This window comes from Ideonella flava, from assembly GCF_051857595.1.
Classification (GTDB): domain Bacteria; phylum Pseudomonadota; class Gammaproteobacteria; order Burkholderiales; family Burkholderiaceae_C; genus Ideonella.
On sequence record NZ_JBPZHD010000021.1, the window covers coordinates 1 to 44,694 of the forward strand.

At 69.4% G+C, this 44,694-nt stretch carries 43 protein-coding genes, 1 tRNA gene and 2 pseudogenes; 26 read left to right on the plus strand and 20 right to left on the minus strand.

Annotated elements, in window-relative coordinates:
• Positions 1–935: beta-galactosidase (locus ACS5PM_RS31525; protein ID WP_439392053.1), on the plus strand; the 935-nt coding region annotated here is incomplete at its 5' end.
• Between the two features lie 171 nt (positions 936–1,106).
• On the opposite strand, the gene ACS5PM_RS31530 is transcribed toward ACS5PM_RS31525, so the two are convergent.
• Positions 1,107–2,027 (minus strand): LysR family transcriptional regulator, encoded by a 921-nt coding sequence (locus ACS5PM_RS31530; protein WP_439392054.1) that lies wholly within the window; start codon positions 2,025–2,027, stop codon positions 1,107–1,109.
• A gap of 142 nt (positions 2,028–2,169) precedes the next feature.
• On the opposite strand from ACS5PM_RS31530, the gene ACS5PM_RS31535 reads away from it, so the two are divergent.
• The 4 genes and pseudogenes from ACS5PM_RS31535 to ACS5PM_RS31550 all read left to right on the plus strand — a co-directional run.
• Positions 2,170–3,099 carry a dihydrodipicolinate synthase family protein gene (locus tag ACS5PM_RS31535; RefSeq protein ID WP_439392056.1) on the plus strand — a complete coding sequence of 310 codons (930 nt, stop codon included), beginning with the start codon at positions 2,170–2,172 and terminating at the stop codon, positions 3,097–3,099.
• Positions 3,100–3,150: 51 nt separating this feature from the next.
• The gene (locus ACS5PM_RS31540; RefSeq protein WP_439392058.1) at positions 3,151–4,128 is read left to right on the plus strand and encodes a Bug family tripartite tricarboxylate transporter substrate binding protein; all 978 of its coding nucleotides are present in this window, start codon (positions 3,151–3,153) and stop codon (positions 4,126–4,128) included.
• A gap of 42 nt (positions 4,129–4,170) precedes the next feature.
• The gene (locus ACS5PM_RS31545; RefSeq protein WP_439392059.1) at positions 4,171–5,280 is read left to right on the plus strand and encodes a porin; all 1,110 of its coding nucleotides are present in this window, start codon (positions 4,171–4,173) and stop codon (positions 5,278–5,280) included.
• Between the two features lie 522 nt (positions 5,281–5,802).
• Positions 5,803–5,962: pseudogene (locus ACS5PM_RS31550) on the plus strand (LysR family transcriptional regulator); the annotation flags it as partial.
• 99 nt (positions 5,963–6,061) lie between these two features.
• Here the strand turns inward: ACS5PM_RS31550 and ACS5PM_RS31555 are convergent.
• Positions 6,062–6,135 (minus strand) — tRNA-Gly (locus tag ACS5PM_RS31555).
• A 13-nt stretch (positions 6,136–6,148) separates the two neighbouring features.
• On the minus strand, positions 6,149–8,311 hold the full coding sequence (locus ACS5PM_RS31560; protein ID WP_439392061.1) for a prolyl oligopeptidase family serine peptidase: 2,163 nt from the start codon (positions 8,309–8,311) through the stop codon (positions 6,149–6,151).
• Positions 8,312–8,411: 100 nt separating this feature from the next.
• Between ACS5PM_RS31560 and trmB the strand changes: the two genes are divergently transcribed.
• Entirely contained in the window at positions 8,412–9,122 is a 711-nt protein-coding gene (gene trmB, locus ACS5PM_RS31565; protein WP_439392063.1) for a tRNA (guanosine(46)-N7)-methyltransferase TrmB, read from the plus strand.
• A gap of 114 nt (positions 9,123–9,236) precedes the next feature.
• On the opposite strand, the gene ACS5PM_RS31570 is transcribed toward trmB, so the two are convergent.
• Together ACS5PM_RS31570 and ACS5PM_RS31575 are read right to left on the minus strand one after the other, a co-directional pair.
• Entirely contained in the window at positions 9,237–10,064 is an 828-nt protein-coding gene (locus tag ACS5PM_RS31570) for an undecaprenyl-diphosphate phosphatase (RefSeq protein WP_439392064.1), read from the minus strand.
• Between the two features lie 65 nt (positions 10,065–10,129).
• Positions 10,130–10,699, minus strand: coding sequence for a YceB family lipoprotein (locus ACS5PM_RS31575; protein WP_439392065.1), 570 nt, complete (start codon positions 10,697–10,699; stop codon positions 10,130–10,132).
• A gap of 74 nt (positions 10,700–10,773) precedes the next feature.
• Here ACS5PM_RS31575 and ACS5PM_RS31580 point away from each other — a divergent pair, with 74 nt between their 5' ends.
• The 5 genes from ACS5PM_RS31580 (at position 10,774) to ACS5PM_RS31600 (ending at position 16,503) form a co-directional block, all read left to right on the plus strand.
• On the plus strand, positions 10,774–11,439 hold the full coding sequence (locus tag ACS5PM_RS31580) for a TetR/AcrR family transcriptional regulator (protein ID WP_439392066.1): 666 nt from the start codon (positions 10,774–10,776) through the stop codon (positions 11,437–11,439).
• Positions 11,440–11,476: 37 nt separating this feature from the next.
• Positions 11,477–12,130 carry a protein-L-isoaspartate O-methyltransferase family protein gene (locus tag ACS5PM_RS31585; protein WP_439392067.1) on the plus strand — a complete coding sequence of 218 codons (654 nt, stop codon included), beginning with the start codon at positions 11,477–11,479 and terminating at the stop codon, positions 12,128–12,130.
• A gap of 168 nt (positions 12,131–12,298) precedes the next feature.
• Positions 12,299–13,732, plus strand: a complete 1,434-nt coding sequence (locus ACS5PM_RS31590; RefSeq protein ID WP_439392068.1) for a TolC family outer membrane protein — start codon at positions 12,299–12,301, stop codon at positions 13,730–13,732.
• A 120-nt stretch (positions 13,733–13,852) separates the two neighbouring features.
• Positions 13,853–15,262, plus strand: coding sequence for a DUF1800 domain-containing protein (locus ACS5PM_RS31595; RefSeq protein WP_439392070.1), 1,410 nt, complete (start codon positions 13,853–13,855; stop codon positions 15,260–15,262).
• A gap of 17 nt (positions 15,263–15,279) precedes the next feature.
• A complete protein-coding gene (locus ACS5PM_RS31600) occupies positions 15,280–16,503 on the plus strand; it encodes a DUF1501 domain-containing protein (protein WP_439392071.1) in 1,224 nt (407 codons plus the stop codon).
• Positions 16,504–16,518: 15 nt separating this feature from the next.
• On the opposite strand, the gene gntR is transcribed toward ACS5PM_RS31600, so the two are convergent.
• Entirely contained in the window at positions 16,519–17,547 is a 1,029-nt protein-coding gene (gntR, locus tag ACS5PM_RS31605; RefSeq protein WP_439392073.1) for an HTH-type transcriptional regulator GntR, read from the minus strand.
• A 166-nt stretch (positions 17,548–17,713) separates the two neighbouring features.
• Between gntR and ACS5PM_RS31610 the strand changes: the two genes are divergently transcribed.
• The 5 genes from ACS5PM_RS31610 to ACS5PM_RS31630 are packed head-to-tail and all read left to right on the plus strand — an operon-like array spanning position 17,714 to position 21,496.
• Entirely contained in the window at positions 17,714–18,220 is a 507-nt protein-coding gene (locus tag ACS5PM_RS31610) for a gluconokinase (protein ID WP_439392074.1), read from the plus strand.
• Positions 18,217–18,723, plus strand: a complete 507-nt coding sequence (locus tag ACS5PM_RS31615) for a TRAP transporter small permease subunit (protein ID WP_439392076.1) — start codon at positions 18,217–18,219, stop codon at positions 18,721–18,723. Before ACS5PM_RS31610 ends, ACS5PM_RS31615 begins: the two co-directional genes overlap by 4 nt.
• A gap of 7 nt (positions 18,724–18,730) precedes the next feature.
• Positions 18,731–20,023, plus strand: coding sequence for a TRAP transporter large permease (locus ACS5PM_RS31620; RefSeq protein WP_439392078.1), 1,293 nt, complete (start codon positions 18,731–18,733; stop codon positions 20,021–20,023).
• A 34-nt stretch (positions 20,024–20,057) separates the two neighbouring features.
• Complete coding sequence (locus ACS5PM_RS31625) at positions 20,058–21,080, plus strand: TRAP transporter substrate-binding protein (protein ID WP_439392080.1); 1,023 nt, start codon at positions 20,058–20,060, stop codon at positions 21,078–21,080.
• A gap of 23 nt (positions 21,081–21,103) precedes the next feature.
• Positions 21,104–21,496, plus strand: a complete 393-nt coding sequence (locus ACS5PM_RS31630) for a methylglyoxal synthase (RefSeq protein ID WP_439392082.1) — start codon at positions 21,104–21,106, stop codon at positions 21,494–21,496.
• Here ACS5PM_RS31630 and ACS5PM_RS31635 read toward each other — a convergent pair.
• Positions 21,493–22,767 (minus strand): 3-deoxy-D-manno-octulosonic acid transferase, encoded by a 1,275-nt coding sequence (locus ACS5PM_RS31635; RefSeq protein WP_439392084.1) that lies wholly within the window; start codon positions 22,765–22,767, stop codon positions 21,493–21,495. The two genes, ACS5PM_RS31630 and ACS5PM_RS31635, sit on opposite strands and share 4 nt — an antisense overlap.
• 43 nt (positions 22,768–22,810) lie before the next feature.
• A complete protein-coding gene (locus ACS5PM_RS31640) occupies positions 22,811–24,199 on the minus strand; it encodes a phosphomannomutase/phosphoglucomutase (protein ID WP_439392085.1) in 1,389 nt (462 codons plus the stop codon).
• A 174-nt stretch (positions 24,200–24,373) separates the two neighbouring features.
• Here ACS5PM_RS31640 and ACS5PM_RS31645 point away from each other — a divergent pair, with 174 nt between their 5' ends.
• Genes ACS5PM_RS31645 through ACS5PM_RS31660 form a run of 4 tightly spaced genes read left to right on the plus strand, consistent with a single transcriptional unit; the run spans position 24,374 to position 28,113 of the window.
• Positions 24,374–25,888 (plus strand): AlkA N-terminal domain-containing protein, encoded by a 1,515-nt coding sequence (locus ACS5PM_RS31645; RefSeq protein WP_439392086.1) that lies wholly within the window; start codon positions 24,374–24,376, stop codon positions 25,886–25,888.
• Positions 25,885–26,439 carry a methylated-DNA--[protein]-cysteine S-methyltransferase gene (locus ACS5PM_RS31650; protein ID WP_439392087.1) on the plus strand — a complete coding sequence of 185 codons (555 nt, stop codon included), beginning with the start codon at positions 25,885–25,887 and terminating at the stop codon, positions 26,437–26,439. The genes ACS5PM_RS31645 and ACS5PM_RS31650 overlap by 4 nt, the downstream gene beginning before the upstream one ends.
• Positions 26,436–27,356 (plus strand): DMT family transporter, encoded by a 921-nt coding sequence (locus ACS5PM_RS31655; RefSeq protein WP_439392088.1) that lies wholly within the window; start codon positions 26,436–26,438, stop codon positions 27,354–27,356. Before ACS5PM_RS31650 ends, ACS5PM_RS31655 begins: the two co-directional genes overlap by 4 nt.
• Before the next feature lie 10 nt (positions 27,357–27,366).
• Positions 27,367–28,113 carry an MgtC/SapB family protein gene (locus ACS5PM_RS31660; RefSeq protein WP_439392089.1) on the plus strand — a complete coding sequence of 249 codons (747 nt, stop codon included), beginning with the start codon at positions 27,367–27,369 and terminating at the stop codon, positions 28,111–28,113.
• 139 nt (positions 28,114–28,252) lie between these two features.
• On the opposite strand, the gene ACS5PM_RS31665 is transcribed toward ACS5PM_RS31660, so the two are convergent.
• Complete coding sequence (locus tag ACS5PM_RS31665; protein ID WP_439392090.1) at positions 28,253–28,912, minus strand: peroxiredoxin; 660 nt, start codon at positions 28,910–28,912, stop codon at positions 28,253–28,255.
• 194 nt (positions 28,913–29,106) lie between these two features.
• Here ACS5PM_RS31665 and ACS5PM_RS31670 point away from each other — a divergent pair, with 194 nt between their 5' ends.
• On the plus strand, positions 29,107–29,703 hold the full coding sequence (locus ACS5PM_RS31670) for a hemerythrin domain-containing protein (RefSeq protein WP_439392092.1): 597 nt from the start codon (positions 29,107–29,109) through the stop codon (positions 29,701–29,703).
• 12 nt (positions 29,704–29,715) lie between these two features.
• On the opposite strand, the gene ACS5PM_RS31675 is transcribed toward ACS5PM_RS31670, so the two are convergent.
• Positions 29,716–30,396, minus strand: coding sequence for a TetR/AcrR family transcriptional regulator (locus ACS5PM_RS31675; protein WP_439392093.1), 681 nt, complete (start codon positions 30,394–30,396; stop codon positions 29,716–29,718).
• 163 nt (positions 30,397–30,559) lie between these two features.
• On the opposite strand from ACS5PM_RS31675, the gene ACS5PM_RS31680 reads away from it, so the two are divergent.
• The 4 genes from ACS5PM_RS31680 to ACS5PM_RS31695 all read left to right on the plus strand — a co-directional run bounded on the left by ACS5PM_RS31680 (position 30,560) and on the right by ACS5PM_RS31695 (position 37,818).
• A complete protein-coding gene (locus tag ACS5PM_RS31680) occupies positions 30,560–31,810 on the plus strand; it encodes an efflux RND transporter periplasmic adaptor subunit (RefSeq protein WP_439392094.1) in 1,251 nt (416 codons plus the stop codon).
• A gap of 167 nt (positions 31,811–31,977) precedes the next feature.
• Positions 31,978–35,208, plus strand: a complete 3,231-nt coding sequence (locus ACS5PM_RS31685; RefSeq protein ID WP_439392095.1) for an efflux RND transporter permease subunit — start codon at positions 31,978–31,980, stop codon at positions 35,206–35,208.
• Positions 35,209–35,218: 10 nt separating this feature from the next.
• On the plus strand, positions 35,219–36,655 hold the full coding sequence (locus ACS5PM_RS31690; RefSeq protein ID WP_439392096.1) for an efflux transporter outer membrane subunit: 1,437 nt from the start codon (positions 35,219–35,221) through the stop codon (positions 36,653–36,655).
• Between the two features lie 374 nt (positions 36,656–37,029).
• Complete coding sequence (locus ACS5PM_RS31695; RefSeq protein WP_439392098.1) at positions 37,030–37,818, plus strand: hypothetical protein; 789 nt, start codon at positions 37,030–37,032, stop codon at positions 37,816–37,818.
• 340 nt (positions 37,819–38,158) lie between these two features.
• Here ACS5PM_RS31695 and ACS5PM_RS31700 read toward each other — a convergent pair whose 3' ends face one another.
• The 3 genes from ACS5PM_RS31700 to aqpZ all read right to left on the minus strand — a co-directional run bounded on the left by ACS5PM_RS31700 (position 38,159) and on the right by aqpZ (position 39,496).
• Positions 38,159–38,434: a hypothetical protein gene (locus ACS5PM_RS31700; RefSeq protein WP_439392113.1), complete on the minus strand. Its 276-nt coding sequence runs from the start codon at positions 38,432–38,434 to the stop codon at positions 38,159–38,161.
• Between the two features lie 99 nt (positions 38,435–38,533).
• Positions 38,534–38,755 carry a DUF1161 domain-containing protein gene (locus tag ACS5PM_RS31705; RefSeq protein WP_439392099.1) on the minus strand — a complete coding sequence of 74 codons (222 nt, stop codon included), beginning with the start codon at positions 38,753–38,755 and terminating at the stop codon, positions 38,534–38,536.
• 9 nt (positions 38,756–38,764) lie between these two features.
• Positions 38,765–39,496 carry an aquaporin Z gene (aqpZ, locus tag ACS5PM_RS31710; RefSeq protein WP_439392100.1) on the minus strand — a complete coding sequence of 244 codons (732 nt, stop codon included), beginning with the start codon at positions 39,494–39,496 and terminating at the stop codon, positions 38,765–38,767.
• 122 nt (positions 39,497–39,618) lie between these two features.
• Here aqpZ and ACS5PM_RS31715 point away from each other — a divergent pair, with 122 nt between their 5' ends.
• A complete protein-coding gene (locus ACS5PM_RS31715) occupies positions 39,619–39,918 on the plus strand; it encodes an antibiotic biosynthesis monooxygenase family protein (RefSeq protein WP_439392102.1) in 300 nt (99 codons plus the stop codon).
• Between the two features lie 134 nt (positions 39,919–40,052).
• Here ACS5PM_RS31715 and fghA read toward each other — a convergent pair whose 3' ends face one another.
• The 7 genes and pseudogenes from fghA to ACS5PM_RS31750 form a co-directional block, all read right to left on the minus strand.
• Complete coding sequence (gene fghA / locus ACS5PM_RS31720; RefSeq protein WP_439392104.1) at positions 40,053–40,892, minus strand: S-formylglutathione hydrolase; 840 nt, start codon at positions 40,890–40,892, stop codon at positions 40,053–40,055.
• A gap of 13 nt (positions 40,893–40,905) precedes the next feature.
• Positions 40,906–42,012 (minus strand): S-(hydroxymethyl)glutathione dehydrogenase/class III alcohol dehydrogenase, encoded by a 1,107-nt coding sequence (locus tag ACS5PM_RS31725; RefSeq protein WP_439392105.1) that lies wholly within the window; start codon positions 42,010–42,012, stop codon positions 40,906–40,908.
• A 61-nt stretch (positions 42,013–42,073) separates the two neighbouring features.
• On the minus strand, positions 42,074–42,469 hold the full coding sequence (locus tag ACS5PM_RS31730; RefSeq protein WP_439392106.1) for a VOC family protein: 396 nt from the start codon (positions 42,467–42,469) through the stop codon (positions 42,074–42,076).
• A pseudogene (locus ACS5PM_RS31735) lies at positions 42,466–42,636 on the minus strand (alpha/beta fold hydrolase); the annotation flags it as partial. The pseudogene ACS5PM_RS31735 and the gene ACS5PM_RS31730, both read right to left, overlap by 4 nt.
• A gap of 115 nt (positions 42,637–42,751) precedes the next feature.
• Positions 42,752–43,645, minus strand: coding sequence for an HpcH/HpaI aldolase/citrate lyase family protein (locus ACS5PM_RS31740; protein WP_439392108.1), 894 nt, complete (start codon positions 43,643–43,645; stop codon positions 42,752–42,754).
• A 5-nt stretch (positions 43,646–43,650) separates the two neighbouring features.
• Positions 43,651–44,301, minus strand: a complete 651-nt coding sequence (locus ACS5PM_RS31745; protein WP_439392109.1) for an alpha/beta hydrolase — start codon at positions 44,299–44,301, stop codon at positions 43,651–43,653.
• Between the two features lie 11 nt (positions 44,302–44,312).
• On the minus strand, positions 44,313–44,694 hold a 382-nt coding region (locus ACS5PM_RS31750), incomplete at its 5' end, for an electron transfer flavoprotein subunit alpha/FixB family protein (RefSeq protein WP_439392111.1).

Genomic DNA, 44,694 nt, shown 5'->3' on the forward strand with positions numbered 1-44,694 from the left:
AGGTGCTGATGGGCCTGCTCGACCACGACGACCGGCCCTCCTGGAAGCTGGGCGAATGGGCGCGCATCGCCAGCGACTACGCCAAGCTCGAGAAGCTCGGTTTCCCACGCAAGGTGGAGCCCAGGGTGGCCATCGCCTACTCGTTCGAGAACGTGCACGCCACCAGCCCGAACGGCCCGTCGAACACCGCTCGCCAGTACCTCAAGACGCCCTACCTGAAACAGGCGCAGGGGGCCTTCGAGCCGCTGCTGAAGGACAACATCGACGTGGCCATCATCAAGCTGTCGTACGAGGACCTGAGCCGCTACCGCCTCGTCATCCTGCCCGGCATGTACCTGCTGGACGAGGCGTCGACGCAGGCCGTGCGCAGGTTCGTCGCCGACGGCGGCACGGTCATCATGACGGCCCAGTCGGCCAAGGTGAACGACAACAACCAGTGGCACGCCACGCCGCTGCCGGGGGGCCTGACCGACGTCTTCGGCCTGCGCACCAACGAGTACTACGACTGGGCCGGCACGCTGAAGCTGGGCGACGAGGAGATCAAGAGCTCGATCGCGCATTTCGAGGTGCTGGAGCCGTCCACCGCCGAGGTGATGGCGCGCTTCACCAGCTTCGACGGCCAGCCGCCGGCGATCACGGTCAACCGCTTCGGCAAGGGCCGCGCGATCTACGTCGCCACCCCGGCGCAGCCGGAGATCATGCGGCCGCTGCTGCGCCAGCTCTACGCCGGCCTCGGCATCCAGCCCGGCCCCAAGACGCCGGACGGCGTGTTCGCGCGTGCCGTCGACGGCCGCGTGCTCTACGTCAACACCACCTGGGCACCCGTGGACGTGCCCATCGCCGGCGCGATGAAGGGCGTGCTCGGCGGCCAGCGCTGGGACGGCACGCTACGCCTGGAGCCGCTCGGCGCGGAACTGGTGGAACGCCAGAACTGAACGAGCGCAACGATGCGCCTCCGTCTGGAGACCGCGGCCGGCCGGGCCGTTCGCTGGCTGCCGCCGCCATTCATCTCCGCGACTTCTTCCTTGTGGTCATGGCACCTGATCGCATCCAGCGCGGACCGCAGCCCGGAATCAAGTGTCGCCAGCGGCGACTGACAGGCCTGTTCACGCCGCGGATTCGGTCAATTGCTGCCCCCACCCTTCCACCAACTCCTGCAAGGTCTGGGCCACCACCCGGCAGGCCGGTGAGAGCTTGCCCTGCTTCGGCAGGGCGAGTGTCACGTGGCGGCAGAGGTCGGGCTTGACGAGTTTGGTGGCTTGCAGTCGGCCGCTGCGCAGTTCGGCGGAGAAGGAATACGGGCCCAGGATGGAATAGAGCCTCGGCGTGTTCGCCACGAGCTCTTTCTGCACGGTGAGCGAGTCGGCCTCCACGATCGGCTCGAGCTTGAAGCCGAGGCTGCGCGCGGTTTCGTCCAGCGCGTTGCGCCAGTGGCTGGGGCGGCGCGGCAGCACGAGGCGCAGGCCGGCCAGGCGCGCGAAGTTCAGCGTCGGCTCCCGCGTCAGCTCGTCGTGAGGAGCCGAGACGAGGTACGTGTGCGCTTCGCAAAGCAGCCGCTCGTCGCGGCCGCTCGGCTTGTGGAAGCGAAAGAGGACCGCCAGGTCCACTGCGCCGCTGTCCAGCATCGTGTCCAGGTCGGCGCCTTGCGCTTCGGCGATGTCGAGCCGGATACCGGGATGCTCGGCTTGCAGGCGCTGGAACAGGCGCGTCATCAGCGGGTGCGCCGCCGAGGGGATGATGCCCAGCCGCACCTCGCCGAGCAACCGGCCCGCTTCGCTTTTCAGCTCCTGCGCGAGTTGCTCGGTCTCTTGCAGCCAGGGGCGCAGCCGCGCCACGGCACGCGCACCCAGCTCGGTGAGCGCCACGCCGCGGCCCGTGCGACGAAAGAGCGCGCCGCCGAAGCCGGCCTCGAACTCGGTGATCTGCCGGCTCACGTGCGATTGCACGGTCTGCCGCCGGGCCGCCACCTTGCTCAGGCTGCCGGCTTCTGCCACTTCGAGAAAGAGCCTGACGCTGGCGATGTTCATGCGGGCGCTCCCGGCTTGGGCTGATTTGCCTGAACAGGCAAGTCTGAATGCTCTGAAGTGTATCTATGCAGGGGGCTGAGCGGTTTCTACAGTCCACCTCACCGACACCCCTCCCGCCCCCCGCCCTGAAAGGACCCCCGCCATGCAAGCCCCCGACCTCCGCGGCCTCGTGCCCGCCCCCGTCACCCCCTTCACCCGCGAAGGCGCGGTGGACTACGACGCCATCATGCGCATCGGCAAGTGGCTCGGCAGCATCGCCGGCGTCAAGGGCCTGACCGTGCTCGGCCACGCCGGCGAAGGCACCTTCCTGACGCAAGACGAGCAGGCCAAGGTGATCGCCACCTTCCGCGAATCGGTGGGTGGCCGCCTGCCGATCATTGCCGGCATCACGCTCGAAGGCACGCAGGTGGCCGCCGAAGAGGCCAAGCGCGCCGTCCAGGCGGGCGCCTCGGCCGGCCTGGTCTATCCCTCGCACGGCTGGCTGCGTTTCGGCTACCAGGACGGTGCCCCGCAAGACCGCTACCGCGCCATCTTCGAAGAGAGCGGCCTGCCGCTGATCCTGTTCCAGTACCCGGACGCGACCAAGGCCACCTACAACCTCAAGACACAGCTCGAGATCGCCGCGCAGCCCGGTGTGTTCGCGATGAAGAACGGCGTGCGCAACATGAAGCGCTGGGACACCGAGATCCCCGTGATCCGCCGCGAGCGGCCGGACCTCCAGATCCTGACCTGTCACGACGAATACCTGCTGCACACCATGTTCGACGTGGACGGCGCGCTGGTCGGCTACGGCGGCATCGCTCCCGAGCCGCTGATCGAGATGATCGCCGCGGGCAAGGCCAAGGACTACGCCAAGGCCCGCGCGCTGCACGACCGCCTGCTGCCGGTGACGAAGAACGTCTACCACCGCGGCTCGCACATGGAAGGCACCGTGGCGCTCAAGTGGGCCCTGGTGGCGCGCGGGATCCTCGACCACGCCACGGTGCGCAGCCCGTTGCTGCCGCTGGCCGAAGGCGCCGACAAAGAGATCGCCGACGCGATGCGCGCCGCCGACCTGGGCCTGGCACGCTGAGCCTTTCATCGCCCAGCACGCCCCCGCACACCGAAAGACCCAGGAGACAAGATGAAACCGCTGAACCTGTTGCTGGCCGCCATGGTGGCCGCATTCGCGGTGGGCCCGTGCTGGGCTGATGCGGCGAAGTTCCCCGAGCGCGATCACCAGCTGCATCTGATCGTGCCGTTCGCTGCCGGTGGTGGAGTCGACAACGCGGCCCGCCTGCTGGGCGAGCAGTTGCGAAAGCAGCTGGGCGTCACGGTGATCGTCGAGAACAGGGCCGGCGCCAACGGCACACTGGGCGGCAAAGCCGTGCAGGGCTCGCCGGCCGATGGCTACACGCTGCTGTTCTCGGCCGCGACCCATGTGCTTGCCAAGCAGGTGATGGCCAACGCGCCATACGATCCGCAGACCGATTTCATGCCGGTGGCCCGGGTGGGCGAGGCACCGCTGATGCTGGTGATCTCGCCGCAAGCCAAGGCGCAGAAGCTGGGCGAGGTGCTGGCCGCTGCGAAGCAGAAGCCCGAAAGCTGGATGGCCGCCATTCCGGCCTCGGGCGCGCCCAGCCACCTGGCCACGCTGCTGCTCGCCAAGCAAGGCGGTGTGTCGTTCACCTATGTGCCCTACAAAGGCACGCAGCCGGCGCTCACCGACGTGGCCGGCGACCACGTCAACCTGCTGATGGATTCGATGATCTCGCTGATGCAGATGGCCAAGGCGGGCAAGGTGCGGCCGATCGCGATCACCTCGAAGAAGCGCAGCGCGCTTCTGCCCGATGTGCCCACCGTGCAGGAGAGCGGCCTCGCCGGCTTCTCGTACGTGAGCTGGTACGGCGTGTGGGCGCCCAAGGGCACGCCGCCCGATCGCGTAGCCGCGCTGAACACCGCCATCAATGCCGCGGTGGCCGAGCTGGCCAGGTCCGGCGCGTACACGAGCCTGGGCATCGAGCCGGTGAGCGAAAGCCCTGATCAATTCAAGCGCTACATCGCCGCCGATGTGGCGCAGGGCGCCGAGTTGCTGAAGAGCGCCGGCTTCCAGCCCGAGTAGCTCAAGAACGGCATCCCGAACATTCCTTCGAGGAGACAGATCATGTGGAAGCTCTTGTGGGCGACCGGCTTCAGTGCGGCCAGCCTCGGCGCCGCGGCGCAATCCAGCGTCACGATCGGCGGGACCCTCGATGCAGGCATGCGCCAGGTGCGCAATGGCAGCCTGGGCACCGACCGCTCGGTTGTCAGCGGCGCCAACTCGACCAGCAAGCTGATCGTGCGCGCCAACGAAGATCTGGGCGGCGGCTTGAGCGCCGGCATCTACCTCGATGCGACCATCCTGGCCGATACCGGCGGCGCCGGCGCGAATACACCCGCCGGCCAGTTCTGGGATCGCCGATCCACGGTGAACCTGGCCCACGGCAAGCTCGGCGAGCTGCGGCTGGGGCGCGATTGGGTGCCCACGCACCTGGTGTGGAGCGGCTTCGATCCCTTCACCACCTTGGGCATCGCGAGTGCCAACAGCTTCCGCTCCTTCGCCGGCTCGCGGGCGCTGGGCCAGGCCTTCGGCCCCTTGCCGGATGCGCAGCAAGCCAACCCCACGCTGCGAGTCAGCAACGCGGTCGAGTATTTCCTGCCGTCCGACTTGGGTGGTCTCTACGGCAGCGTGATCAAGACCGCCGGCGAGCGCGGCACCACGGCGGCTGGCTTCACGAGTGGCGATGGCCTGCGCCTCGGCTGGTCGGGCCGCGGCTTCAATGTGGCCGCCGCGCAGTTCACCACGCGCAACGCCGCCGGCGGCGAGTCGTTCAAGGACCTGGCGTACGGCCTCTCCTACGACTTCGGCGTGGCCAAGGTCAACATCGCGCAACGCCGCTGGACCTTCGGACCGGACAAGACAGTGAACACGCTGGTGGCCGCCACCTTCCCCGCCGGATCCGGCGTGGTCAAGCTCAGCTGGCTGCAGGCCGACCAAAGCGGCAGCGACGCTGTGCAGAACGCGAAGGACGCCAACCTGCTCGGCCTGGGCTACGTCTACAGCTTCTCCAAGCGCACCGCGGTGTATGGCCACGCCGCCCGTGTCGCCAACAAAGGTACCGCCGCCTTCGCCATCCCCGGCGGGCCACCGACCAGCGGCGTGCCGAACGCGCCGAACTACTTCGGCGGCCAGACCTCGACGGCTTTCGAGGCGGGCATCCGGCACGACTTCTGAGCTGCTGCCTCAGGCCGATCCAGCCACGCGTTCTTGCGCAGACTGCATCCGTCCAGTCAAACAACTTTGCGGTGCCGGCGCAGTCTGCGACTCGTTGTTCGGTGGTCGCCGACACGGACTTCGTGACCTCGTTGGTGAAGCCTTGCTGTGTCGACAGCGTGGTGACGGGCAGCTTGCGGGATCGATCGATCCCCTTGTCGCTGCCAAACCAGATGTAGCCCTCGTGATCCTCGAACAGGCTGCACGCGATGTTGCCGGACAAGCCCTGCACCGACTGAAGTCTCCTGCCTGCTCTATTCACTTGGCCGCCGGGTAGACGTTCAATCGGCATCGATGTTGTTGCCGGAACGCTCGATGGCCACCCTGCGTGAGGGCTCCAGGGCTGCTGCACCTGCAGGAGGGCGACCTGGAGGATGCGCGGTAGTGGTACGACCGTGCCGGCCGCCACTTCCGCAGCCGCGGCAGCCTCGCGCAGGAGATCGAGAGCTTCCAGGCCGCGCTGGGAGCGCAGACGAGCGGTCGATGATCGAACTGCGCCAGCTGCGCTACTTCATCGCCGTGGCCGAGGACGAGAACGTCGGGCGCGGCGGAGCGCCTGCACATTTCGCAGTCGCCACTGAGCCGGCAGATCCGCCAGCTCGAGGACCAGGCGCTGACTGTACGGCGCCGCGAAGCGGCACGGGCCCCGCCCGGCGGCCTGGGCGTGCGGCACGGCACAGCGAGCGATTCACAGGTGCCCAATGCAAAGAGGGTCCCTCTGGGACCCTCTTGGACGTCATCTTGGAGCGGGTGAAGGGAATCGAACCCTCGTATGAAGCTTGGGAAGCTGCCGTTCTACCATTGAACTACACCCGCAGCGACACGCATTCTAGCGGCCCGCGGATGCACCCGGCGGCACGAGTGGCACGTCGAGTTCGTGCAGCAGGAAGCTGTACTCGTCGGTGTACTCCTCCACCCGTTCGGAAAGTGCCGTGCCGATGCCGTGGCCGCTGGCCCCGCTGGTGCGAAGCAGGATGGGCTGTCCGCCGGGGTCGGCGGCCTGCAGGCGGGCAATCATCTTGCGCGAGTGCGCCGGGTTGACGCGGCCGTCGTTGTCGCCGGTCATCATGAGCACGGCCGGGTAGTCGGTGCCGTCCTTGACCTTGTGCAGCGGCGAGTAGGCGTACAGCGCGTCGAACTGCGCCTTGTCCTTCACGGTGCCGAATTCGGTGACGTTGAAGGCGCCGTTGGGGTCGAGCTCGACGCGCAGCATGTCGTAGATCCCGACCGCGCTGTCCACCGCGCGGAAGAGCTCCGGCCGCTGCGTCATTACCGCACCCATCAGCAGGCCGCCGTTGCTGCCGCCCTGGATGGCCAGGCGCTTCGGGTTCGTCACCTTCTGCGCGACCAGGTACTCCGCCGAGGCGATGAAGTCGTCGAAGACGTTCTGCTTGCGCGTCAGGTTGCCAGCCATGTGCCAGGCCTCGCCATACTCTCCGCCGCCGCGGATGTTGGCCACCACCAGCACGCCGCCGCGCTCCAGCCAGACGCGCCGCGCTGAACTGAAGTACGGCGTCATGCTGACGCTGTAGCCGCCATAGCCGTAGAGGATCGTCGGGTTGTTGCCGTCGCGCGGCGTGCCCTTGCGCTGCAGGATGGTCAGGGGCACCTTGGTGCCGTCCTTCGAGGTGGCGAACTCGCGCTTGACCTCGCAGTCGCCATAGTCCGCGGCCGAGGTGACAGCCAGCGCCGACTTGCGCGGCGCCTGGCCGGCGGCGACGTGGTACCAGGCCGGTGGCGCGAGGTAGCTGTTGATGCGCGCCACCACCTGGCCGCGGCCCACGCGCACCAGGGCATCGACACCGCTGACGGGCGGCAGCTCGATCTCCTTCGGCTGGCGGGTGCGCAGGTCGACGGCCCGCAGGCGCGAGGGGCCGCCGAGCAGCTCATCGACGAGCAGCGTGCCGTCGGCGACGACGAACTGCTCGATCGTCCCTTCGCTTTCGGGCAGCACCACCTGGGCGTGCGCGAAGTCGGGATGGGCCAGCGGCAGGCGGACGATCTTGCCCTTGGGTGCCCCGCGGCGCGTCATCAGGTAGAGCCAGCCGTCCTCGCCGAACTCGGCCGCCTTCACCTCGTCGGCATAGGCCGCCACGGTTCGCCAGCCCTTGGCGTCGCGCAGGTAGAGCGCGTGCTCTCCCCCGTCGCCATTCGACACCAGTGCCAGCGTGTGGCGACCGTCACGCGAGCTCTGCAGCTGGGTCTCGGCAATGCGCGGGTAGTCCTTGCCAGCCTCGTAGCGGTCCTTCTCGACCGGGGTGCCCAGGCGATGGAACCAGACCTGCTGGTAGAAGTGGACGTCGGCCTCGGCGCGCTCGCCCGGGGCGGGATAGCGGGTGTAGTACAGGCCGGTGGCGTCGTGGTTCCAGGCCACCGAGCCGCCCCCCGTCGGATAGGCGACGCGCGGCACCTGGTCGCCCAGCTCGCGGCCGCTGGCGGCGTCGTAGACGTGCAGCGTGCCGTCCTCGCTGCCGTTGGCCGACAGCGACACGGCGATCTTGCGGCCATCCGGCGATGGTTCGTAGAAGTCGATCGTGATCGCGCCCTTGTCGGACATCAGGTTGGGATCGAGCACGACACGCTCGCCCTCGGTCGAGTCGACCGACTTCAGCGCCACCAGCAACGGCTGCTGCTTGGGCGGCTGGCTCTTCATCGCGAACACCGTCCCGCCGCGCTCGATCAGGCCGAAGTAGGAGTTGGAAGTGGAGGTGAGCAGGTGCCGGATGCGCTCACGCAGCACGTCCCTTCCCGGTACGGCATCCAGCACTTCGCGGGTCAGCCTGTTCTCGGCCGCGACCCAGTCCTTGACCGCCGGGTCGTCGCCCCTTTCCAGCCACTGGTAGTCGTCAGTCACCTGGACGCCGTGGTAGGTGTCAGCCACCGATCGCTTGGGGGCTGCGGGGTAGTCCCTCGCCTGGACGCCGCCATGCGCGAACGCCAGCACCGCCACCGCCACGGGCGCCGCCGTGGTCCAGTCGAAAAGCCGCTTCATTGTTCCTGCCTCCTGCTCGTCGTCGCCTCGTGGGCGGGGCACCCTGTGGGGATCGCAGGGCGAGCGGCGATGGTAGTGGAGGCCCGGGGCACAATTCGACATGGTCCAGGCTCCTTCCCATCCCGACATTCCCGCATCCGACCCGCCGCACCGCGCCATCCGCAGCTTCGTGCTGCGCGCCGGGCGCATGGGCACCGGGCAACAACGTGCGCTCGAAACGCTGGGGCCACGCTTCGTGCTGCCCTTCTCTTCTTCGCCACTGGACCTTCCCGCGACGTACGGGCGCCAGGCCCCCCTGGTGCTGGAGATCGGCTTCGGCATGGGCGCCGCCACCGCCGAGATCGCGGCTGCACGGCCCGAGACCGACTTCCTCGGCGTGGAGGTTCACACCCCGGGCGTCGGCGCGCTGCTCAAGCGCATCGGCGAGATGGAGCTCGCCAACCTGCGCATCGTCCAGCACGACGCCGTCCAGGTCGTCGAGCAGATGATCGCGCCGGCATCGCTGTCAGGCGTGCACGTCTTCTTCCCTGACCCTTGGCACAAGAAGAAGCACAACAAGCGGCGCCTCGTCCAGCCGCCTTTCGTAGCCTTGCTCGCCTCGCGTCTGGCGCCCGGTGGCTACCTGCATTGCGCGACCGACTGGCAGCCTTATGCCGAGCAGATGCTCGAGGTGCTGTCGGCCGAGCCGACCCTGGTGAACACCGCCGAAGGCTATGCCCCGCGGCCCGACTACCGCCCGCTGACCAAGTTCGAGGCCCGTGGCCTCAAGCTCGGCCACGGCGTCTGGGATCTCGTCTTCAAACGCAAGTAGTCCCACGAGCGCGCGCAGCGCCGCTCCCTACCAGGGCGTGCGCGGATCCGGCTTCGCCGGTCCGCTGCGCGAGCCCCCATCGGGGGCGGGCCCCGGCAGGGGCCGTGGGGGCCCTCATTCCGTCCAGTGGACCCAGCCCATGAAATGGGTCAGGAGCACCACGCCGCCGAAGGCGATGCGGTACCAGGCGAATGCCGTGAAGCGATGGGTGGCGATATAGCGCAGCAGCCAGCGCACGCAGACCCAGGCCGCCAGGAAGGAGACCACGAAGCCGGTAGCGAACATCGGCAGGTCCGCCGCTGACAGCAGTGCGCGCTCCTTCCACAGGGTGTAGGCGCCGGCGCCCACCAGCGTGGGGATGGCGAGGAAGAAGCTGAAGTCGGTCGCGGCTCGGCGCGACAGGCCCAGCAGCATGCCGCCGATGATGGTCGCGCCAGAACGGCTGGTGCCCGGGATCATGCCGAGGCATTGCACCAGGCCCACCTTGAAGGCATCCCAGGGGCTCATCGTGTCGGCGTGGGCGACTCGCGGCTCGTGCCCCTGCTGGCGGCTTTCGGCCCAGAGGATGACGAGGCCGCCGACGATGAACGAGGTGGCCACCACCGGCGCGTTGAACAGGTAGGCCTTGATGGTCTTGTAGGCCAGCAGGCCGATCACCGCCGCCGGCAGGAAGCCGATCGCGACGTTCAGCACGAAGCGGCGCGCGCCCTCGCTGGTCGGCAGGTGGATCACCGCGCCGGCCAGCCGGGCCCAGTAGACGATCACCACGGCCAGGATGGCGCCGCTCTGGATCGCGATCTCGAACACCTTCGCCTTGCCATCGGCAAAGTCCAGCAAGGCGCCGGCGAGGATGAGGTGGCCGGTCGAGGAGATCGGCAGGAATTCGGTCAGGCCCTCGACCACGCCCATCACGGCGGCCTTGAGCAGCAACAGCAGGTCCAAGAGGCTACGAGCTCCGGCGGCGACAAAAGCGGCGGATCATAGCCGGCGCTCCCGCGAGCCTCGCATCAGCGCCGCGGCACGGTCGTGACTTCCACCCCGTCCGGACGCACGCGAACCTCTCCTGGCGCCAGGCCGGCATCGGCCAGCCGCTGCAACTGCTCAGGCTTCAGGCGGTGCAGCACCAAGCCGTCCAGCATGCCCTCCAGCACCACGGCCCCGAGCCGTTGGGCCTGGGCGCTCACGCCGGCATCGATACGCAACTCGGTCACGCGCGGCTCGGCCATGCTCAGGCTGCCGTCCATCGGGTCGAGCTTCAACGCGTATTCCAGCGCCAGCCGGCCCTGCCAGCGCTGGCCGAAAAGGCGATCGGCCGCACTGACGTCGAACGAGGTCGCCAGGCGGTTCGATTCCGGCCTGAGACTCAGGCTCGGGTGGTTCAAGTTGACGTCCAGCGTCTGGAGCAGGCGCTTTTCCACCGGGAAACGGCGCGCCAGCAGCTGGTTCAGCTCAGATTCGCTGAAATGCACCCGCGGCGGGCCGATGAGCCCGGCACAAGCGCCCAGCAGGGCGGCGCCGCCCAGGACAAGGCAGAGTCTGAAGACGTTTCGGCGGCGGGGATCGATTCGGACAAGCATCCGCAAAGGGTAACCCGCCGGCTTGACGTGTCGGCCGGTCCTGCTAATATTACTGACCAGTCAGTCATTAATTCATGTCCCCACCCTCCACCACCCGCCAGCGCCGCAAGGACGCCCGGCCCAGCGAGCTGCTCGATGCCGCGCTGGAGCTGTTCGTCGAGAAGGGATTCGCCGCGACCCGCTCGGAGGAGGTCGCCGCGCGCGCCGGCGTCTCGAAAGGCACGCTCTACCTGTACTTCCCGAGCAAGGAAGAGCTGCTCAAGGCCGTCATCCGCCACACGCTGATGGCCGACATCGCCCGTGGCGCCGAGCGCCTGTCCCAGGAGGACGGCCCGACGGGCGCCCTGCTGGCCGAGCTGATGACCGAGTGGTGGGTGACCGTCTACGAAAGCCCCAGTTCTGCCATCTTCAAGCTGGTGATCAACGAGGTCCGCAACTTCCCCGAGATCGGCGACTTCTACCTGCACGAGGTGATCGAGCCCGGCCATCGCCTGATCGGCGGGCTCATCCAGCGCGGCATCGACCGGGGCGAGTTCCGGCCGGTGGACATCGACTCCGCCGTGCACTCCATCGTCCTTCCGATGGTGATGCTCTGCCTGCACAAGCACTCGATGGGCGCCTGCGGCTTTGCCGACGCCCACCTGGCGCAACCGGCCGAGTTCATCCGCCAGCACCTGGACCTCATCCTCAACGGCTTGCGCGTTCCTGACGCGAAGCAGACATCGCGCTCTCTAGAATGAAGGGTTGTCCCCAGAGCACCCATCGTCCGAGGCCGCCATGAACATCGAACAAGCCCGTTTCAACATGATCGAACAGCAGATCCGGCCCTGGGAGGTGCTGGACCAGGCCGTGCTGCAGCTGCTGTCGGTCGTCAAGCGCGAGGACTTCGTGCCGCCCGCCCTGCGCGCGCTGGCCTTCGTCGACACCGAGGTGCCGCTGCCCGAAGGCCAGTGCATGCTGGCGCCCAAGGTCGAGGCGCGGCTGCTGCAGGAGCTGAAGGTCCAGCGCCATGAGTCGGTGCTGGAGGTGGGCGCAGGCTCGGGGTTCATGGCCGCGCTGCTGGGCCACCGCGCCCGCCAGGTGATCACGCTCGACAACCGGCCGGCGCTTGCGCGCATGGCGTCGGACAACCTGCGACGCGCCGGCGTCACCAACGTCCAGGTGCGCGAGGCCGATGGCCGCAACGGCCTCGCCGAAGAAGGCCCGTTCGACGCCATCATCCTGTCGGGTTCGGTGTCCAGCGTGCCGCAGGCCCTGCTGGCCCAGCTCAAGCCGGGTGGGCGCCTGATCACCATCGAAGGCGCCGAGCCCATCATGCAGGCCGTGCTCTACACCGCCCAGCCCGGTGGCGCGAATGCGAAGAGCGTCCTGTTCGACACGGTGGCGCAACGCCTGGACGGCTTCGCCGAGCCGACGCGCTTCCATTTCTGACCGATCGACGCCGGCGATGCAGCAGCGCAGCCCGTCGCCGGTTTTTGTCATCACGGCCTGCGCGGCGCGCAAGTCGTCGCATTCCTGCTGCGCCGGGGGCTGACCCTCGCGTACAAACTCGCCCGTTCGTCCAGACACACAAACGCACTGCACCGAGAGGAACCGACCATGACGCTGACGCGCCGCCTGCCCCTGTCCCGCGCCCCCGGGCTCAAGCCCCTGGCCCTGGCGCTGGCCCTCGGCCTGGCCGCCGGCGCGGCGCAGGCCCAGAGCCTCAGGGAGCTGTACGAAGCGGCACGCGCCTATGACGCGACCTACCTCGGCGCCCGCGCAACGGCTGAAGCGACGCAGTACCGCGCCGACCAGGCCGGGGCGCTGCGGCTGCCCACGGTCGGCCTGCAAGCCACCTCCACCTACATCGATTCCAAGACGGGCACCCGGACCGTCGTGCCGCCGACTGCCGCGGCCAGCGCGATCACCAGCACCACCACCACCGACGCCAGGACCACGACCAACCAGGTCGTGCTGTCGGCCCAGCAGACGCTGTTCAACAAGGCCAACAGCGCGACCATCGAGCAGGCGGATCGCGGCGTGGCGATCGCATTGGCGCAGTTGCGCGCCGCGGAGCAGGATCTCGTCGTGCGGGTTGCCCAGGCCTACTTCGACGTGTTGAACGCCATGGACACGCTGTCGACCGTGCAGGCCAGCAAGAAGGCCATCTCCGAGCAGTTGGCCTCCGCCAAGCGCAACTTCGAGGTCGGCACCGCGACCATCACCGACACCCGTGAAGCCCAGGCTCGCTACGACCTGGCGCTCGCCCAGGAGCTGGCAGCCGACAACGACTTGCGCGTCAAGCGGCTGGCCCTCGACCAGCTGGTAGGCCGCCCGAATGCGACGCCCAGGTCACTGGCCGTACCGGTCACGCTTCCGCCTCTTGCCCCGGCGAACGTCGACGACTGGATCTCGGCCGCCGATGCGCGCAGCCCGACGATCCAGCAGGCCCAGTTCAACCTGGAGGTGGCGCAGCTCGAGACCCGGAAGGCCCGCGCCGGCCATCTGCCGACGCTGACCCTGGGGGCCAACTACGCCAAGACCTATCCAAGTGGCTCGGCGGACGTGACGACGACCGACCCGACAGGCACCGGCACGGTCAACAGCCGCAACCTGAATAGCACCTCGGCCGGCGTGGCACTCACGCTCAACGTCCCCATCTTCGCCGGCTTCTCGATCCAGAACCGCGTCAAGGAAACCCTGTCGCTGGAGGAAAAAGCCCGCAACGACCTCGACGTGGCGCGCCGCGGCATCACCCAGGGCACGCGTCAGGCCTACTTCGGCGTGCAGACCGGCCGCGCCCAGGTGAAGGCGCTGGAGGCTGCCGAATCGTCGAGCAAGCTCGCCCTGGAGGCGACGCAGCTCGGCTACAAGGTCGGCGTCCGGGTCAACCTGGACGTGCTGAACGCCCAGACGCAGCTCTACACGACCCAGCGCGACCTGGCCAAGGCCCGCTACGACGTGATCGTCGGCGACCTGAAGCTGCGGCAGGCCACGGGCCAGTTGCAGCCCGAAGACCTCGAAGCCGCCGACGCCCTGCTGGCCAGGTAAGCAGTCACCCCTAGGACAAGTTTCTTTACCCCCGGGCATCCTCGCGTGGTGCTCGGCGTCAACGATCGGGCGTTATAAAAAGGTACGTGCCGCCGGCACGCGCCCCACATGCCCTGATCGATGACAGCTGCTGCTCCAATCAACGCGGCCATAGCCGCCCACCGCTTCGGGCTCGGCGAGCCCAGGCTCGAAGCCCTCGGCGCCGATCCGGCCGCCTGGCTGCGCCAGCAGATCGGGCCGGGTGACGCACCGGTCGGCGGCCCCTTCGCGAGCGCTGCCGAGGCGCTCGCCGCGTATGCCGAACAGAAGGTGCCGGTGTCCGAGTTGCTGGCCATGCCCGGCCAGCCCAGCGGGGCGCCCGAATTCGAGTTGCGCGACATCGTCAACACCGATCTCGAATCGCGCCTGGCCACCGCCGTCACCACGCGCCGGCCCTTCGCCGAGCGCCTGGTGCTGTTCTGGGGCAACCACTTCTCGGTCTCGATCAACAAGGGGCCCGTGCGCGGCCTGGCCGGCGCGCTGGAGCGCGAGGCCATCCGGCCGCACATCGCGGGCAAGTTCGAGACGATGCTGCGCCAGGCCTCGATGCATGCGGCGATGCTGCGCTACCTCGACAACAACTCCTCGACCGGCCCGCACTCGCCCGCGGTCGTGCGCCTGGCCCGCAAGGGCGTGAGCCAGGAGCGCCGCAAGAAGGCCGCCACCGGCCTGAACGAGAACCTCGCCCGCGAGATCATGGAGTTGCACAGCCTCGGCGTGGCCGGAGGCGGCGGCGCCTACGGGCCCTGGGGCGGGTACACGCAAGCCGATGTCACGGCCTTCGCCGCCGTGCTGACCGGCTGGCGCGCCTACGACCCGCCGCGCGATGGCCAGGCCACCTTCTTCGATGCCCATTGGCACGAGCCGGGTCCCAAGGCCATCATGGGCAAGAACTATCCCGAGGGCCCGCAGGCGCTGGACATGGTCATCCACGACCTCGCCGTGCACCCGGGCACCGCGCGCTTCATCTCCACCAAGCTGGCGCGCCATTTCGTGGCCGACGAGCCACCCGTCTCGCTGGTGGACAAGCTCGCCAGGACTTTCGGCGACACCGGCGGCGACCTGGCCGCCGTCTACCGCACCCTCATCGACGCCCCCGAGTCGTGGGACCCGGCGCTGCGCAAGCTGAAGGCTCCCGAGGAGTTCGCGATCACCTCGCTGCGTCTGTTGGGGCTCGACGGGCAACAACTCGCCAAGAGCAAGGATTCGGCACTTGCCGCCCTCGGCCAGCGGCCGCACACCGCCCCTTCGCCCGCCGGCTGGCCGGACAAGGCCGACGAGTGGCTCGGGCCGGACGCCCTGTGGAAACGTGTCGAATGGTCACAGCGCGTGGCCGAGCGCGTGGGCGATCGCGTCGATGCACGGGCGGCCGCACGCGCGAGCCTCGGCCCTCGGCTCTCCGAGTCCACCTACCAGCAGATCGAGCGCGCGGCCGACGCCCCGCAGGCGCTGGTGCTGCTGCTGATGTCGCCCGAGTTCCAGCGGCGATGAGCACGAAAGATTCCGCCATGAACACCGAACTCTCCCGCCGCGGCCTGCTGCGCGGCGCCCTGGCCGCCGGCGCGGCGGCGGCGACCGGTTCCTGGGCTTCGCTGGCCCTCGGCGGCACGGCCACGCCCGACACGCCGCGCCTGGTGGCGGTGATCCTGCGTGGCGGCATGGACGGCCTGTGGACCGTGCCCCCGGTCGGCGACCCCGGCTTCGCCCCCGCACGAGGCGCGTTGGCCGCGTACGCCAGTACGCCACTGGCCCTGGAGGGCCCGTTCGCCCTTCACCCGGGCTTCGCTCAACTGCATGCGATGTGGGGCCGCAAGGAGTTGGTCGTCGTGCATGCCACCGGCCTGCCCTACCGCGATCGTTCCCACTTCGATGCGCAGAACGTGCTCGAAGGCGGCGGCGAGCGGCCCTATCAAATGGCCACCGGCTGGCTGGGTCGTGCCCTGGCCGCGGGCGGCCAGCCGGGCCTGGCCTTGTCGACCGCGGTGCCGCTGCTGATGCGCGGCCCCAAAGAGATCGACACCTGGGCGCCCTCTGCGCTGCCCGAGCCCTCGCCCGACCTGGTGGCCCGCCTGGCCAGGGTCTATGCCAACGACCCCGCCCTGTCGGGCGCCTTGATGCGGGCCCAGGGCCTGCGGACCGACATGCCCAACACGGCGGAGATGATGGCCATGGCCGCCAGCCCGGGCAACGGCAAGAACGCCAACGGCAGCCTGCCGGCGATGACGCGCAAGGCCGCCGAGTTCATGCTGCAGCCCAGGGCGCCGCAGATCGTCATGCTCGAACAGGGCGGCTGGGACAGCCACGCCAACCTCACCAACGACAAGAGCGCCTTCCTCACCAACCTGCGCCAGCTCGACGAGAGCCTGGGCCTGCTGCGAGAGCTGCTGTCGGCCCCCCAGGCCAACGGCCTGTGGAACCGCACGGTCGTCGTGGTGGCGACCGAGTTCGGCCGCGAGGTGGCGATCAACGGCACGCGCGGAACCGACCATGGCACCGGCGGCGTGGCCTTCGTGCTCGGCGGCGCGGTGCGTGGCGGCCGGATGCTGGCCGATTGGCCGGGTCTCGCGCCCAAGGACCGCTACGAAGGCCGCGACCTCAAGACCACGACCGACCTGCGGGCGGTCTTCAAGGGCGTGCTGGCCGACCACCTGCGCATCGCGCGCGGGCCGCTGGACAAGGACGTCTTTCCCGGCACCAGCGGCATGAAGCTGCCCGAGCTGATCAAGGCGTAGCGCCGTCGAGATCCCTCAGCTGCTGCCGCGCAGCACCAGCTCGAAGCCCAGGTCCACCACCGGTTGCGCCACGGTCTCGTCGCGCATGAGCGCCAGCAGCATCGCCGCCGCCGCCTGGCCGACCTCGGCGCGCGGGGTGCGGATGGTGGTCAGCGGCGGCACCATCTGGTCGCTGCCCGTCAGGTCGTTGAACCCTGCGATGGCGATCTCATCGGGCACCTTCACGCCTCGCCGCAGTGCCGCGAGCAGCGCGCCCTGCGCGAGGTCGTCGTTGCAGTAGAAGATCGCATCGATGGCCGGGCGCTGGCCGATGATCTGCTCGAACATCCGCCCTCCGAGCGCGATCGAGGAAGGGGCCGGGTTGAGCCATTCCAGCGTCGCGTCGTAGAGGCCGGCCGCGCTCATCTCGCGCCGCCAGCCCTCCAGCCGCTGCAAGGTGCGCGGATCCAGTTGCGCCGCGGCGAAGGCCACGCGGCGGTGGCCCCCCTGCAGCAGATGCCGGGTCAGCGCCGCGCCCGCCTCGGCTTGCGACAGGCCCACGCTGTACAGCCCTGAGCCCGGCGGTGCCAGGTCCATCATGTGGACGCACGGCACGCCCGCCTGGGCGATGAGGGAGCGGGTCGCCTCCGGGCGATCCAGGCCCGTGACCAGCAGGCCGGCCGGCCGGTGCAGCAACTGCTCGCGCAGCAGGGTCGACTCCTCCACCTCGTCGTAGTGCGTCACGCCGATCAGCGTCTGGTAGCCCGCCGGACGCAGCGTGCGTTGGACGGCCTCCAGCAAATCGACGAACAGCGCGTTGGACAGCATCGGGATCAGCACCGCCACGTGCGTGCTGCGGCGCGAGGCCAGCGCACGAGCCGCCGGATCGGGTACATAACCCAGCCGGTCAGCGGCTTCACGCACCCGCGCGACGAGCGCCGGATCGACCGCGCGCTCTCCCCGCAAGGCCCGCGAGACGGTGATCGGACTCACTTCGGCGGCACGCGCCACGTCGTTCAAGGTGACCCGGCCGCTGGCGCGGCGGCGGGAAGCGTTGGAAGTCATCTAAGGGTTTGCCCGGATGAGCCGGGAAGGATTGATGTCTAGGATAGCGCTGTCCGGCACCCGAGGGCAAGCCGGCGACTCATCCGACCCAGCATGTTACTGGCCCGGCAAAGTCGCCTCCCCCAGGTCGCCGCTTTTTTGAACCTGATTGGACAGCGCTATCCCAATGAAGCATTCGGTGGTCGTGATGGGTGTCTCGGGCTGCGGCAAGTCCAGCCTCGGCGGCTCGCTGGCCGAGGCCATCGGCGCCCGCTTCGTCGAGGGCGATGCCCACCACAGCGAGTCCAACCTCCACAAGATGCGCAGCGGCATCGCGCTGACCGACGCAGACCGTGAAGGCTGGCTCGCGGCCCTCGCCGTCGAACTCGCCAAGCCGCCCTTGCCGGTCGTGCTGACCTGCTCGTCGCTCAAGCGCCGCTACCGCGATCGGCTTCGTGCCGCTTCGGCGAACCTGCGCTTCGTCTTCATGGACATCGATCGCGACGAAGCCCTGCAACGCGTCGCTTCGCGCGGCGCCGCACACTTCTTTTCCACCGACCTGGTCGACAACCAGTTCGCGACGCTGGAGCGGCCCGACGGGGAGCCCGGCGTGCTGCGCGTCGACGCGACGGCGCCCCTGCCGGCGCTGACCGCCGAGGTCGTCACCTGGCTCGCCTGCGAGGACAAAGCATGAGCACGATCGATCCAGCCCCCAAGCCGTTGTTCCAGCGCGTGGCCCAGGCCGCGATGGCCGCCTGCCTCGGCGTGATGGCGGTCGCCGTCTTCGTCAACGTCGTGCTCCGCTATGGCTTCGGCAGCGGCATCGCGGCGAGCGAGGAACTCTCGCGTTTGCTCTTCGTGTGGATGGTGTTCATCGGCGCCACCGCAGCCTACCCCGCCGGCGAGCACATGGCCTTCACCAGCCTCATCGGGCTGCTGAAGACGCGACCCGCCGCCATGGCCGTGGCGACCCTGGCGATCCGGCTGCTCGTCGTGCTGGCCTGCGTCCTGCTGGCCTGGGGCGCCTGGCAACAGGTGCTGGTCGGCATGGACAGCCATTCGGTCGTGCTGGGCTACCCGACCTCGCTGCTGCCGCTGCCGGCGCTGCTCTGTGCCGTGGCCATCGCCGTGATGGCGCTGATCGAGATCGTCAAACGCGAGCCGCTGGACCTGGGCCACGGCGCCGAAGTGGAGTGAATGCCGCATGAGTCCCGAAGCGCTCGCCTTCGCCATCTTCTCCGCCGGCATGCTGGTGCTCATGGGCATCGGCATGAACATGGCGCTCGCCCTGGTGCTCACCGGCGCCGGCATGGCCTGGGCGCTGGACTTCTGGGACACCCAGCTGCTGGCGCAGAACCTCGTCGCCGGCATCGACAGCTTCCCGCTGCTGGCCGTGCCCTTCTTCATCCTGGCCGGCGAGCTGATGAACGCCGGCGGCATCAGCCGCCGCATCATCGACATGGCCCAGGCCTGGGTCGGGCACATCCGCGGCGGCCTGGGCTATGTCGCCATCGGCGCCGCGGTGCTGATGGCCAGCATGAGCGGCTCGGCCCTGGCCGACACCGCGGCGCTGGCCACCATCCTGCTGCCGATGATGAAACGCCAGGGCTACCCCATGGCCACCTCGGCCGGCCTGCTCGCCTCGGGCGGGATCATCGCGCCCATCATCCCGCCTTCGATGCCCTTCGTGATCTACGGCGTCACCACCAACACCTCGATCTCGGCACTCTTCGTCTCGGGCATCGTGCCCGGCCTGATCATGGGCGCGGGCCTGATCCTGGCGTGGAAGTGGGTGCTGCGGCGCATCGAGCTGCCGGCGGGCGAGCCGCTGCCGATGAAGGATCGCCTGCACGCCACCGCCAAGGCCTTCTGGGCCATGCTGATGCCGATCATCATCATCGGCGGCATGAAGACCGGCATCTTCACGCCGACCGAGGCGGCGGTGGTCGCCGCCTTCTATGCGCTCGTCGTCGCCCTGTTCGTGCACCGCGAGATGAACCTCGGCCACATCCACACGGTGCTGGTGCAGGCCGCCAAGACGACCGCGATCGTCATGTTCCTCTGCGCCGGCGCCCAGGTGGCCAGCTACATGATCACGCTGGCCGACCTGCCCGGCGTGCTGTCGGGCTGGCTCGGCCCGCTGATCGAAAGCCCTCGCCTGCTGATGGCCGTGATGATGATCGTGCTGGTGCTCATCGGCACCGCGCTCGACCTCACGCCCACCATCCTGATCTTCGCGCCGGTGATGCTGCCCATCGCCGTCAAGGCCGGCATCGACCCGGTGTACTTCGGCCTGATGTTCGTGCTCAACGGGGCCATCGGCCTCATCACGCCGCCGGTGGGCACGGTGCTCAACGTGGTCGCCGGCGTGGGCCGCCTTTCGCTGCACCAGGTGATCAAGGGCGTGAACCCCTTCCTGCTCACCTACCTGGTGATCCTGGTCCTGTTCGTGGCCTTCCCTTCGCTCGTCATCGCGCCCGTCGCCTGGATGCGCTGATCCCCGACCCTAGCCTTTCACAAGGAGACAAACCGTGAATCTCAACCGCCGCCATCTCGCCGCCGCTGTCGCGCTGACCCTGGCCGCCGCCACGCCGCTCGCCGGCTTTGCCGCGGACATCAAGCCCCGCCTCATCCGCTTCGGCTACGGCCTGAACGAGCAGAGCAACCAGGGCCGCGCGGTCAAGGTCTTCGCCGACGCCGTCGAGAAGGCCTCGGGTGGAAAGATGAAGGTGCGCGCCATAGGCGCCGCGGCCCTGGGGCCGGACACCCAGATGCAGCAGGCGCTCATCGGCGGCGCCCAGGAGATGATGGTCGGCTCGACCGCCACGCTCGTCGGCATCACCAAGGAGATGGCGCTGTGGGACACGCCCTTCCTGGTGAACAACGGAAAGGAGGCCGACGCGCTGCTCGACGGCCCGGTCGGCCAGAAGGTCATGGCCAAGCTGCCCGAGAAGGGGCTGGTCGGCCTGGCCTACTGGGAGAACGGTTTCCGCAACCTGACCAACTCCAAGCACCCGGTCAACAAGCTGGAGGACCTGAACGGCATCAAGCTGCGCGTAATGCAGAACAACGTCTTCCTCGACAGCTTCAAGACCCTGGGCGCCAACGCCGTGCCCCTGCCTTTCTCGGAGCTGTTCAGCGCGCTGGAGACCGGCACGGTCGACGGCCAGGAGAACCCGTTCAACACGATTCTCTCGAGCAAGTTCTACGAGGTGCAGAAGTACCTCTCGGTGACCAACCACGTCTACAGCCCGTGGATCGTGCTGGTCAGCAAGAAGTGGTGGGACACGCTGTCCAAGGACGAGCAGAAGATCCTGATGGACGCCGCCGCCGCCAGCCGCGACTACGAGCGCAAGGACACGCGCGACGAGGCCGGCAAGGCCCTGGCCGAGCTCAAGGCCAAGGGCATGCAGATCAACGAACTCAGCCCGGCCGAGACCGCCCGCATGCGCGACAAGCTGACCCGCATCAACGCCGGCGTCGCGGCCAACGTGGGCATGGACCTGTGGAACGAGACCCAGGCCGAGCTGGCCCGCATTCGTACCTCGAAGTAACCGCCGGTCGCCACAATCGGGGCATGGAAACCGAAACTCATCGCCCCCGCGTCGCCCTGATCGCCCACGACCACAAGAAGGACGACATGGTCCGGCTGGCGCGCGAGTTCCGCGACGCGCTCGCCGGCTGCACCTTGATGGCCACCGGCACCACCGGAGGCCGGTTGAAGAACGAGGTCGGCCTGCAGGTCGAGTGCCTGCTCAGCGGCCCGATGGGTGGCGACCTGCAGATCGGCGCCCGCCTGGCCACGGGCGAAGTGGACGCGGTCGTGTTCCTGCGCGACCCGATGACGCCCCAGCCGCACGAGCCGGACATCAACGCCCTGGTGCGGGCGTGTGACGTCCACGACGTGCCGTGCGCGACCAACCTGTCGAGCGGGCGCATGTTGCTCCGCGCCCTCTTGGGATCGGCCTAAGGCAGAAGCGCCAGGATGCGCGCAGCCATGCGGGCCGCGGCGCCGCGGTGCTCGGCGGCCAGGCTCTCCCCGGCGGCCGAGGCGCGCTGGATCGCCGGCGCATCGGCCAGCAGCGCCTGCGCGCGTTGCAGCGCCTCGGCCCAGTCCGCGACCGGCCACGCCGCCCCGGCATCCAGGGCCAGCCTGGCCGCCTCGGCGAAGTTGAAGACCGAGGGCCCCAGCAGCATCGGGCAGCCGCAGGCCGCGGCCTCGATGAAGTTGTGGGCACCGAAGGGGCGGAAGCTGCCCCCCTGCAAGCCCAGGTCCGACAGGCCGTAGTACAGCGCCATCTCGCCCAGCGTGTCGCCCAGCCAGATGTCGGCCGAGGCCTCGTCGGACGCCGGGCCCTGCTCCGCCCACTGGCTGCGCCGGCTGAGCGAGAAGCCACGTGCGGCCGCCAGCGCTGCCACCTCTTCGAAACGCTGCGGATGCCTGGGCACCACCAGCAGCAGCGGACGCGGTGCAGGCCACGCGAGCCAGGCCTCGAACAGCTCCGCCTCTTCGCCCTCGCGCGTGCTCGCGGCCACGACGATGGGCCGCTGCAGTCGCGCCCGCCAGGCGCGACCGAGACCCAGCTGACCGGCATCCGGCTTCAGGTCGTACTTGAGGTTGCCGCAGACCTCGACCCTGGCGACACCGAGCGTGCGCAGGCGGCGCGCGTCGGCTTCGGTCTGCGCCAGCGCCAACGCCAGCGACTGCCCCGCCGGATGCAGCAGGGCCGACAAGCGCCGGCCCTTGGCGGCGCTGCGTTCGGACAGGCGCGCGTTGGCCAGCACCATCGGCACCCCGGCCCGCTTCGTCTCATGCAGCAGGTTGGGCCAGACTTCGGTCTCCATCAGCACGCCGATCGCGGGACGGTGCCGATGCAGGAAGCGGCGCACCGCGCCCGGCGTGTCGAAAGGCAGCCAGGCCTGGTGGTCGCCGGGCTTCACGAGCGCGGCTCCGGCGGCACGGCCGGTGGCGGTGCCGTGGGTCAGCAGCAGCCGAAGATGCGGTTGCTGTAGACGCAGCGCATCGATCAAGGCCGAGGCAGCGCGCGTCTCGCCGAGCGACACCGCATGGACCCACAGCGCCGACGGCGACGCTCGGCCCACGCCATGCCCCAGCCGCTCCTCGATGGCCTGGCGATAGCCCGGCTCACGCCGGCCGCGCCACCACAGCCGCGCGAGATACAGCGGCGTGGCCAGGCGCAGCAGGCTGGAGTAGGCGGCGCGCGCAAGCGCCTTCTTCATGGCGGCCCGATCGGGGCAGCGTCAAGCCACCCGGCCCATCGGATCAATGTGCCGCGGCAGCGAACTGCGCGTCGGGCTTGACTTCGCGCAGCGCGGCCATGAAGTCGCGCTCGATGCGGTGCAGCGCCTCGGGGGTGTGGCCCTCGAAGCGCATCACCAGCACCGGGGTGGTGTTGGACGCACGCACCAGGCCGAAGCCATCCTTGTAGTCGGCGCGCAGGCCGTCGATGGTGCCGATCTGGGCGCCGGGGAACTTGGCCGTCTCGCGCAGCTTCTCGATCACCGCGTGCGGCTCGCCCTCGGCGCAGGGCACGTTGAGCTCCGGCGTGCTGAAGCTGGTGGGCAGGCCGTTGAGCACCGCGCTCGGGTCGTCCGAACGCGACAGGATTTCCAGCAGTCGCGCTGCGGTGTACATCGCGTCGTCGAAACCGTACCAGCGCTCCGAGAAGAAGATGTGGCCGCTCATCTCGCCGGCGATCGGAGCACCCGTCTCTTTCAACTTGGCCTTGACCAGCGAGTGACCCGTCTTCCACATCATCGGCTCGCCGCCGTGGGCGCGCACATCGGGCGCGAGGCGCTGGCTGCACTTGACGTCGTAGATGATGGTGCCGCCCTTGACGCGGCTGAGGATGTCCCGCGCGAAGAGGATCAGCTGGCGGTCGGGGTAGATGATCTGCCCGTCCTTGGTGACCACGCCGAGGCGGTCGCCGTCGCCGTCGAAGGCCAGGCCCAGCTCGGCATCGGTGGCGTGCACGACCTTGATGAGGTCGGCCAGGTTCTCGGGCTTGGAGGGGTCGGGATGGTGGTTGGGGAAGTCCCCGTCGACCTTGGAATACAGGTCGATCACCTCGCAACCCAGCGCCTTCAGGATCGCCGGCCCGGTGGCGCCCGGGATGCCGTTGCCCGAATCGACCACGATCTTCATCGGCCGTGCCAGCTTGCAGTCGCTGGTGATGCGGGTGCCGTACTCGGCGATCACGTCCATGCTGGCGATGCGACCCTTGCCCGTGGCGTAGTCCTCGGCCTCCATGCGGCGCCGCAGGCCCTGGATCTCCTCGCCGTAGATGGCGCGGCCGGCCAGCACCATCTTGAAGCCGTTGTAGTCCTTGGGGTTGTGGCTGCCGGTGACCTGGATGCCACTGGAGCAGCCGTGCTTCGAACGAGTGGCGGCGACGTAGTAGACGATGGGCGTGGTGACGGCGCCGAGGTCCACCACGTCCAGGCCGGTGGAGGCCAGGCCGCGCATCAGCGCCACGGCGAGCCCCGGGCCCGACAGGCGGCCATCGCGGCCCACGGCCACGGCCTTTTCGCCGGCCTTGAGCGCCTCGGTGCCGAAGGCGCGGCCGAGGTGCTCGGCGAACTGCTCGTCGAGCGCCTGCCCGACGATCCCCCGGATGTCATAGGCCTTGAATGCGGATGCTGCAACCTTCATGCTTGAGTTCTCCTTGGCGGCGGGATTGTAGGCAGGCGGCGTTTCGTGGCCGTTACCTTTGGGCCCCCTGGCAAGCAGGGCTCGTGCCGGGGGCGGAGAGGGCCCGCAGGTCCGCTTCAGGAACAGGTCCGAAAACGGCCAGACGCGGGGGATGCGGCGCCTATGATGGCCGCCATGGACACCGCCCCGACCCATGCGATCACCCAGGATGCGGACGCCGCCTACCGGGTGCTGCAGACGCACGACGCACGCTTCGATGGCCGCCTGTTCGTCGGCGTGACCTCCACCGGCGTCTACTGCCGGCCGGTCTGCCGAGTGCGCCTGCCCAGGCGCGAGAACTGCCGCTACTTCGGCAATGCCGCGAGCGCGGAGGTCGCGGGCTTTCGCCCCTGCCTGCGCTGCCGGCCGGAACTGGCGCCGGGGCTGGCCGTGGCCGATTCGTCGCAGGCGCTGGCGCGTGCCGGCGCTCGCCTGATAGAGCACGCGGTGGCGCAAGGCCATGACATCGCCCTGCCGGAGGTGGCGCGCCGCCTGGGCGTGACCGACCGGCATTTCCGCCGCGTCTTCCAGGCCGCGCACGGCGTCAGCCCGATGGACTGGCTCGCCACCCAGCGCCTGCTGCTGGCCAAGCGCCTCCTGACCGACACCGAGTTGCCGGTGACCGGCGTTGCGCTGGCCAGCGGCTTCGCGAGCCTGCGCCGCTTCAACGCGGCCTTCGTGGAGCGCTACCGTCTCTCGCCCACCGCCCTGCGCCGATCGGCGAACAGCCATGAAGCGCAGCGCAACGAACCGGTCACCGTGCGCCTGGCCTGGCGCCCGCCTTACGACGCCGAGGCCATGCTGGCCTTCCTCGCGGCCCGGCCATTGCCGGGCGTCGAGGCCGTGCAGGCAGGCACGTGGCGGCGCACTCTCGCCTTGACCGACGCGCGGGGCCAGCGCCACGCGGGGTGGCTCGCGCTGCGCTTCGATGCCGAGGCGCACCAGGCCTGCGCCACCGTCAGCCCCAGCCTCGCGCCGGTGCTGGGCGCGGTCATCGAGCGCTTGCGCCATCTGCTGGACCTGGACGCCGAAGCCGCGACCATCGATGCCGCGCTGTCGGCGCTGCCGTTGCCCTTGCGGCCCGGCCTGCGACTGCCCGGTTGCATCGATGGTTTCGAGACGACCGTTCGCATCATCCTCGGGCAGCAGGTCACCGTCGCCGCGGCCTGCACGCTGGCGGCCCGTCTCGTCGCGCGCTTCGGCGAGGCTGTCGCCACGCCGTTTGGCGGCCTGACGCACCTGTTTCCCACGGCCGAGGCGCTGGCCGCAGCCTCGGCCGAGGACATCGGCACGCTCGGCATCGTGCGCACGCGTGTCGCTGCCATCCAGGCCCTGGCGCGGGCGGCCGCCGAAAGCCGTGTCGACCTGAGCCCCACCGCGCCGATGGACGAGACGCTGGCCGCCTTGCGAGAACTGCCGGGCATAGGCGCGTGGACCACCGAGCTCGTCGCCCTGCGCGTGCTCGCCTGGCCGGATGCCTTCCCGGCCAGCGACATCGGCGTGCTGCGCGCCCTGGGCGTGGCGAGCGCGGCCGAAGCTTCGTCCCACGCCGAAGCATGGCGGCCGTGGCGCTCGTACGCTGTGATGCAACTGTGGCATTCGCTGGCGGCCACGCCGGCGCGGCCCACCACCGAAGAGGTCCCCGCATGAATTCCCTCCGACTCGATTCGCTCCTCGTCGCCCAGGCCACCCTCCCCAGCCCCCTGGGGCCGACGCTGCTGGCCGCCACGGCCCGTGGACTGGCCGGCTGCTGGTTCAGCGACCAGGCGCACCATCCCGGCTTGCTGGCCGCGCCCGAGGATGCAGGCGACCCCTTCATCGCCCAGGCCGCGCGCGAATTGGCCGCGTACTGGCAGGATGCCGCCGGAACGCGCTTCCGCGTGGCGCTGGACCCGCAGGGCACGCCGTTCCAGCAGGCGGTCTGGCAGGCGCTTCTCGACATTCCCTGCGGCGCGACCAGCACCTATGCCTCGCTGGGGCGCGCGCTGGGCAGGCCCCAGGCCGGCCGCGCCGTCGGCACTGCGGTGGGCCGCAATCCGCTGAGCATCATCGTGCCCTGCCATCGCGTGCTGGGCAGCGACGGCTCGCTCACCGGCTATGCCGGCGGCCTGCCGCGCAAGCGGGATCTGCTGGCCCGCGAGGGCCGGCCATCGACGGCGATACTTCGTGCCACCCGAACGCTGGAGGCCCTGCCCGCATGAAGCCGCGCGACCTGATCGAACTGCTGGTCCTGGCGGCCATCTGGGGGGCCTCGTTCCTCTTCCTTCGCATGGGTGCCGGGGAGTTCGGGCCGATCGCGCTGGCGGGGCTGCGAGTCATCGGCGCGTCGCTGTTCCTGCTGCCCATCCTGGCCCACCGCGGCGAATGGCCGGCGCTGAAGGCGAACTGGCGCGCCATCGCCCTCGTGGGCATCGCGAACTCCGCCCTGCCCTTCCTGTGCTTCAGCTACGCGGCGCTGGCCATCACCGGCGGCCTGTCGTCGATCTTCAACGCCACCACGCCGCTCATGGGTGTGCTGATCGCCTGGGCCTGGCTGGGCGACAAGCCCGGAGGGCACAAGATGGTGGGCCTTGCAATCGGCTTCGCCGGCGTGCTCTGGCTGGCCTGGGACAAGGCGAGCTTCAAGCCGGATGCGAGCGGTGCCAGCAGCGGCCTGGCGGTGCTGGCCTGCCTGGCGGCGACGCTGATGTACGGCCTGGCGGCCAGCATGACCAAGCGCTGGCTCACCGGCGTGCCGCCGATGGCGCTGGCGGCCGGCAGCCAGCTGTCCGCCGCCATCGTGCTGCTGCCGCTGGTGCTGTGGCGCTGGCCCGACGTGCCGCCGAGCGGCCACGCCTGGGGCGCGGCGATCGCCCTGGCGCTGCTGTGCACCGGGGTCGCCTACGTCCTGTTCTTCCGGCTCATCGGGAACATAGGGTCGACCAATGCCCTGTCGGTCACCTTCCTCATCCCGGGCTTCGCCATCGCCTGGGGCGGGCTGTTCCTGGGCGAGGCAGTCAACGCGACGATGCTGGTCGCTTGCGCCGTGGTCCTCGTCGGCACTTCGCTCGTCACCGGCGTGTGGCGGCCGCGCATCGGGAGCCGCGCCGGCGTCGAGACCCGCGATACCGCGGGATGACAATGCGCGGATGCTGACCCCCGACTGGCTTGCCGGCTTCTGGTCGCCCTCGGCGCTCGAGGTCAACGCCGTCGTCTTCCTGAACCTGCTGGGCGCCCTGGCGCTCGGGCTGCTGGTCGGCTACGAGCGCTCGTACCACGGCCGTGCGGCCGGCATGAGGACGTACGGCATCGTCTGCATGGCCTCGGCCGCGCTGACCGTGTTCGCCGGCTATCCCGACCACTGGTATGGCGGCGGCCATGCCACGGTGCTCGGCGTGATGGATCCGACGCGCGTGGTGCAGGGCATCGTCACCGGGGTCGGCTTCCTCGGCGCCGGGGTCATCATGAAGGAGGGGCTGAACATCAGCGGCCTCACCACAGCGGCCTCGATCTGGGCCTCCTGCGCGATCGGGGTGCTGGTGGGCATAGGCTTCTACGGCGCCGCCATCCTGCTGGCCCTGCTGTCAGCGGCGCTGATGATGTGGGGATCGCGCATCGAGGGCAACCTGCCCTCGCGCCATGCCATCGCCGTCCAGGTGCGCTTCACGGCTGGCTATAGGCCGACGGAAGCGATCGTGTCCGGATGGGCCGCCTCCAGCGGCTACGAACTGGCCCGGGGCTCGATCACCATCAGCGGCGACCCCGAGCAGATCGAATGGCGCTTCGTCGCCGTCGCCGTGACCACCTCGCGGGCGGCATCCCTGCCGCAGATCGCCGAGGTGCTGGCCGGCCGCGCCGAAGTAGAACGCTTCCAGCTCTCCCACGCCAGAAACTAACGGCCCCGCTCCTTGGAGCGGGGCCCTTCACGGGCGTGCGCGGATCCGGCTCTGCCGGTCCGCTCGAGGCGAGCCCCAGAGAACCGAAGGGTCCCTTCGTGACCCTGGGGGCAGCCCCCGGTAGGGGGCGTGGGGGCCCTTATTTAGGTTGCTTGACGACGCGAAGGTAGGGCTTCACGGTCTTCCAGCCTTGCGGGAAGAGCGTCTTGGCGTCTTCGTCGGACACGGAGCCGGCGATGATCACGTCCTCGCCCTGCTTCCAGTTCGCGGGGGTGGCGACCTTGTGGGCGGCCGTGAGCTGCATCGAATCCAGGACTCGCAGCACTTCATCGAAGTTGCGGCCGGTGGTCATCGGGTAGGTGAGCATCAGCTTGATGCGCTTGTCCGGGCCGATGATGAAGACCGAACGCACCGTCGCGTTGGTGGCCGCGGTGCGGCCGGCGGAGGTGCCGGGCTCTTCGGCAGGCAGCATGTTGTAGAGCTTGGCCACCTTCAGGTCGGTGTCGCCGATCATCGGGTACTTGACGGCCGCGCCTTGCGTCTCCTCGATGTCGTGGGCCCAGCGCTCGTGGTCTTCCACCGGGTCGATGGACAGGCCGATCAGCTTGGCGCCGCGCTTCTTGAACTCCGGCTCGATCTTGGCCATGTAGCCGAGCTCGGTGGTGCACACGGGCGTGAAATCCTTGGGATGCGAGAACAGTACCGCCCAGGAATCGCCGATCCACTGGTGGAAGTCGATCGGGCCTTGGGTGGTTTGCGCCGTGAAGTTGGGCGCGGTGTCGTTGATGCGCAGGGACATGTGGAAGCCTCCGTCTCGATCGGGCCCCACGAAGGCAGGGCCGGACCGAAGATCGTAGCGCTTATGGCCGCCCAGGGGTTATGAGGGAAGCGCCCATGCTGCTGCGTGGCCGGCGCGCGCTGGCTTGATCTGCGGCAAGGCCGGTGGCGAGCCCGGATGCGAACCTTGGCCAAGTCATCTGACGGGAACATTCCATGACGGCCGCCACCTTGCGAATCCTGCACGAAGAGCACGCTGCGCTGGCAGCCATGCTGCGCTCCATCCTGCTGCTGCTCGCCCAGGCCACGCGAGACCGTACGGCGCCGGATTTCGGCGCGCTGCGCTCCATGCTGTTCTACGTCGACGAATTCCCCGAGAAGCGCCACCACCACAAGGAATCGACGCTGCTGTTCCCGAAGCTGCGCCAGCGCACGGCCGAGGCCGGGGCGCTGCTGGACCGGCTGGACGAGGACCATGCCAAGGGCGAAGAGGCCATCCGCTCGCTGGAGCATGCCTTGCTGGCCTACGAAATGATGGGCGAAGCCCGGCGCGCCGCCTTCGACCAGGCCGCCCACCGCTACGTGGACTTCTACATGGCCCACATGCGGCTGGAGGAAGAGCAGATCCTGCCGCTGGCCGAGCGGGTGCTCACGGCCGAGGACTGGGCCGAGCTGGACGCCGCCTTCGGCGCCAACCGCGACCCGCTGACCGGCCATCCGCCGGAGGCCGAGTACCAGGCCCTGTTCAGCCGCATCGCCAACGCCGTGCCGGCGCCAATAGGCCTCGGCCCGGCAGCGAAGTCCGCCGCCTGAGCCCGACAAGCTTCAGCGCGCCTTCGATCGCTTGGTGGCCGGCGCGGGAGCCGGAGCTTCCGGCCAGGCCCGCATCGCCGCTTCGACCGTGGCCAGCAGCTGTGCCTTGGTCGCGCCGTCCTTGGCCTGGATCGACATGCCTCCGTAGACGGCACTGAACAGCCTCGCCAGCGAGGCTGCATCGGTGTCGGGAGGCAGTTCGCCCTCGCGCACGCCCCGTGCGATGCGCTCACGGATGCCCGCCTCCGCGGCGCTGCGCCGCTTGGCCATCGCTGCCTGGACGTGCGCCGAGGCCACCGTGCAATTCATCGTCGCCATGGCGACCATGCAGCCCTTGGGGTGCGAGGAGCGGGTCTGCTCATGCGCGGCTTCGCGCAGCAGGCGCTCGATCGCGCCGCGCGCCGTGGGCTCCTCGGCGAGCGCACGCGGGACGCCGCTGCCGGGCCCGTCGACATAGCGCTCGATGGCCTCCCAGAACAGGTGCTCCTTGTCGCCGAAGGCGGTGTACAGGCTGGGCGGCGTGATGCCCATTGCGCCGGTCAGCTCGGCGATGGTGGCGCCTTCGTAGCCGTATTCCCAGAACACGTGCATCGCGGCTTCGAGCGCGGCTTCGCGGTCGAAGGACAGGGGTCGTCCGCGTGCCTTGGTCGGCTTGTCCACGGGCTTGTCTCCGTCGTTCTTGGGGATGGACATGTCAGTTTCCTGGCAGCAAGTTTAATTCATAACGATCGATAGCTATTTCGATCATGGGGGAATTCCCTCGTGGCTACATTGCGTCCTCATTCCGTAGCGAGCGATATGGAATAAATGACAAGCGCCGGCTCGCGACGGGTCAAGACATCCCAAGGAGCACCCCATGAAGCCCGAATCCCCTGCCTCTTCCACCAAGCTGCCCTCCTCTCGCCGCCACGGCGTCTGGGCGGCCGGCGCCGCGCTGTCTGCGGTCGCCACCGCCGTGCTGGTCAGCTTCGGACTGCAGACCGGCGTGCAGGCCGACACGCCGCCCGCCGCACCGCCGGCCACGCCGGTCTCGGTGGCCACGGTCTCGCAAAGCACGGTCAACACCTGGGACGAGTTCTCCGGCCGCCTGGAGGCCGTGGAGCGCGTGGACATCCGCTCGCGCGTCGCCGGCGCCGTGCAGGCGGTGCACTTCCGCGAGGGCGCGCTGGTGCGCCAGGGCGACCTGCTGCTGACCATCGACCCGGCGCCCTACGAGGCTGAAGTCGCCCGTGCAGAAGCGCAGGTGGCGGCCGCCCAGGCGCGCCAGGCCTACACCGAAGGCGACCTCGGGCGTGCCCAGCGTTTGTGGGACGAGCACGCCATCTCCCAGCGCGACTTCGACGAGCGCGCCAACGCCCGCCGCGAGGCCGAGGCCAACCTCCGCGCCGCCCAGGCCACGCTGCAGAGCGCCCGCCTGAACCTCGGCTACACGCAGGTGCGCGCGCCGGTCGCGGGCCGCGTCGGCAAGCTGGAGATCACCGTCGGCAACCTGGTCTCGGCCGGCCCCGGCGCCCCGGTGCTCACCACGCTGGTCTCGGTGAGCCCCATCTACGCCAGCTTCGACGCCGACGAGCAGGTCGTGACCCGCGCGCTGCGCGGCTTGTCCTCCGGCGGCGGCAGCGCCCGCGGCTCGATCGAGAAGATCCCCGTGCGCATGGGGACGGCCGACATGGCCGACACGCCCATCGAGGGCCACCTGCAACTGGTGGACAACCAGGTCGACGCCCGCAGCGGCACGGTGCGCGTGAGGGCCGTGTTCGACAACGCCGGCGGCCAGCTCATCCCCGGCCAGTTCGCCCGACTGCGCCTGGGCCAGTCGCAGGCGCAGGAGGCCGTGCTCGTCAACGAGCGGGCCGTCGGCACCGATCAGAACAAGAAGTTCGTGATGGTGGTGGACCAGGACAACAAGGCCGCCTACCGCGAGGTGACGTTGGGCGCGCAGGTCGACGGCCTGCGCATCGTGAGCCGCGGCCTGCAACCCGGCGAGCGCATCGTCGTCAACGGCCTGCAGCGCGTTCGCCCCGGCGCTCTGCTCGCGCCGCAGCCGGTGGCAATGGACGCCAAGCCCGAAGTCGCCGCCGCGCGCGAAGCCGGCAAGCAGTCCTGAGCCCCCCAAGGAAATGACTGCGTCATTCCCGCCCCCAGGGATCAAGCCAAGTGGCAAAGCCACATTGGCTTGAGAGCGCCCCCAGCCCGACGACATACGTCGTCCGCCCCCCAAGGGGATTGAGTCAAGTGGCCAAGCCACATTGACTCAAGAGAAAGAACCAAGCCATGAACCTGTCCAAGTTCTTCATCGACCGGCCGATCTTCGCCGGCGTGCTCTCGCTGCTCATGCTCATCTCGGGCCTGATCGCGGTGCGCGGGCTGCCGATCTCGGAGTACCCCGAGGTCGTGCCGCCGCAAGTCGTCGTCCGCGCCAACTACCCTGGCGCCAACCCCAAGGTGATCGCCGAGACGGTGGCCACCCCGCTGGAAGAGCAGATCAACGGCGTCGAAGGCATGCTCTACATGGGCAGCCAGGCCACCACCGACGGCCTGATGACGCTGACCGTCACCTTCAAGCTGGGCACCGACCCCGACAAGGCCCAGCAGCTGGTACAGAACCGCGTCGCCCAGGCCGAGCCGCGCCTGCCGGAGGAGGTACGCCGTCTCGGCCTTTCCACCGTCAAGAGCGCGCCCGACCTGACCATGGTCGTGCACCTGCTCTCGCCGAGCGGCCGCTACGACTCGACCTATCTGCGCAACTACGCGCTGCTCAACGTCAAGGATCGCCTGGCCCGCGTGGCAGGCGTGGGTGACGTGGGCCTGTTCGGCTCGGGCGACTACTCCATGCGCGTCTGGCTCGATCCGCAGAAGGTGGCGCAGCACGGCCTTTCGGCGGGCGACGTGGTGAGCGCCATCCGCGGCCAGAACGTGCAGGCCGCGGCGGGCGTGGTCGGTGCCTCGCCGGGCCTGCCGGGCGTGGACCTGCAGCTCTCGGTCAACGCGCAAGGCCGCCTGCAAAGCGAGGAGGAGTTCGGCGACATCATCGTCAAGTCCGGTGCCGACGGCGCGGTGACGCGCCTGCGCGACATCGCGCGCATCGAGCTGGGCGCCTCCAGCTACTCGCTGCGTTCGCTGCTGGACAACAAGGAGGCCGTCGCGGTGCCCATCTTCGCCGCGCCCGGCTCCAATGCGATCCAGATCTCCGACAACGTGCGTACGGTGATGAAGGAGATCAAGGAGACCATGCCGGACGGCGTGGACTACGAGATCGTCTACGACCCCACGCAGTTCGTGCGGGCCTCGATCGAGTCGGTCGTGCACACGCTGCTGGAGGCGATCGCGCTGGTGGTACTGGTGGTGATCCTGTTCCTGCAGACCTGGCGCGCCTCCATCATCCCGCTGCTGGCGGTGCCGGTGTCCGTCGTGGGCACCTTCGCGGTCATGCACCTGGGCGGGTTCTCGATCAACGCGCTGAGCCTGTTCGGCCTGGTGCTCGCGATCGGCATCGTGGTGGACGACGCGATCGTGGTGGTGGAGAACGTCGAGCGCAACATCGAGGCCGGCCTCTCGCCGCGCGAAGCGACCTACCGCGCCATGCGAGAGGTCTCGGGCCCGATCATCGCGATCGCGCTGGTGCTGGTGGCGGTGTTCGTGCCGCTGGCCTTCATCAGCGGGCTGACCGGCCAGTTCTACCGCCAGTTCGCGATGACGATCGCGATGTCGACCGTCATCTCGGCAATCAACTCGCTGACGCTTTCGCCCGCGCTCGCCGCCCTGCTGCTCAAAAGCCACGACGCGCCGAAGGATGCGTTGACCCGCGGCATGGACAAGGTCTTCGGCCGCTTCTTCGCCGGCTTCAACAGGCTCTTCCGCCGCGGGGCCGAGGGCTACAGCGCAGGCGTCACGCGGGCCATCTCCCGCAAGTCGGTGATGCTGGGCCTGTACCTCGCGCTGGCCGCGGCCACCTTCGCGCTGTTCCACGTCGTGCCCAAGGGCTTCGTGCCGGCCCAGGACAAGCAGTACCTGATCGGCTTCGCGCAGCTGCCCGACGGCGCCACGCTGGACCGCACCGAGGACGTGATCCGCCGCATGAGCGACATCGTGACGAAGCAGCCCGGCGTGGACCATGCCGTGTCCTTCCCCGGCCTGTCGATCAACGGCTTCACCAACAGCGCCAACTCCGGCATCGTCTTCGCGACGCTGAAGGATTTCGACGAGCGCCCGGGCGCGGCCAACAGCGCAGGCGCCATCGCCGGCGCGCTGAACCAGCAGTTCCAGCAGATCCAGGACGCCTTCGTCGTGATCTTCCCGCCTCCGCCGGTGCAGGGGCTGGGCACGACCGGCGGCTTCAAGCTGCAGCTGGAGGACCGTGGCTCGCTCGGCTACGAGGCGCTGGACGGCGCGGTCAAGGCCTTCATGGCCAAGGCCCAGACCGCGCCCGAGCTGGCGGGCCTGTTCACCAGCTACCAGGTGAACGTGCCGCAGCTTTACGCCGACGTGGACCGCACCAAGGCGCGCCAGCTCGGCGTGGCCGTGACCGACATCTTCGAGACCATGCAGGTCTACCTCGGCAGCCTGTACGCGAACGACTTCAACAAGTTCGGTCGGACCTACTCGGTGCGAGTGCAGGCCGATGCGCAGTACCGAGCCAAGGCCGAGGACATTGGCCAATTGAAAGTGCGCTCGTCCACCGGCGAAATGGTGCCGCTTTCGGCGCTGCTGAAGGTCTCGCCCACGGTCGGGCCGGAGCGGGCCATGCGCTACAACGGCTTCCTCTCGGCCGACATCAACGGCGGCCCCGCGCCGGGCTATTCGTCCGGCCAGGCCCAGGACGCCGTCAAGCGCATCGCGGCCGAGACACTGCCGAAGGGCATCACCTACGAGTGGACCGAGCTGACCTACCAGGAGATCCTCGCCGGCAACTCCGCTGCGTGGGTCTTCCCGCTGGCCATCCTGCTGGTGTTCCTGGTGCTGGCCGCGCAGTACGAGAGCCTCACGCTGCCGTTGGCCATCATCCTGATCGTGCCGATGGGGCTGTTCGCCGCGATGACCGGCGTCTGGCTCTCGCGCGGGGACAACAACGTCTTCACGCAGATCGGGTTGATGGTGCTGGTGGGCCTGTCGGCGAAGAACGCGATCCTGATCGTGGAGTTCGCCCGCGAGCTGGAGTTCGCCGGCCGCTCCCCGCTGCAGGCGGCGGTGGAGGCCGCGCGGCTGCGCCTGCGCCCGATCCTGATGACCTCGCTGGCCTTCGTGATGGGCGTGCTGCCGCTGGTGCTGTCCACCGGCGCCGGCTCGGAGATGCGCCGCGCCATGGGCGTGGCCGTGTTCACCGGGATGATCGGCGTGACGGCCTTCGGCCTGTTCCTCACGCCTGTCTTCTACGTGCTGCTACGCCGGCTCGCCGGCAACCGTACCCTCAAGCTGCACGGCACGGTGCCGCATGTCGAGGCCTTCGCCGGCTCCGGCGGCTCGGTGAAGCCGGTCATCGCCGCGCCTAGGGCCGACCATGAGTGAGAACCACCCCATGACACACGCAATCGTTCGTCCCCTGCTTCCCCTGGTCGCGGCGCTGATCCTGGCCGGATGTGCCACCGCGCCCGGCGAGCCGTCGCACGCGATGCCCTCTACGCCGTCGGCGTTCAAGGAACAGCAGCTCGCCCCGGCGGACGGCCGCTGGACCGTCGCCCCGCCGGCTGAAGGAGAAGCGCGCGGCACCTGGTGGAAGTCCTTCGGCGACCCGGTGCTCGACGACCTCGTCGCCCGCGCCGAGCGCGACAGCACCAGCCTGCAACTGGCTGCGGCGCGCCTGGCGCAGGCACGCTCGCTCGTGCGCAGCGCCGATGCCGACCGCTGGCCCCAGCTCGGCGCCGCAGCGCAAGTGACGAGGCAAGGCGGCGCCATGGCGCAGGCGGCTGGCACCGCAGGCACGGTCGGCACTGTCAGCGCCACCTTGTCGTATGAGGTCGACCTCTTCGGCCGCATCGCCAAGGCCAGCGATGCCGCGCGGCTCGACGCGGCGGCCAGCGAGGCGCTGCTGCAGAGCACTCGCCTTCTCGTGCAGTCGCAGGTCGCCCAGTCCTACTTCGCGCTGCGGGCGCTGGACGCTGAGCGGCGCCTCGTGCGCCAGACCGTGGCTGCGTACGAGGAGACCGAGCATCTCGTCGATCGCCGCTACCGGGCCGGCGACATCGCCGAGCTGGACCTGGCGCGCGTGCGCTCGGAGGTCGCCGCGACGCGCTCGCAGGCGCTGGCGCTCGACCGGCAACGCGCCACGCTCGAGCACGCGCTCGCGGTGCTGGTGGGCGAGGTGGCCTCCGGCTTCTCGCTCGCCGAGGCCCCTCAGTGGGACGGCACCCTGCCCACCATCCCGGCCGGCGTGCCCGCAGCCGTGCTGGCGCGCCGTCCTGATGTGTCCGCCGCACAGCGCTCGTTGCTGGCTGCGCAGGCCCGGCTGGGCATCGCGCAGACGGCCTGGTTCCCCGACCTCGCCCTCACGGCCAACGGGGGCTACGCCTCGCCGGACCTCGGCGACCTGTTCAAGTGGTCGACCCGGGCATGGGGCGTGGGCGCGCTGCTGTCGCTGCCGATCTTCGATGGCGGCCGGCGTGACGCCGCGGTCGCGGGGGCGGCGGCGCAACTCGACGAGGCAGCCGCCGGTTATCGCGAGCAGGTGCTGGTCGCCTTCCGCGACGTGGAGGATGAACTCGCCTCGCTGCGCTTGCTGAACGATCAGGCCGACGCGGTGGGCCAGGCCGTCACCTCGGCCAGCCGCGCGACGGCTCTATCCGACTCGCGCTATCGCAACGGCCTGGTCAGCCAGCTCGAGCTGCTCGATGCGCAGCGCAGCGAACTGGCCAACCGGCGCCAGGCACTGCAAGTGCGGGCAGCTCGCTTCCAGGCGACCGTGGGGCTGGTGCGCGCGCTGGGCGGGGGATGGCAGGCGAACGAGGGCGGTGCCTGACCGATGCGCCTGGCGCCTTCGGATCGACGGCGCGCGCTTCGCTGAACCGCAGTGGTCACCGAGGGTACCGGGCACGCTGCAGCTTTACGCCAAGAGCTGTCAGCATGGTCCCCATCAGCCCACGTCACACCTCCAGCGCCCCGGCCGCTTCGCCATTGCCGGCAGCGGCCCGGAGCGTTGCGCCGCCGGCCTCAACTCCAAGCCCTGCGGCCAACCCCGACGGCCCACCCACACGGGGCTCGACGGCATCCGACATACCGCCCAGGACGTCGCTGGCCTCGCTTCCCCCGGACGTCCACCGCCACATCGGCCGGTTCCTGGATGCCCGGTCTGCGGTGGCCTTTGCCTCGACGAGCAAAGCCAATCACGGCGCCATGGCGGAGTTGACGGGCTACGGCCAGATCGGCCAGCTCTTTCCGTCCGTGGGGACGGCACGGACCGCGGCGGAGTTCGCGCACGGCTTCGGCCTGATTGGCGGGGCCGAACCCAGCAGCTTCCGCACCGAAGCGCTCCAGACACTCGCGCTGCGCTTCGTGGCCGCCCATGCGGCCATGCCACCGTTGGAGGCCCTGGCGGTCCGGGAAGCGCTCGTCGGCGCTCTGCAGAACACGCCCGCCTCGCCCGGCTCCGGCCGCGCCCTGGCCGCGGCCACGCATGCGGCATTCGAGACCGTCCGGCACATGACCCGTGCAGCCCACCAGCTCACCGAGGATCCCGGCAACGTGGCGCCGCAAGACCAGCAGCGGATGCTGCAGGAGTGCGAGGCAGTTCTCGAAGCGGCCACGCGAGACCACGTCGCCCTGAACAACGTCGTCAATGCCCACGGCCTCGCCACGCAGCGCGACACCATGACCCGGTTGGTGGACGAAAGCTTCGGCGAGACCTCGACGCCCCTGGTCATGCAGTTCGCGTCGATCATGATTCCGCTGCGCCTGGCCAAGCTCGAGGCCGGCAGCGTGGCCCCCGCCCACGTGGTGGGCCTGCTCACCCACCTGGCCGAGGCCGCGTCCCGGCCATCCAATCTGGCCGCCCTGCACGAAATGGAATGGGCGACGACGGCCGCAGGCAAGATCGAAGCCGCGCTGGATGCGCACGGCATCGACGCCGCCGACCACCCCGCGCTGCATGCGGCTTTGCGGGTCATCACCGCGCCGCCGGGTTGACTCAGCAGGACTCGGCGACCTGTTCAAGTGGTCGACCCGGCCGCGGGGCGCGGGCGCTCTGCTGTCGCTGCCGATCTTCGATGGCGGCCGGCGTGACGCCGCGGTCGCGGGGGCCGCGGCGGCGAGCGCCAACCCGTTCACCCTGGAGCTTGTCGGAGGGCCCCCTGCCCAGGTGTCTCGCCTTCGACAGGCTCAGGCCGAACGGTTGAGGGGGTGCTCAGGTCCAACATCACCGCTGCGTGCACCCTGGCCGATGGCATGGTGCGCGGTCGTCCCAGGTCAGACGAGAGAAGCACGTGGCCACGCCATGCGGAATTCTTCCATGCGCATCACCCTGGCGTCAGATCGGCCCATGCCCCGAGAGGTACGCGATGAGCGCCGCCAGGGCGAGCAGGCCGATGAGCTCCACGAAGAAGGCCGTGGAGCCTTCCGCAGAGCCCGGCTCGAGGTACCGCTCGCGCGGGAATCGGCCCAGCGAAGCCAGTCTGCAGATCGGCCAACCGATGGCCCAGCCTACGGTCTCGAAGCAGAGGTCCCACGCGAGCCACCAGAGGACTCTGAGGATACGCAGGACGACGGCCAGCGGAAAGCCGGTGAACTCGCCGGGTTCAAGCATGAGTCGGCGTGGCTTCAGCCTCCCGGACCGCGCGGGTCCGGATAGAGCTAGGCGTCATCCCGCCTGGACCACTGAAGGAGCCTCTCTCCTGTGCCGACTTCACTTCTTGCTGTAGACGATCTTCTTCGCGCCACGGTCGCAGGTGCCCACGACCTTGCGCTCGCCCGCCTGGTCGGCAGGCACGACCTCCAGCGAGTAGCCCTTGACTCCCTTGGCCTCCACCTTGGCGGTGATCTCCGCCTTCAGTTCTTCGCAGGACTTGGCCGCCAGGGCGTTGACCGAAACCGTGGCAAGGGCCACGCAGACAAGCATCGATTTCATGGAACGCTCCTAACGAGTAGGTTGGGCGGCAGCCGAGACGATGGCCGGGGACGCGCGCTCCTCGCTGCCGATGACCCGATAGATCGCTGCCCCGATCACTGCGCCGACGATGGGCGCCAGCCAGAACAGCCAGAGTTGAGCCACGGCCCAGCCCCCCACGAAGACCGCCACCCCGGTGCTGCGCGCCGGGTTGACCGAGGTGTTGGTGACCGGAATGCTGATGAGGTGGATCAGGGTCAGCGCCAGCCCGATGGCGATGGGCGCGAAGCCTGCGGGGGCCCTCTTGTCCGTGGCACCGAGGATGACGAGCAGGAAGAACATGGTCATGACCACCTCGGTGACCAGCGCGGCCAGCAAGGAGTAGCCGCCGGGCGAGTGAGCCCCGTAGCCGTTGGAGGCGAAGCCCTTCGAGACATCGAACCCCGGCGCGCCGCTGGCAATGACATACAGCACGCCGCCCGCCGCGATGGCGCCCAGCACCTGGGCCGCGATGTAGGGAGCGAGCTTGGAGGCGGGAAAGCGGCCGCCGGCCCAGAGGCCGACGGAGACGGCCGGGTTCAGGTGGCAGCCCGAGATGTGGCCGATGGCAAAGGCCATCGTGAGCACCGTCAGGCCGAAGGCCAGCGAGACGCCATGCAGGCCGATGCCCACGTTGGGAAAGGCCGCAGCGAGCACGGCACTGCCGCAACCGCCCAGGACGAGCCAGAACGTTCCAATGAATTCCGCACCGTATTGCTTCATCTCATCCTCCGTTAGTGGGGTGGCGCGATTGTGGAGGCAAGACGCCGGATTCCCAATGCCTGCGGCCACGGCATCGATGCCACCTAACATCGGTGATCCGACCGACCGCCCCAGGAGACCCCGTGATCCTCGAAATCGCCACCCTCGACATCCAGCCCGGCCGGGAGGCCGACTTCGAAGCCGGCGTGCGCCAGGCGACGCCGCTGTTCCTGCGCTCCAGGGGCTGCCACGGCCTCACGCTGCAGCGGGTGATCGAGCAGCCCTCGCGCTACCTGCTGATCGTGCGGTGGGAGACGCTGGAGGACCACACCGTCCACTTCCGCGGTTCGCAGGAGTTCCAGGACTGGCGTGGCCTGGTCGGCCCGTATTTCGCATCACCGCCGGCCGTGGTGCACGTGCAAGCTGTGGTAGAGGCTGAGTGATCCGGGCTCCCGGCCGGTCCGCCGATGTCCACCGTCCTGGGGGACAAGGCTGTGGATAAGCTGGGCGAGGCGCTTGCAAGCCCTTGATCCGCCGGGGCCGTCATCAGACTGCCACATTTCGTGGCACGTCAGGCTCAGCCCACCAGCGCTTCGGCGTGGTGCACCAGGTGGTCGGCGATGAAGCTGGCGATGAAGTAATAACCGTGGTCATAGCCGGCATGGCGCCGCAGCGTCAGCGGCTGGCCGGCGCGGACACAGACCTGCTCCAGTGCGTCAGTACTGAGCTGCTCGGCCAGGAACTTGTCCGACAGGCCCTGGTCGACGAGCACCGGCACGGTGCGGCCGCCGGCCTCGATGAGCGCCGCGGCGTCGTGCTTCAGCCACTGCCGGCGATCCGGTCCGAGGTAGCGCCCGAAGGCCTTCTCGCCCCACGGCACGCGCGAGGGCGCGCAAATGGGCGCGAAGGCCGAAACGCTGCGGAACAGCCCCGGGTGTTTCAATGCCAGGGTGAGCGCGCCGTGGCCGCCCATCGAATGGCCGAAGATGCCGACCCGGCCCGGCGCGCCGCCGAAGTGCTGCAGCACCTGCGGCAGCAACTCCTGGATCAGCCAGCTCTCCATGCGGAACCGGGCGGCCCACGGGGCTTCGGTGGCGTCGATGTAGAAGCCGGCGCCCTCGCCGAAATCCCAATCGGTCGTGGCGCCTTCGAAGCCCGTGCCGCGCGGACTGGTGTCCGGCGTCACGAGCATCAGCCCGTGCCGCGCGGCATGGGCCTGCGCGCCGGCCTTGATCGCGAAGGTCTCTTCAGTACAGGTCAGCCCCGCCAGGTACAGCAACACCGGCACCGGGCCGTCGGCAGCCTGCGGCGGCCGGTAAATGCCGAAGCGCATCGGCGCCCCGATCTGCGCGGACTCGTGCCGGTAGAAGCCCTGCACGCCGCCGAAGCAGGCGTGTTCGCTGAGCGTCTCGATCATCGACGTCGCTCCTTCAGAACAGCACGACGGAGCGGATCGATTCACCGCGCTTCATCAGCTCGAAGCCTTCGTTGATCTGCTCGAGCTTCAGGCGGTGGGTGATCAGGTCGTCGATGTTGAGCTTGCGCTCCATGTACCAGTCGACGATCTTCGGCACATCGGTGCGGCCGCGGGCGCCGCCGAAGGCCGAGCCCTTCCACACCCGGCCGGTCACCAGCTGGAAGGGCCGCGTGCTGATCTCGGCACCGGCCTCGGCCACGCCGATGATGATGCTCTGGCCCCAGCCCTTGTGGCAGCACTCCAGTGCCTGGCGCATCGTGGTGGTGTTGCCTATGCACTCGAAGCTGTAGTCGGCACCGCCATCGGTGAGCTGCACGATCGCGTCGACGACGTTGGGCACCTCCTTGGGGTTGATGAAGTGCGTCATGCCGAAGCGCCGGGCCATGGCCTCGCGCCCCGGGTTCAGGTCGACCCCGATGATCTTGTCGGCGCCGACCATCTTCGCGCCCTGGATCACGTTCAGCCCGATGCCGCCGAGGCCGAAGACGACCACGTTGGCCCCCGCCTCGACCTTGGCGGTGAAGATCACCGCGCCCACGCCCGTCGTCACGCCGCAGCCGATGTAGCACACGGTGTCGAAGGGCGCGTCCTCGCGGATCTTCGCCAGCGCGATCTCGGGAGCGACGATGTGGTTGCTGAAGGTCGAGGTGCCCATGTAGTGCAAGATGGGCTGGCCGTCGATCGAGAAGCGGCTGGTGCCGTCGGGCATCAGGCCCTTGCCCTGCGTCGCGCGGATGCGCTGGCACAGGTTGGTCTTGCGCGAAAGGCAGAACTTGCACTGCCGGCACTCCGGCGTGTAGAGCGGGATGACGTGGTCGCCGGGGCGCAGCGTGGTCACGCCCGGCCCTACATCCACCACCACGCCGGCGCCTTCATGGCCGAGGATGGCGGGGAACAGGCCTTCGGGATCCGCACCGGACAGCGTGTAGTAGTCGGTGTGGCAGATGCCCGTGGCCTTGATCTCCACCAGCACCTCGCCTTCGCGCGGGCCGTCGAGATCCACTGTCTCGATCGTCAGGGGGGCGCCGGCCTTCCAGGCGACGGCTGCTCTTGTCTTCATGGCTCGCTCCGCTTCGGTTCTGAATCGAAGCCGCGAGCATAGCCGCGCCCAACGCGCCGACTCAGGGCGCCAGCTCGGAGATCTCGATCAAGTTCAGGTCGGGGTCGCGAACGTAGACCGAGCGGATCCGGCCGGTGGCGCCGGTGCGCATCACCGGGCCTTCGATGATCGTCACGGCGGCGGCCTGCAGGCGCGCGATGACGTGGTCCAGCGGCACGCTGGCGATGAAGCACAGGTCCAGCGCGCCGGGCACCGGCGTGTGGGCCTTGGGTTCGAACTCCTGGCCCTTGAGGTGCAGGTTGATCTTCTGCTGGCCGAAGATGAAGGCCTTGCGCTCGACGGCCGGCGTGCCGCCGACGAAGGTCTCCAGCTGCATCCCCAGCACCTCGGTGTAGAAGCGGATGCAGGCCGCCTCGTGGGCCGTCGTGAGGACCAGGTGATCCAGGTGGTCGATCATGCGGAGCGCTCCCCTTGGAAGTTCGCGATGGCCCGCCACATCGCGACGGGGTTCGAGTACATCGGGAAGTGCCCGCAGGACGGGATCTCCGCCAGGCGAACCCCTTGCGCCTCGATGTGCTGCAGGTACGAAAGCGAAGCATTCTGCTCGCCGTACATGAACATCCGGCGAGATCAGGTGCACGGTGGGCGCGCTGCTGGCGCCCGACAACGTGGCGATGCGCCCGCTGGCGGAGAAGGTCGACGTGGTGACGATGGCCGTGGCGTGGAGCACGCAACGAGCTCACCCTTCATTGCCCGCGGCGCTCGACGCATTGCGCGATGGCGCCGGCCGCGACGCTACACGCAGGACGCGTCGCGCCTGAAGCACGACCGGCGCGTCGACCATGCGGCCATCGAGCTGCACCGCGGCGCCACCGGCCGCCTCGTCGGCCGCCACCACCCGCCTGGCCCAGTCGATCTCGACGGCAGTGGGCGCCAGCGCCTCGTGCACCCCTGCAACCTGCGCAGGGTGAATGCACAGCTTGGCGCCGAAGCCGAAGTTCAAGGCGCGGCGGGCGTCGGTGCAAAGACGCTCTTCGTCGCCGATGGACGTGGTGACGCCGTCGATGGCGCTCGCCAGGCGATACAACCGCGTCTGCATCGCCACCGCGAAGCGCAGCGGATCCAGCTCGCGCTCGTCCGGTGAACAGCGCAGGCCGGTGTCGGCCATGAAGTCGATGTGACCCACCACCAGGCGCAGCACGCCTTCGGAACCGGCGATGTCGCGCAGCGCCTCGAGCCCGCCAGCGCTCTCGACGAGCGGCAGCAGGGCTGCGCCGGGCAGCGCCTGGCGTACGGCCTCCAAGTCGACGGCGGACTCGGCCTTGGGCACCATCACGGCGACGGGAGTGGGTGCCAGCGCGGCGAGGGCGGCGAGGTCCTCGCGGCCGAAGGCCGTCGACGGGCCGTTGACGCGGATCACCACCGGCACGCCGGCGGAACGCAGCCCGCTCCATGACGCCAGGATGGCTTGGCGCGCGGCCGATTTGAGCTCGGCAGGCACGGCGTCTTCCAGGTCGACCACCACCGCATCGGCGCCGCTGGCCAGTGCCTTGGCGAAGCGCTCCGGCCGGTGTCCGGGCACGAAGAGCAGGCTGCGGGCCTCGGCGAGAGTGGCGTGATGGGCGGTGGGCATGAGGGTCAGGCAGAGGCGAGGTGAGACAGGACGAGCGAGCGCAACACGGGCAGCCGCCCGGTGAAGAAGTGGTCCGCGCCCGGCACGACGACCACGGGCTGAGAGTGCGGCCGCGCCCAGTCGAAGACCGCCTGCAAGGGCACGCGCTCATCGCGCTCGCCGTGCACGACCATCGCGTCTGGGATGCCCTCGGGCGTGTCGTAGCGGCGACCGCCGTCGACCTCGCCGGACGGCATGCCCGCCAGCACCACGCGTCGAGCCGGCGCGTCGGCGTCGGCCAGCGCACGCGCGACACGGGCCTGCACGAAGGCGCCGAACGAAAAGCCCACGAGCGCCAGCGGCTGCGGCGCTTGCATCTCACGCAGGGCGCGGCACAGCGCCAGCACATCCTGCGTCTCGCCGATGCCGCCGTCGTGGGTGCCGGCGCTGCTGCCCACGCCGCGAAAGTTGGGCCGCGCCACGAGCCAGCCGGCCTCGGCCAGGCCGCGCGCGAGGAACTGCGGGACCTTGTGCAAGGCATTCCCGCCGAGCAGCGGCTGGGGATGAGCGACGACTACCACGCCACGAAGCTGCGCTTTCGGCAGGTCGATCAGCACCTCGATCGGCCCGGCGGGGCCGTCCAGGAACTGCGCGCCGCCGAGCACCAGGTCGAGCACGTCGACTCCCTTCAGCCCAGCGTGCCGATCAGCTCGGGCACAGCCGTGAACAGGTCCGCCTCCAGCCCGTAGTCGGCCACGCTGAAGATCGGCGCCTCGGGATCCTTGTTGATCGCCACGATCACCTTCGAATCCTTCATGCCGGCCAGGTGCTGGATGGCGCCGGAGATGCCGCAGGCCACGTACAGCTGCGGCGCGACGATCTTGCCGGTCTGGCCCACCTGCCAGTCGTTGGGCGCGTAGCCCGCGTCCACCGCAGCGCGGCTGGCACCCAGCGCGGCGCCCAGCTTGTCGGCCAGCGGCGTGAGCACCTCATTGAACTTCTCCGACGAGCCCATCGCCCGGCCGCCCGAGACGATGATCTTGGCCGCCGTCAGCTCGGGTCGGTCGCTC

What these genes read in the sequence shown, in the direction of transcription:
- ACS5PM_RS31530 (WP_439392054.1), bottom strand. Translation starts at nt 2,027, where the DNA reads ATGAACATCGCCAGCGTCAGGCTCTTTCTCGAAGTGGCAGAAGCCGGC.
- ACS5PM_RS31535 (WP_439392056.1), top strand. Translation starts at nt 2,170, where the DNA reads ATGCAAGCCCCCGACCTCCGCGGCCTCGTGCCCGCCCCCGTCACCCCC.
- ACS5PM_RS31540 (WP_439392058.1), top strand. Translation starts at nt 3,151, where the DNA reads ATGAAACCGCTGAACCTGTTGCTGGCCGCCATGGTGGCCGCATTCGCG.
- ACS5PM_RS31545 (WP_439392059.1), top strand. Translation starts at nt 4,171, where the DNA reads ATGTGGAAGCTCTTGTGGGCGACCGGCTTCAGTGCGGCCAGCCTCGGC.
- ACS5PM_RS31560 (WP_439392061.1), bottom strand. Translation starts at nt 8,311, where the DNA reads ATGAAGCGGCTTTTCGACTGGACCACGGCGGCGCCCGTGGCGGTGGCG.
- trmB (WP_439392063.1), top strand. Translation starts at nt 8,412, where the DNA reads ATGGTCCAGGCTCCTTCCCATCCCGACATTCCCGCATCCGACCCGCCG.
- ACS5PM_RS31575 (WP_439392065.1), bottom strand. Translation starts at nt 10,699, where the DNA reads ATGCTTGTCCGAATCGATCCCCGCCGCCGAAACGTCTTCAGACTCTGC.
- ACS5PM_RS31580 (WP_439392066.1), top strand. Translation starts at nt 10,774, where the DNA reads ATGTCCCCACCCTCCACCACCCGCCAGCGCCGCAAGGACGCCCGGCCC.
- ACS5PM_RS31585 (WP_439392067.1), top strand. Translation starts at nt 11,477, where the DNA reads ATGAACATCGAACAAGCCCGTTTCAACATGATCGAACAGCAGATCCGG.
- ACS5PM_RS31590 (WP_439392068.1), top strand. Translation starts at nt 12,299, where the DNA reads ATGACGCTGACGCGCCGCCTGCCCCTGTCCCGCGCCCCCGGGCTCAAG.
- ACS5PM_RS31595 (WP_439392070.1), top strand. Translation starts at nt 13,853, where the DNA reads ATGACAGCTGCTGCTCCAATCAACGCGGCCATAGCCGCCCACCGCTTC.
- ACS5PM_RS31600 (WP_439392071.1), top strand. Translation starts at nt 15,280, where the DNA reads ATGAACACCGAACTCTCCCGCCGCGGCCTGCTGCGCGGCGCCCTGGCC.
- gntR (WP_439392073.1), bottom strand. Translation starts at nt 17,547, where the DNA reads ATGACTTCCAACGCTTCCCGCCGCCGCGCCAGCGGCCGGGTCACCTTG.
- ACS5PM_RS31610 (WP_439392074.1), top strand. Translation starts at nt 17,714, where the DNA reads ATGAAGCATTCGGTGGTCGTGATGGGTGTCTCGGGCTGCGGCAAGTCC.
- ACS5PM_RS31615 (WP_439392076.1), top strand. Translation starts at nt 18,217, where the DNA reads ATGAGCACGATCGATCCAGCCCCCAAGCCGTTGTTCCAGCGCGTGGCC.
- ACS5PM_RS31620 (WP_439392078.1), top strand. Translation starts at nt 18,731, where the DNA reads ATGAGTCCCGAAGCGCTCGCCTTCGCCATCTTCTCCGCCGGCATGCTG.
- ACS5PM_RS31630 (WP_439392082.1), top strand. Translation starts at nt 21,104, where the DNA reads ATGGAAACCGAAACTCATCGCCCCCGCGTCGCCCTGATCGCCCACGAC.
- ACS5PM_RS31635 (WP_439392084.1), bottom strand. Translation starts at nt 22,767, where the DNA reads ATGAAGAAGGCGCTTGCGCGCGCCGCCTACTCCAGCCTGCTGCGCCTG.
- ACS5PM_RS31640 (WP_439392085.1), bottom strand. Translation starts at nt 24,199, where the DNA reads ATGAAGGTTGCAGCATCCGCATTCAAGGCCTATGACATCCGGGGGATC.
- ACS5PM_RS31645 (WP_439392086.1), top strand. Translation starts at nt 24,374, where the DNA reads ATGGACACCGCCCCGACCCATGCGATCACCCAGGATGCGGACGCCGCC.
- ACS5PM_RS31650 (WP_439392087.1), top strand. Translation starts at nt 25,885, where the DNA reads ATGAATTCCCTCCGACTCGATTCGCTCCTCGTCGCCCAGGCCACCCTC.
- ACS5PM_RS31655 (WP_439392088.1), top strand. Translation starts at nt 26,436, where the DNA reads ATGAAGCCGCGCGACCTGATCGAACTGCTGGTCCTGGCGGCCATCTGG.
- ACS5PM_RS31660 (WP_439392089.1), top strand. Translation starts at nt 27,367, where the DNA reads ATGCTGACCCCCGACTGGCTTGCCGGCTTCTGGTCGCCCTCGGCGCTC.
- ACS5PM_RS31665 (WP_439392090.1), bottom strand. Translation starts at nt 28,912, where the DNA reads ATGTCCCTGCGCATCAACGACACCGCGCCCAACTTCACGGCGCAAACC.
- ACS5PM_RS31670 (WP_439392092.1), top strand. Translation starts at nt 29,107, where the DNA reads ATGACGGCCGCCACCTTGCGAATCCTGCACGAAGAGCACGCTGCGCTG.
- ACS5PM_RS31675 (WP_439392093.1), bottom strand. Translation starts at nt 30,396, where the DNA reads ATGTCCATCCCCAAGAACGACGGAGACAAGCCCGTGGACAAGCCGACC.
- ACS5PM_RS31680 (WP_439392094.1), top strand. Translation starts at nt 30,560, where the DNA reads ATGAAGCCCGAATCCCCTGCCTCTTCCACCAAGCTGCCCTCCTCTCGC.
- ACS5PM_RS31685 (WP_439392095.1), top strand. Translation starts at nt 31,978, where the DNA reads ATGAACCTGTCCAAGTTCTTCATCGACCGGCCGATCTTCGCCGGCGTG.
- ACS5PM_RS31690 (WP_439392096.1), top strand. Translation starts at nt 35,219, where the DNA reads ATGACACACGCAATCGTTCGTCCCCTGCTTCCCCTGGTCGCGGCGCTG.
- ACS5PM_RS31695 (WP_439392098.1), top strand. Translation starts at nt 37,030, where the DNA reads ATGGCGGAGTTGACGGGCTACGGCCAGATCGGCCAGCTCTTTCCGTCC.
- ACS5PM_RS31700 (WP_439392113.1), bottom strand. Translation starts at nt 38,434, where the DNA reads ATGCTTGAACCCGGCGAGTTCACCGGCTTTCCGCTGGCCGTCGTCCTG.
- ACS5PM_RS31705 (WP_439392099.1), bottom strand. Translation starts at nt 38,755, where the DNA reads ATGAAATCGATGCTTGTCTGCGTGGCCCTTGCCACGGTTTCGGTCAAC.
- aqpZ (WP_439392100.1), bottom strand. Translation starts at nt 39,496, where the DNA reads ATGAAGCAATACGGTGCGGAATTCATTGGAACGTTCTGGCTCGTCCTG.
- fghA (WP_439392104.1), bottom strand. Translation starts at nt 40,892, where the DNA reads ATGATCGAGACGCTCAGCGAACACGCCTGCTTCGGCGGCGTGCAGGGC.
- ACS5PM_RS31725 (WP_439392105.1), bottom strand. Translation starts at nt 42,012, where the DNA reads ATGAAGACAAGAGCAGCCGTCGCCTGGAAGGCCGGCGCCCCCCTGACG.
- ACS5PM_RS31730 (WP_439392106.1), bottom strand. Translation starts at nt 42,469, where the DNA reads ATGATCGACCACCTGGATCACCTGGTCCTCACGACGGCCCACGAGGCG.
- ACS5PM_RS31740 (WP_439392108.1), bottom strand. Translation starts at nt 43,645, where the DNA reads ATGCCCACCGCCCATCACGCCACTCTCGCCGAGGCCCGCAGCCTGCTC.